Below are 56,411 nucleotides of genomic sequence, written 5' to 3'. Positions count from 1 at the left end.
GATGGCCAAGGACCACAACCTCAACTTCACCGTCGATGCGGAAGAAGCCGATCGACTGGAGATCTCTCTGGATATCATCGCGGCCATGCTGACCGATCCGGTCACCGAGGGCTGGGATGGCTTTGGACTGGCGGTTCAGGCTTATCAGAAGCGCGGCATTCACGTGATCGACTGGCTGGTCAACGCAGCCCGCAAGACCAATCGCAAACTGATGGTGCGCCTCGTAAAGGGCGCCTATTGGGATACGGAAATCAAGCACGCCCAGGAAGGCGGTGCGGAAGGCTATCCGGTGTTCTCGCGCAAGGCGGCGACGGATCTGTCCTATCTGTGCTGCGCCAAGCGGATGCTGGCGGCACGGGATGTGCTCTACCCGCAGTTCGCCACCCACAACGCACTGACAGTTGCACAGATCATCGAACTCTCCGGTGGCAAGGCGGAAGGGTACGAGTTCCAGCGCCTGCATGGCATGGGCGAAAGCCTTTACAAATCCGTTGTCGAACGCGACGGTTTCCCGTGCCGGATCTATGCCCCGGTCGGTGGTCACAAGGACCTGCTGGCCTATCTCGTCCGCCGCCTTCTGGAAAACGGCGCCAACTCCTCCTTCGTCACCATCGTGGGCGATGCCTCCGTGCCGGTTGAAAAGATGCTCAAGCGGCCGAAGGAACTGCTGGATAGCGGCCACCATTCCATCAACCGGTCGATCCCGCTGCCAAAGGACCTTTACGATGATAGCCGGCAAAATTCCAACGGCGTGGAATTTGGCTGTGCGGCAGAACGCAATTTGCTGACGTCCGGCATGGCGAAAACCACAGCACCGTTCACCGAGGCCGCCCCGCTTGGCGCGGGGCTGAAACCGTCGGGCGACGCCAATCCGGTGTTTGCCCCGATGGACGGCACGACCAAGGTCGGCACGGTGCGCTTCGCGGACAGCGAAACGGCCCGCCTTGCTGTCGAAAATGCCCAGAAGGGGTTCGAGAAATGGTCGCGCAGACCGGTTGAAGAGCGGGCGGCTGCCATCGACAGGGTTGGCGATCTGCTGGAGGCCAACCGGGACCGTCTGATGACGATCCTCTCATTGGAAGCCGGCAAGTGCCTGACCGATGGCATTGCCGAAATCCGCGAGGCAGTCGACTTCTGCCGATACTACGCGGCCGAAGCCAGAAACCTTTTCGGTGAAGGCAAGCTGATGCCCGGACCGACAGGCGAGGAAAACCGCTACCGCTATCGGGGCCGCGGCGTCTTCGTCTGCATTTCTCCCTGGAACTTCCCGCTGGCGATCTTCCTCGGTCAGGTCAGCGCAGCTTTGATGGCGGGCAACGCCGTCGTCGCCAAGCCCGCGGAACAGACACCGCTGATCGCTTATGAAACGGCCAAGCTGATGTATCAGGCCGGTATCCCCGAAGATGTCTTCTACCTGCTCCCGGGCGAAGGTGATGTAGGTGCCGCACTGACCTCCCATCCGGCTGTTGCCGGGGTGGCCTTTACCGGATCGACCGAAACCGCCTGGCTGATCAACGGCACGCTGGCCGCAAAACGCGGCCCGATCGTTCCGCTCGTTGCCGAAACGGGCGGGATCAACGCGATGATCGTAGATGCGACGGCCCTGCCGGAACAGGTCTGCGATGACGTCATGATGTCCGCCTTCCGCTCCGCCGGTCAGCGCTGCTCGGCACTGCGTTTGCTTTATGTGCAGGAGGATGTCGCCGATCATCTGCTGGACATGCTGGAAGGCGCAGCGAAAGAACTCAGTTTGGGCGACCCGCGCCTGCCGTCCACCGATATCGGGCCGGTTATCGATGAGGAAGCGCGCGACAACATTCTCTCCCATGTCGATGACATGAAGGAGAGCCAGAAACTGCGCTATGCCGGCAAGACGCCGCACGGCAAGCTGGCCAATGGTTCCTGGGTCGCCCCGCACATCATCGAACTGGACAAGGCCGAGGCCCTGACACGGGAAGTCTTCGGACCTGTCCTGCATTTGGTCCGCTACAAGGCGGGCGATCTCGACAAGGTCCTGGAACAGATCGCGGGCACCGGCTACGGCCTGACGCTCGGCGTTCACAGCCGTATCGATGCAACGGTGAAGAAGGTCGTCGACCGGCTGTCCGTCGGCAACGTCTATGTCAACCGCAACACCATCGGCGCGGTTGTCGGCACCCAGCCCTTCGGCGGCTCCGGCCTGTCCGGCACCGGCCCCAAGGCCGGCGGCCCGGCTTATCTGTACCGGTTCGCCCTGGAACAGGTGGTGTCCATCAACACCGCGGCCGCCGGTGGCAACGCAAGCCTGGTGGCGGCTTCGGACGATTGATTAGCCAACTCGTGGTCTGAGAGATGGCTCCCTTACCGCCTCGCGTTTGAAGGGAGCCATTTCCGGAGATTGATATACAAGAGTTCGTTTTACTTATCGGACAATGCCGCTTCGCATTCCGCGAACTTCGTGACCAAGCGGTTCAATGACCTGTCGTGTAGGAGGCCGGGGATATCGCGTGCCAAAAAAAAGGAATATTTATCGACAAGTTGCATAAATGATCCCTGCATTGTTTGGCACGCGCCAAACGCGCGCACCTCGTTCCGGTATTCTTCCGAACGCAAGCTTAACCCAGATGTGATGGCGTATAGCCTATAAAGCTCCCAACTATTTTCCGAGTAAAGACGCCAATAAATCTTTTCCTTGAACCTGAACCATTCGTACTGATCCCCTCTTGTTTCCGCTAGAAAGCCAGGGTCGTCCAGATCTTTCATCTCGCGGAGAGTACGCTCCATAACTCGCAGATAAGCCTGAAATACTTTCGCAGGTGTGTCGAGCTCTGCAGATGGTTCTTTGCCGAGCTGATAGCGACAGTCTTCACTTTTGCTCAAGAAATCGAAGTAGGTTTTCTGAACCTGGGTAGGGGAACGAAAACGAACTTCAGGTTGGACGACAATGTCCGAGAAAGTAACTAGGACCGCGACGGCTTTCTGACACTTCCAGAGGTCTTTCAGATGCGACCTTCTCGTAACAGATGAGCTTTCCTGTGGTTGAGTTTCGATACTCTGCAGTGCTGTCTGATACGGAACTTGAATTTCTTCGAGTTCTTCTCTGATCCTCTCCAACTCTGGTTGACGCTCTGTTGGATCTTGCAGTTCGAGAATCTCCATCAAGCGTTCATGAAGTTGCTCAAGTTGCAACATCATTTCGGAAGTGATTCTTTCGGCGTCTTTGTCGCTCAGTGGAGTAGAACTACTGGCGGCGCAGACATGGCTAAAAATAAAAACAAAAAAGAGAAAGATCAGTTTCATCGGATTTCTTTTAAATTTCGTGTTTAAGCCCTTCTTGGAAACGCATATGGCAGGCTCAAGTCAAGAGCTTATCTGAATTCGAATGTGATTTACGGGAGAATCAGCTCCCTCGCGGTTTTGCCCTTCTCGTCGCCTCGGCCTCGGTCGGGTCGTCCGGCCAGGGGTGCCTTGGATATCGGCCCTTCATGTCGGCTTTCACATCCGCCCAGGAGCCTTGCCAGAAGCCGGGAAGATCCTTCGTGATCTGGATCGGCCGTTGTGCCGGGGAGAGGAGTTCCAGGATCAGCGGCAATCTGCCTTCGCAGACGCTCGGATGCTCCTTGAGGCCGAAGAGTTCCTGCACGCGAATGGAAAGCGTCGGACCTGCGGCCGCACCATAGTCGATCGGCACCTTGCTGCCTGTCGGCGCGGTGAAGTGCGAGGGGGCAAGGTTGTCCAGCCGTGCAGATGCATCATAGGGCAGGAGCGCCGCAAGCGCGTTGCCCAGCACGGCGGTATCGATTGCGGCAAGGCTCGTGCAGCCGGCGAGATAGGGCTGCAGCCAGGTTTCCAGGGTTTCCGTCAAGGTGCCGTCGGAAAGGTCCGGCAGATCCTGCGCGCCGTTCTCCCGGGCATAGGCGACACGTTTCTTCAGCCGTTCCTGTTCCTTGCTCCAGGGCAGGCGGGAGACGCCGCGCCGGCGGATCTCGGCAATCAGGGCCCGTTCGACAGCTGCCGGATCTGCTGACTGGATCTGGACGGACTTCAGTTCAACCGCCTTGTAGCGGGTGACACGCCGCGCCTTCAGCGCACCATCGCCTGTCAACTGGACTTCATCCTGCTCGACGATGTTTGCAGCAAACAGATCCTCGATATCGGCCTTGGAGATCGGCGCGCACAGCTGAATGCGCCCGGTTGCGGCCTTGCCCTGAATATCGGCAACAGTCAGGAAGGCTTCCCGGGAAAGGGCATGTTCCGCCTCCAGCTCGGCGCCCCGGCCGTTCGCAAGGCGGAAGCGGCCGGTCTGCCCGCGTTGCTGGGCCACCCGGTCAGGATAGGCAAGGGCGAGCAGAAGTCCGGCGCTTTCCGGGTCTATCTCCCTGCCTGTTCCGCCCGCCTGCTTCAGCCAGCGCTCGGCAAGTTGGCGGCCGTCTTTTACACGTTGGCTCTTGTCATGGCGCAAAGCCTGCAAACGCGCACGCAGGTCGGGATCCCGGCCGCCAAGGCCCGGTTCGGACAGCACCAGCGCGATCATCGCGGCGGTAAAGCCGAGATCGCGGGCAACGCCCTCCATCACCATGTGGGCCAGGCGTGGATGCAGCGGGAGCGTCGCCAGTGCCTTGCCGTCATTGGTCAGACGTCCGTGGTCATCCAGAGCGTGCAGATCCTGAAGCAGAACCTTCGCTTCGCTCCAGGCCGCAATTGGGGGCTGGTCGGCAAAGGCGAGGGCTGCCGGATCGAGCGTCCCCCAGGCCGCCAGGTCCAGCACCAGGCCGGTGAGATCCGCTTCCAGGATTTCCGGAGCCTCTGCCTGTGGCAGGGCCACGGTCTGGGCTTCGTCCCAGAGCCTGTAGCAGACACCGGGCTCGGTACGTCCGGCGCGGCCTCTCCGCTGATCGGCGGAAGCGCGGGAGACGCGCACGGTTTCCAGCCGGGTCAGTCCGGTATGCGGTTCATATTTCGGCACCCGCGCCAGACCGCTGTCGATAACGACACGCACACCTTCGATCGTCAGCGAGGTTTGGGCGATGGCACTGGCCAGCACGATCTTGCGACTGCCGGCATCGGCCGGCCGAATGGCTGCGTCCTGGGCCTTGGCGTCCAGTCCGCCGTAAAGCGGCGCGACCTGGCAATTGGCGGGAAGCTTTCCGTCCAGCATCTCGGCGGTACGGCGGATCTCGCCCTGGCCGGGCAGAAACACCAGCATGGAACCTGTTTCTTCCGCAAGAGCCTGCCGGATCGCTCGCACCGTCTGCGGTTCGATGCGCTCGTTGGGTGTTCGCCCCAGGTAAAGTGTTTCGACCGGGTAGCTGCGGCCCGTGCTTTCGATGACAGGTGCGTCGCCAAGCAGGCGTGAAATGCCGGCAGCATCGAGCGTTGCGGACATCGGAAGCAGACGAAGGTCGTCGCGCAGTGCAGCCTGCACATCCAGCGCCAGCGCCAGTCCGAGATCGCCGTCAAGCGAGCGTTCGTGAAATTCGTCAAAGAGAATGGCAGCAACGCCCGTCAGTTCCGGATCGTCCAGGATCAGTCGGGTGAATACACCTTCCGTGATGACCTCTATTCGAGTGTGTGAACTGACTTTCGTTTCCATGCGCACACGGTAACCGACGGTCTCGCCTGGCTTTTCGCCAAGTTCGGCTGCCATCCGGCGTGCAGCGGCACGGGCAGCAAGACGCCTCGGTTCCAGTACCAGGATCTTGCCGTCGCCGCGCCAGGTTGCGTTCAAAAGAGCCAGCGGCACGCGGGTCGTCTTGCCCGCGCCCGGTTCGGCAACAAGAACTGCGTTCAGCCTTGCATCAAGCGTTGCCAGAAGCTCCGGCAGGACACCGTCGATCGGCAGGGGTGCCGCGAAGGCTGGGGCAGTGGACATGACGGGCCCGCGTCAGCTCGCGCCCGATGCGGCGCCTGCGGTCCATTGCCGTCCTTGCATGTCGACGGCAAAGGCTTCCGGTGCGCGTGCGAAGGAGGCAAGGCCTTCCAGGGCCGGATCGGGATGCCGGACGATGAAGGTCGGTATCTTGGCCATCAAGGCCTCATGGGGTGCCTTGGCCTCAAAGGCGGCGCGGAAGCCCCCGTCCGTGAGGAAGCGTGTGATCCGCGACGTGACACCGCCAGTCAGATAGACACCGCCCCGTGCCAGAACCGCGAGGGCAAAATCACCGGCCACACGGCCAAGGGCCCTGGCAAAGACTTCCAGCGTCTTCACCGCTACCGGATCGTTTGCCTCTGCGGCCGTTGTGATGCTTGCCGCCGTTTTGAAGTCGCGGTCCGCGCCCATATAGGCGGCAACGCCCCGGGCAAGGCGGGGCAGGCCTGTGCCGCTAAGGATCTGTTCGGCGCCAAGCCGTCCGCCGACGAGTTCGATATGCGGCCAGATGGCAACGTCTTCCGGGCTTACCGGCCCGAGTTCCACATGGCCACCTTCGCCCGGAACGGGAACCCAGGTCTGGGCGGCATAGATCATCGCAGCGGCGCCGAGGCCCGTGCCCGGACCGAGGACAAACTTGGCGCTCTCTTCGCGGATCGTGCCGGAGCCGACCTGTTCGATATCGCTGCCGCTATATCCTGGCAAGGCCAGTGCCTGCGCTTCGAAATCGTTGAGCACGATGACTTCGTCCAGACCGAGGTCGGCGATCATCTTCAGCGGCTCGATCACCCAGGCCGCGTTGGTGAGGGGGATCCTGTCACCGGTGACGGGACCGGCAACCGCGATGATTGCCGTGCGTGGTTTCGGATCGGTTTCCGGCAGCACCACTTCGCGGATCGCGGAAGAAATGTCGGGATGATCCGCGGTCGCCGTCTTGCCGCACATGCGGGTGGGCGCCTCAGCGTCGTCAACCAGAGCGAAACGGGCGTTGGTGCCGCCGATATCGGCAACCAGAACCGGATAGGCAAAGGATTTGGTGTTCTTGGAAAAACTCATGAGGACAAGGAGCCAACTTCAGGTGTCGCGGATGTGGTCTTGAGGCCCTGCAGGCGGGCGGAGCGCAGCAGGATATCCGCAGTCGACGGATTGAGCGCCATCGGCATGTCATAGACCACTGCAAGGCGCATCAGGGCTTTCACATCAACATCATGCGGCATGGGCGATAGCGGATCGACGAAGAAGAACAGGCCCTGGAGCTTGCCTTCGGCAATCATCGCGCCGATTTGCTGGTCGCCGCCCAGCGGGCCGCTTTTCAGCCTTGTGACCTTGAGATCCGGACAGGCTTCCAGAATGCGGCCGCCCGTGGTGCCTGTGCTGACAAGTTCGAAAACCGCGAGTTTGTCCTGGTGCCGTCTGGCGAACTCGACCATGGCGTCTTTTTTGGCGTCATGCGCGACAAGCGCAAGAGTAGGCGTGGCAGGCATCAGCGGTCCTCTGGGGTCTATGCAATCCGGATCGATTGAATAGCCGAAAGCTGATCGAAACCAAAGTCCCGGGAGACCAGTTCGTCCCCGGAGGAAACCGGACGAAAAGGCACCCTGGCAGGAAGCGACAGCGGCGGGGAAGTGTTTAGCCGTTCAAAGCGCTTTAGGCAAAGGAAGATGAACGGGCGGGCGCAGAACCTGTTCCCCTTGGGCAGATCATTGGCAGGGAGCAAAAGAAAATGCCGCGTCCCGGCCCGGAACGCGGCAGACAATAAGGAGAATGGAGACGTGGCGATCAGTCGAACAGATTACAGCGGATCGGTTCGCGGCCGGCAACGCGCTGGAAGTAGGGATCGGGTTCCGGCAGATGCAGCCCGGCGATCTCCATCACCAGCTTCATGCGGATCGCGTCTGCAAAGCCTTCCTGACTGCGAACGGGGATGGCGAAGGAGCCCGGGCCGCCGATCACACAATCCTCGTAATAGTGGTCGAGGTTGAGCATCGCCTGCCAGGTGTTCTTGTTCGACTTCATCATCAGAGGCAAACCGTTGATGGTCACGCCTGAGGCAACCATGCGATCACGCATGGCAGTCACGGAGCCGCCCTGGTTGTTCGGGCCGTCACCGGAAATGTCGATTACGCGGCGCAGGCCTTCATACTGGTTGTTCTGAACCAGAAAGACCGACTTTTCGAGCGCCGAGGCGATGGAGGTGCGCTGGACCTGCCGAAGCGGGGCCTCGGCAATCTTGGAAGCGAAGTGTGCTGCCGAGCTTGCATCCTGGATCACCGTCCAGTCGGCGACGATGAAATGCTCATCGACCCCGCCCCATTCCATGTAGGTCACGGCAACGCGGCCGATCGGACCGACCTGAATGGCGTCAAGAAATTCCCTGGAGGTGAGAGCGGCAACATACCCGGCGCGCTGCACTTCCTGTTCTTCTGTATCCATGGATTGGGAGATGTCGACGGCCAGGACAAGTTCGACGTCCACTTCGTTGGCCGGATCATAGCTGTATTGTGAAGAAGCCATCAGAGCCGGACGGTAGTCTCGGGCTGCGGCTGGGGCGGCGAAAAGAAGTGCCGCACAAATAAGTGACAGTAAACTTGTAACCGTCAGTGCACAGTCTGTTTTGGTTATGTCGAGACGCATGGTTTTTCTCCTTACTTCAGCCTTGCGGCTGGGTGGCCACGTCTCCCCTGTTTATTTTGTCGTTGAATTCCTTATCTTTCCGTTTCTCGTGATTCCTAACAAGGCATTGGCTGAATGCCTTGGATGAGCTTGGAAATTTACTTAGCAAGCTACATGCCAAACGTAGCGTAATATTCCTTGGCTGGCAAAAGTAATGTGCACGGAGTGCATGTTCTATCCACAGGCACGGGATATCTTCCGGATTTGCTAGGCAAATTTTTCATCCGTGGATCCGCGTCGAGCCTTACGTTTAGGTAAGGTGGTGATTTCTTGAGTTTTTTCAATCCGCCTTGTCGGTCACATTTTTGCGCGAAACTTTGAGAAACTCGGGCGAGAGAACCTGTTTGAGACCCAAAACAGCCGACGTTTCAGCAACTTCTCAAGCGCCTAACATGCGCGTTCTAATTAGCTGTTTTTCGGCCGGAAAGACGAAGGTTTTCAAAGTGGGGGACAAATCCATCGGCAATTATTGCCGTGCAGCTAGGCAAATTTTGCCGGGTTGTTTCTGGAAATCGGCAGCTTTGGGCAGAATTTGCCGCCGTTCAGAAGTGGTACTCGGCGCTGATTGCTGCCCAGAAATGCAGCAATCAGCCAGAAAATTGGCAGTTTTTTTTGTTGACGGCAAAGGCAAGGCTGGTCATGATCTGAAGAAATTCTCACTTGGTGAAGAATTTTTCGGCCGGCCTTCGCGGCCCCGGAAAACAAAAGCTCCGAAGAGAGCAGGGCATAGCCGGACCGTTGCGGTCAACCGCTTCGCATGGCTGGACAGGCGGGTGTTTCATCTTGCGGGATGCAATTCCATCAAGCCGGGCGTTTTGAGAGTGGTTGAGTATCCTGTCCGCCGGAAGGCGTGCGCAAGGGCTCTGGAGGGGAAGGTTTCGACGCGGAATGCAGACACGCGACGACGACTGGACATCATATATGGCCATCCGGGCGGCCTGGCTGTCTTTTGTTGGCGGCCGTACGCAGGGTGAAATCGCCTCGCAGCTCGGCGTTTCGCCTGCCAAGGTGCATCGCCTGATCGCTCATGCGCAGAAAGCCGGTTTCGTCAAATTCCAGGTCGATGGTCGCCCGATGGAATGCCTCCAGCTTGAAAAGGAGCTGACGGAGCATTTCGGCCTGACGAACTGCATCATTGCTCCCGATCTTGGTGGCGGCGACGACGACAGCGCCCTCAGGGCCGTCGCCGTGTCCGCGGCACAGTTCCTGTCTGGAATGCTCGGTGGGTCAAACGTCACGCGTCTGGGCGTTGGCATGGGCCGCACGCTGACCGCGGCTGTCGAAGCGTTGCCGAAAGTGGCGAGAACCGATCTCGAAATCATGTCGATCTGCGGATCCCTGACGCGCACGCTTGCTGCCAACCCCTATGACATCGTCCAGAAGATGCAGGAGCGCACAGGCGGCATCGGCTATTATCTGCCGGTTCCCTATTTTGCCGAAAACCAGGACGAAAAGGCGATGTTCCTGACCCAGCGCAGCGTGCAGGACCTGATGGATCGCGCGCGCCAGTCGGATGCCTTTCTCATCGGCATCGGTTCGGTCGAGAACGAGGGCCATCTTGTCCAGCGCGGCATGATTTCCAAAAAAGAACAGGAAGATTTGCTGTCGGGCGGCGCCGTCTGTGATTTGATGGGGCGCTTTCTGACGATCGAGGGAAAATTGGCCCCGGATCCGCTCGGCGATTGTGCCGTGGGTCTGCATTTCGACGAAGTGCGCGGGCGCCGCGTGATTGCGCTGGTAGGTGGGGAGAGCAAGGTGGATGCCACGCTCGCGGCCCTGCGTACCGGTGTCATTACCGACCTTGTGGCAGACGAGACCCTTGCGAGGGCTCTGACGGCACGGGCCGGATTGCAGCTGGCACAGTCCGCATGATGCGGCTGGGTCACGAGGGGAAACGGGCCGGCCAAAAGGCAGGCCCCCGCATGTCGGAGGACATATAAGTGAAAAAGCTTCTTACCATCGGCACCGCGCTTGCCGGCCTGGCCTTTACTGCCGTGGGCGCATTGGCAGCCGATATCAAGCCGGCAGTGCTTTACGATCTGGGCGGCCGTTTCGACAAGTCGTTCAACGAAGGCGCATACAACGGTGCTGAAAAGTTCAAGGAAGACACCGGCGTCGAATACCGCGATTTCGAAATCCAGAACGACAGCCAGCGCGAGCAGGCCCTGCGCAACTTTGCCAAGCGCGGCATGAACCCGATCGTTGCCATCGGCTTCTCCCAGGCCAACGCCGTGGAAAAGGTTGCCAAGGAATTCCCGGACACGCAGTTCGCGATCGTTGACATGGTCGTCGACCTGCCGAACGTGCGCTCCATCCTGTTCAAGGAGCAGGAAGGCTCCTACATCGTCGGCATGCTGGCTGCGATGGCGTCCGAAACCGGCAAGGTCGGCTTTGTCGGCGGCATGGACATTCCGCTTATCCGCAAGTTCTCCTGTGGTTACAAGCAGGGCGTAATGGCTGCAAACCCGAAGGCGGAAGTCTTCGAGAACATGACCGGCACCACCGGTGCGGCCTGGAACGATCCGGTCAAGGGTGGCGAACTCGCCAAGTCCCAGTTCGACCGTGGCGCTGACGTTGTCTATCACGCTGCCGGCGGCACCGGCATCGGTGTTCTGCAGGCCGCTGCTGACGCCGGCAAGCTCGGCATCGGCGTCGACAGCAACCAGAACAACCTGCATCCGGGTTCCGTCCTGACCTCCATGCTGAAGCGCGTCGACATTGCCGTCTACCAGGCGTTCGAAGATGCGGCCAACGACAGCTGGTCTTCCGGCTTCGAAGTCCTCGGCCTCAAGGAAGGTGGCGTCGACTGGGCGCTGGACGACAACAACGCCGAACTCGTCAACGACGAGATGAAAGCAAAGGTCGAAGAAGCGACCCAGAAGATCATCTCCGGCGAGATCGAAGTTCACGACTACATGGCTGATCAGTCCTGCCCGATGTAAGGCAGTCGTTTTGGACCTCCGCGCGATAGCGTGCGGAGGTCCACCTGTATTTCTAGCGTGCCCAACCCGTTTTTTCGGAGGACAGGATGCTCCGTCTCACATCAGGCGTCATTGCTGCGGCCTGCGCTGTCTTCATGACAACAACCGCAACTCTGGCCGAACCGGCCATCGTTTATTCCGTCGGCGGGAAGTTCGACGGGTCTTTCAACGAAAGCGCCTTTGCCGGCGTGAAACGGTTTCAGGACCAGGGCGGCGACGTCAGGGAATTCGAGTTGGAGCGTGATGCGCAAAGCCTGCAGGCACTGCGGAACTTTGCCAGCCGGGGCGCGTCCCCCGTTGTCGCAATCGGTTTCAACCAGGCCAACGCGCTTGGCCAGGTGGCTCCCAATTTTCCAAAGACGGATTTTGCCATCGTCGACATGGTGGTCGATCAGCCGAACGTGCGCTCCTATGTGTTCAAGGAACATGAGGGTGCCTATATCGGCGGTCTGCTGGCCGGCATGGCCTCCAAGAGCGGCACCATCGGTTTTGTCGGCGGCATGGATATCCCGATCATCCAGCGGTTTCTGTGCGGCTACAAGCAGGGCGGCCAGGCCGCAAGGGCGGATATCAGGGTTCTGTCCAACATGACGGGCGATACGCCGGCGGCTTTCGCGGATCCTGTTCGCGGCGGAGAACTTGCCATCGGCCAGATCAATCAGGGCGCCGATGTGATCATTCAGGCAGCGGGCGGAACCGGCATTGGTGTGCTGCAAGCAGCTGCCGACAAGGGCGTTCTCGGTATGGGCACCGATAGCAACCAGAACGGCCTGCACCCGGGCAAGGTTCTGACCTCTATCCGCAAGCGCGTGGACAACGCCGTCTACGACAGCTTTCAGGCGGCGAAGGACGGGACCTTCGAACCCGGCATAAAGGTGCTGGGCGTCGCGGACGGCGGCATGGACTGGGTGCTGGACGAAAACAACAAGGACCTGATCACGCCGGACATGAAAGCGGCGGCGGATGCCGCCGTTGCGGCCATCTCCGACGGCACAGTCAAGGTTCATGACGTCGTCACCGACGGAGCATGTCCTTTCTGATCGGGACACCGCGAGGCAGCGGCGAGGGGCAATAACAATGACAAAGAAAAACAGTCAGGCCTGGGGGAACGCATGAGCGATACGCCGGCAATCGAACTGCGCAAGATCAACAAGCGCTTTGGCCCGGTTCACGCCAACAAGGACATTGACCTTGTGGTGAAGAAGGGCTCCATCCACGGTATCATCGGAGAGAACGGGGCGGGCAAGTCGACGCTCATGTCCATTCTCTACGGTTTCTATCAGGCCGATGACGGCGACATCCTGGTGGACGGCAAGAAGGTCACGATCTCGGACTCGAAAGCCGCCATCGGCATGGGCATCGGCATGGTGCATCAGCATTTCATGCTGGTCGACAATTTCTCGGTCCTGGAAAACGTGGTTCTGGGCGCCGAGGACAGCGCGCTCCTGTCCGGCGGCATCAATCGCGCCAAGACAGAACTCAAGCGGCTGGAAGAAGAATACGAACTGCGGGTCGATCCGGACGCCCTGATCCAGGATCTGCCGGTTGGTCTGCAGCAGCGGGTGGAGATCCTGAAGGCGCTCTACCGCAGCGCGGAGGTTCTGATCCTTGACGAGCCGACCGGTGTTCTGACCCCGGCCGAAGCCGATCACCTGTTCAAGATCCTCGAAGTTCTGAAGAACGAAGGCAAGACGGTTCTCCTGATCACGCACAAGCTGCGCGAGATCATGGCGGCGACCGATACTGTTTCCGTGATGCGCCGCGGCGAGATGGTGGCGACGCGCGAAACCGCGAAGACCTCGATGGAAGAACTCGCCGAGCTTATGGTCGGCCGCAGCGTGCTGCTGCGTGTCGACAAGAAACCGGCGCAACCCAAGGCTCCGGTGATGGAGGTCGAGAACCTCACGGTGACAGACAGCCGCGGCGTGCAGGTGGTCAAGGACGTTTCCTTCAATGTGCGTGCGGGAGAGATTGTCGGCATCGCCGGTGTCTCCGGCAACGGCCAGTCGGAACTGCTGGAAACGCTCGCGGGCATTCGCCGCGCCACCAGAGGTACGCTGAAGATCAACGGCGAGACAATCGATCTGGGAACGAGCACGCTCGACGCTGCCGACATGCGCGCCAAGAACATGGGCCACGTGCCGGAAGACCGGCACCGGATGGGCCTGATCAATTCCTTCTCCGAATACGAGAATTCGATCCTTGGCTACCATCGCGACCCGGCCTACTCCCGGGGCCTTCTGATGGATCTTGCTGCCATCAAGAAGAACGCCGTGGCCGAGATCGAGAAATACGACATCCGCCCGCCCAACCCGATGCTGAAGACCGCCAATTTCTCGGGCGGCAACCAGCAGAAGATCGTGCTGGCGCGCGAGATCGAGCGCGATCCGGAAGTGCTTCTGGTCGGTCAGCCGACGCGCGGCGTCGATATCGGCGCCATCGAGTTCATCCACCGCCGGATTGTGGAAATGCGCGATGCCGGCAAGGGCATTTTGCTGGTGTCGGTGGAACTCGACGAAATCCGGGCGCTGTCCGACCGGGTGCTGGTAATGTTCGACGGCAAGATCGTCGGTGAACGCGGCGGCGATGCGGAAGAAGGCGAACTTGGCCTGCTGATGGCCGGTGTGGAAGATAACAACAAGATGGCTGTTGAAGGAGGCGCCCGATGAGTGCCGGTCAGCTCCCGCGCTGGGTCGATTACGGCCTGATCCCGTTCCTGAACCTGGCCGCCGCCTTCCTGGTGTCCGGCCTCGTCGTTGTCCTGATCGGGGAAAACCCGCTGGACGCGGTGCAGCTTCTGGTCTGGGGCTCCATTGGCTATGGCGAAGGCATCGGCTTCACGCTGTTCTATGCCACCAACTTCATCTTCACAGGCCTGGCCGTGGCCGTTGCCTTTCATGCCGGGTTGTTCAACATCGGCGGTGAGGGCCAGGCCTATATCGGTGGTCTAGGGGTCGCCATTGCCTGTCTGGCGCTGGACCACATCGTTCCTTGGTACATCACCTTGCCGTTTGCCATCATCGGCTCGGCGCTGATGGGGGCCGCCTGGGCGTTCATCCCGGCCTGGCTGCAGGCCACCCGCGGCAGCCACGTGGTGATCACCACGATCATGTTCAACTTCATCGCCTCGTCGCTGATGGTCTATCTGCTCAACAACGCGTTGAAGAAGCCAGGCTCGATGCAGCCGGAAACGCGAACCTTCGAGGATGGCGGCCGTCTGCCGTTCCTGAACGACATCTTCCCGTCCTTCGGCTTCGGCTATGCGCCGGTCAACCTGTCGCTCTTCGTGGCGCTGGCGGCTTGTGTCCTGGTCTGGTTCCTGATCTGGCGCACAAAGCTCGGTTTCGAGATCCGGTCCTTCGGTGCCAACGCCACAGCCGCGGTCTATGCCGGCATCTCGCCGGTGCGCACCATCGTCATCACCATGCTCATATCCGGTGGTCTTGCAGGCATGATGGCGATCAACGAGATCATGGGGTCACAGCACCGTCTGCTGATCGATTTCGTGACCGGCTACGGCTTCGTCGGTATCGCGGTTGCCCTCATGGGGCGGGCGCATCCGGTCGGCATCGTTCTGGCGTCGATCCTGTTCGGCATGCTCTATCAGGGCGGCGCGGAACTTTCGTTCGAAATGCCCAATATCACGCGAGACATGATCATCGTCATCCAGGGCCTTGTGATCCTGTTTGCCGGTGCGCTTGAGCACATGTTCCGCCCGGCCATCATCAAGCTGTTCACGCCCTCCCGGGCTCTTGCCGAGAAGGAGGCGTGATCATGTTCGAGATCGTGATCCTGACACTTGATTCCACAGTCCGCCTGTCGACACCACTTCTGCTGGCCTGTCTGGCAGGGCTTTACTCTGAACGCTCCGGCGTGGTCGATATCGGCCTGGAAGGAAAGATGCTCGGCGCAGCCTTTGGGGCGGGTGCGGTCGCCTACATGACCGGAAACGCCTGGATCGGCCTTCTGGCGGGCATGGCGGTTTCGATCGGCCTGGCGCTGATCCACGGCTTTGCCTCCATTACCAACCGCGGCAACCAGATCGTTTCCGGCGTCGCCATCAACTTCCTGGCAGCGGGCCTGACCGCGTTGCTCGGGCAGACATGGTTCCGCCAGGGCGGTCGTACACCCTCACTGCCGGAAGGCGGACGGTTTAGGGACATCGTCTGGCCCTACGCGGAAGAACTGCGCGATGTTCCGATCATTGGTGGCATCTACAGCGAACTGCTGTCAGGCCACAACATCCTGGTCTACGCGGCTTTCGTGGCCGTGCCGCTGACCTGGTGGGTGCTGTTCCGCACCCGTTTCGGGCTGCGCCTGCGTGCGGTCGGGGAAAACCCGGCGGCCGTTGACACGGCCGGCATCTCTGTCACCTGGCTGCGCTACCGGGCGGTTATCGCCTGCGGTGCCCTGTGCGGTGTTGCCGGAGCATATCTTTCCATCGCCCAGTCCTCCGGCTTCATCAAGGACATGACGGCGGGCAAGGGCTTCATCGCGCTGGCGGCCCTGATTTTCGCCAAGTGGAAACCGGCCAACGCCATGTTGGCCTGCCTGTTGTTCGGCTTCCTCGATGCTGTCGCCATCCGGATGCAGGGTCAGAAATTACCCGGTATCGGCGAAATTCCGGTGCAGTTCTTCCAGGCACTGCCCTATATTCTGACCGTGATCCTGCTTGCAGGTTTCATCGGCAAGGCAATCCCGCCGAAGGCGGCTGGCATTCCGTATCTCAAGGAGCGTTCATGAGCGATCTGGACGCGTTGTTCGAGGCCGCAAAAGCGGTTCGTGAAAACGCATATGCACCCTATTCAAACTTCCTGGTCGGCGCGGCCTTGCGTGCACCGGACGGCACTGTTTTCATCGGCTGCAATGTGGAGAACGCTTCCTACCCGGTGAGCGTTTGTGCAGAAGGTGGGGCGGTCAGCGCCATGATTGCCGCCGGTTACCGCGAAATTGCGGAAGCCGTCGTCATTGGCGATGCGGCCCTGTGCACGCCGTGCGGCATGTGCCGCCAGCGTCTGAAGGAATTCGGCACGGACGATCTGGTTGTCCATGTCGCGGATCTCGACGGTATCCGGCGCAGCTTCACGATGGATGAGCTGCTGCCTGCCGCCTTCGAACTGGAATACACGTCAAAATAAGAAGGACTGACCCACAATGAGTGGTTTCGGCCGTGAATGCGCGGAGATCGTCCGCGCAGCCCGGGAGGGCTCGTACAAGATTGGCATGATCCTCGGCTCCGGCCTCGGCGCGCTCGCCGAGGAAGTCGAGGACGCTGTTCGCATTCCCTATTCGCATCTGACCGAATTTCCGGTCTCCACCGTCACGTCCCATTCCAGCGAGCTGGTTGCCGGCACGCTGTCCGGTGTACCGGTGGTGATCCTGTCGGGCCGGGCCCATTATTACGAGGGCGGTGATCCGACGGTCATGCGCACGCCGGTGGAAACGCTGAAGGAGCTCGGCTGCGAGATCCTGCTGGCAACCAATGCGGCTGGTTCCCTGCGCCAGGAAGTTGCTCCCGGCTCGCCCATGCTGATTTCCGACCACATCAACTGGTCGGGCATGAACCCGCTGATCGGTGAAGAGGACGAAAAGCGCTTCCTCGACATGAGCACCGCCTACGATGCGGACTTGCGTGCGGCGATGAAGAAAGTCGCCGAGGAAACCGGCGATCCGGTCGCCGAGGGCGTTTACATGTGGTTCTCCGGCCCATCTTTCGAGACGCCTGCCGAAATCCGCATGGCCAAGACACTGGGTGCGGATGCGGTTGGCATGTCAACCGTGCCGGAAGTCATCATGGCCAGGTTTCTGGGTATGCGCGTCGCGGCCATGTCGATTATCACCAATTACGGCGCAGGCATGCAGACGCACGCGCTGTCTCACGACGAAACCAAGTCCGTCGCCTTGCAGGGTATGGAACGCATGAAACAGCTGGTGCGGGCATTCGTGAAGGAGATCGGCCAATGACTGACATGATCGAACACGCCAAACGGGCCCTCGGGCTCGTCGACCTGACCAACCTCAACGACGACTGCACGGCGGCGGACATTTCCAAGCTGACCGGACGGACCGTGACGGATCACGGATCGGTTGCGGCTGTCTGTGTCTGGCCGCGGTTCGTGGCACAGGCCGCGCAGGAACTGACCGGCACGGGCGTGAAGGTGGCGACCGTGGTCAACTTCCCTGAAGGTGGCGAAGATACGGAAGCTGTCCTGGCCGAGACAAAGCAGGCACTTGCCGATGGAGCCGACGAGATCGACCTGGTCATGCCCTACAAGGCTTTCTGCGCTGGCCGCAAGGGCTTTGCGGAAGAGCAGATCATCCGCGTGAAGGCTGCCATTCCGGAACCGGCACTGCTCAAGGTCATCCTGGAAACGGGTGAAATCAAGGATCCGTTGCTGATCCACGCAGCCTCCAACATTGCCATTGGGGCGGGTGCGGATTTCATCAAGACTTCGACCGGCAAGGTTGCCGTCAATGCAACGCTGGAAGCAGCCGAAATCATGCTGACCGCGATCGAGGAGGCCCGGCGCGACAACGCCGAGCGTGTGATCGGCTTCAAGCCGGCCGGTGGTATCCGCACCGCCGAGGACGCGGCTGCCTACCTGGCGCTTGCCGACAAGATCATGGGCCAGAACTGGGTATCGGCACACACGTTCCGCTTTGGTGCCAGTGGTCTTCTGGATGCCCTGATCTCGACGATCGAGGGCCAGGAAATCGTGGACCACTCCCACCACGGCTATTGAGACGGCTTCAAGAAGGACAACAAATGCTGCCGCAAGAACTCATCAGAAAGAAGCGCGACGGTGGAACGCTGGACGCGGCGGAGATCCAGTTCTTCGTCAAGGGCCTGGCAGACGGCTCGGTCACGGAAGGCCAGGTGGCTGCGCTCGCCATGGCTGTCTTCTTCAAGGGGCTGACCGTCGACGAACGTGTGGCTCTGACGCTCGCCATGCGCGACAGTGGCGATGTCATGGACTGGTCGGGCATCGACGCGCCGATCCTGGACAAGCATTCCACCGGCGGCGTTGGCGACAACGTCTCGCTGATGCTGGCGCCGGCGCTTGCCGCCTGTGGCGCTGCAGTACCGATGATCTCCGGTCGTGGCCTGGGTCATACGGGCGGCACGCTGGACAAGTTCGACAGCATCCCGGGCTATCAGACGCAACCGGACAATCTGCTTTTCAAGAAGGTGGTCAAGGAAATCGGGTGTGCCGTCATCGGCCAGACCGGCAACCTTGCTCCGGCCGACAAGCGTTTTTACGCCATCCGCGATGTGACCGGCACGGTGGAGAGCATCGACCTGATCACCGCGTCGATCCTGTCCAAGAAGCTGGCAGCCGGTCTGCAGGGACTGGTGCTGGACGTGAAGTGGGGCACGGGCGCTTTCATGGCAACACTTGAAGATGCTCGTGCGCTTGCCGAAAGCCTGGTGCTGGTCGCGAACGGGGCGGGTTTGAAAACGACGGCTCTCCTGACCGACATGAACGAGCCGCTGGCGTCTGCCGCCGGCAACGCGGTTGAAATGCAGAACGCCGTCGACTTCCTGAAAGGCACGGCCATCGACAACCGCCTTTGGGATGTCACCGTGGCGCAAGGCGGCGAACTGCTTGCCTCGGGTGGCATTGCCGCTGATGCAGAGGCCGGTGCCGGCATGATGCGTGAAGCGTTTCAGAGCGGCAAGGCGGCTGAGAAGTTTGCCCAGATGGTTCATGCGCTTGGCGGACCTGCCGACTTCATGGAAAAGGCGGAACTTTATCTCGCCAAGGCGCCGGTGGAAGCGCCGGTCTACGCCGAACAAGACGGCGTCGTTACGGGTGTGGATGCCCGGGCAGTAGGCGTTGCGGTCGTCGCGCTTGGCGGTGGACGCAGGGCGGCGGCAGACGTGATCGATCCGTCCGTCGGCCTGACCAGCCTTGCCGGTGTCGGCAACACGGTCGACGCGGATGCGCCCTTGGCGATTGTCCATGCCAGAACCGAGGCAGAGGCCGAAGAAGCAGCCGTCGCGGTGCGCAAAGCCTACACCATCGGCTCCGCAGCCGATGTCATCGACAGGCCAAGCGTCATCGAGCGCATCGCGCCCTGACCGGGAAAATGCGTGCCGGGCGAATGGTCGCCCGGAACCTCTCCGGCCGAACCGGCCGGCAATGATAAATTTGAGGAGATGTCCATGCCTCGTGCAATTCTGTGCGTTCTGGACAGTTTCGGTATCGGCGGTGCCGCGGATGCGGAAGCCTTTGGTGATGCCGGGGCCGACACTTTGGGCCACATCGCGGCGCGTTGTGCAGCCGGTGAGGGCGACAAGGACAGTCTGCGCTCCGGCCCCTTGAACGTTCCCAACATGGACCGGCTCGGCCTGGGCGCGGCAGGGCGCCTGTCCACCGGCAAGGACGTGCCGGGCCTGGATTTCGATGGCGAGCCGGAAGGCCTGTGGGGCTATGCTGCTGAAGTTTCCAACGGCAAGGACACGCCGTCCGGCCATTGGGAAATCGCCGGTGTGCCTGTGCGCTTCGACTGGGGCTATTTTCCGGAAACGATCCCGACCTTCCCGGAAGAGCTGATTGCAAAGATCCGCGAGAAGGCAGGTCTCAACGGCATCCTGGGTGACAAACACGCCTCCGGCACGGTGATCATTGCCGAACTTGGCGAAGAGCACATTCGCACGGGCAAGCCGATTTTCTATACGTCGGCGGATTCCGTCATCCAGATCGCCGCCCACGAAGAACACTATGGTTTGGAGAAGCTGTACGAACTTTGCGAGATCGCGCGTGAATTTGCCGATCCCTACAACATCGGCCGGGTGATCGCGCGGCCCTTCGTCGGCGAAACTTCGGACACTTTCCAGCGCACCGCCAACCGGCGTGACTATTCGGTGCTGCCGCCGGAGCCGACCTTGCTCGACCGTCTGACCGAGGCAGGGCGCACGGTCTATGGCGTCGGCAAGATATCCGACATCTTCGCCCATCAGGGCGTTGCCAGGGTGCTGAAGGGCGCAGGCAATGACCAGCTGTTCGACAAGACGCTGGAAGCCATGGATGAGGCTGCCGACGGCGACCTGATCTTCGCCAATTTCATCGATTTCGACTCCCTCTACGGTCACCGCCGGGATGTTCCGGGATATGCAGCCGCGCTTGAGCATTTCGACCGCCGCTTGCCGGAAATGATTGGCAGGATGACGGACGGTGATCTCCTGATCCTGACGGCCGATCACGGCTGCGATCCGACCTGGCGTGGCACGGACCACACCCGCGAACATGTCCCGGTGATCGCAACCGGTCCGGGTCTCGAAGGCAGAAGTGTCGGTGGTCGCAAGACCTATGCCGATATCGGTGAAAGTATCGCCGATCATCTGGGCATTGCGGTGGGGCCGAACGGCACGAGTTTTCTGTAACCGCATCCGCATTCCGGCAAATCGGGCACAATAACCGCGGGCCACTCGTCCGTCCTTTCTGCGGAAAGACGGAAAACCGGCCCGCCACACACTCGAATGAGGACCCGCGGGACATGAGCGACGCCATCACGGTACCGAAGGCGGAATTGCATTGTCATATCGAAGGCGCCGCGCCACCGACCCTGGTCAAGCGCCTTGCCGACAAGCGCGGCGAGGATGTTTCGGCCGTCCTCGACGGTAACGGCAAATACATCTGGTCCGACTTCACCACCTTCCTGAAAGCCTATGACGTTGCAAGTTCGGTGTTCCGGACACCGGCGGACTACGCCCTGCTTGCAGAAACCTATTTCCGCATGCTGGCGGCGGAAGGGGCAATTTATGGCGAGATCTTCATCTCGCCAGACCACGCTCAGGCCGCCGGCCTGTCCTACCGCTCCTATGTCGAGGGACTGGCTGCCGGGATCGAGCGCGCCAAGACAGACACTGCCATCGAAGGCCGGATGATCGCGATCGGCGTCCGCCATTTCGGTTCGGCCTCCGTCGAACGGGTAATCAAGGAAGTGATCGGCAATCCGCATCCTCTGGTCACGGGCTTCGGTCTGGCCGGGGATGAACGCTCCGGCCACCCGGCCAATTTCGCGAAGGCCTTCCGCATGGCGGCGGATGCCGGACTGGGCACGACGGCCCATGCGGGCGAGTTCGGCGGTCCGGACAGTGTGACCGCGGCACTCGAATTCCTGCGTGTGAAACGTCTTGGCCACGGCGTGCGGGCGATCGAGGACAAGGATCTGGTCAAGCGCCTTGTCGACGAGGAGATCGTGCTGGAGGTCTGCCCCGGGTCGAACATCGCTCTGGGCGTCTACACTCACCTGCGCTTCCACCCGGTCAACATGCTGCGCAAGGAGGGCGTGAAGATCACGCTCAACTCCGACGATCCGCCCTTTTTCGGCACCACGCTCGGCAAGGAATATTCATCGGTCACCGAAACCTTCGGATGGAGTTTCGATGATCAGATGGAAGTCACCCGCACGGCCATCGAAGCCGCCTTCTGTGATGAGCCCACACGCAAAAGGCTCCTTGTACGACTGGAAAGCGCAAAGCAGGCGCCGACGGGTTGAGGCAGGTCTTCTGCAACATGCCGGATGCGCCGCACGCTGAATGCACGCCAGATTTTTTTCAGGCGAGGTCGCTTCGCATTGGCTTGGTTCAGCGAGAACTCTAGTGAGCTTTCTCGCCTCTCGCCCTCTCATCCCCAAAACCTCATCCTGAGACGCCGCTGAAGCGGTTCCTCATAATGAGGGGAGAAGGGCGATGAATGCCGAAGGTAATGGCGTCAAGCCCCCTCAGATTTCCCCGCCGGTTTCGTCCACTTCCGTGCGCGGATCGAGGCTTACCGTTTCCGGGGTCGTAATCTGCGCGGTCGAGACCGCCATCACGAAATCGGACTTGTCTTCCTGCGGAAGCGAAGCACGCTGACGCATGCGCCAGAGGGCAAAGAGCATCATGGAAAGATGCGCTGCCGCCGTCACCTGGAAGAGTGCGCCCGGATAAGTGAAGGTCATCAAGCCCGAAGCGAGCAACGGTCCAAGCATTGTACCCGCCCCGAAGATAAGCAGAAGACCGCCGCTGATCCTGAGAAAGTCACCTGGCTTTGCGTGGTCGCTCGCGTGGGCGACGATCACCGGATACATGGAATAGACCACGCCGCCGAAACCTGCGATCAGAAGAACCGTGAGGGTCGGATCGGTGCCGCCGAAGAATGACAGGCTGGACCCGAAACTCATGGCGGTTACGGCGAGACCGACCAGCACAAGGCGCCGGTCAAGCCTGTCGGACAGCATGCCGACCGGGATCTGCACCACTGCGCCGGCCAAAAGCGCCAAACTCATCATGATGGCAATCTCCGGTACGTCCAACCCGATGCGAAGTCCATAAACCGCACCCAAGGTGCCGAAGGACCCGTTTGAAATGCCGACCATGAAAACCGCGACCACTGCGATCGGTGAATTGCGCCAGAGTTTTTTCGGGTCCAGCCGCGCCTGTGTCAGGGGCTGGGGCGATGCGGCGGTGGACAGCGCTGTCGGCAGCAGTGAGAGCGAGTAGATGATCGAACCGAGAACGAAGAAGAAGAAGCCGGTCGGATCGCCAAGCGTCAGCAACATCTGTCCGGCGGTCGTTGCCCCCAGGTTGATCATCGTATAGATGCCGAAGATCCGCCCGCGCGTTTCGCTGGTCGAGCGTTCGTTCAGCCAGCTTTCCACGATCATGGCAGCGCCGGAAAAGCAGAAGCCGGTGATCGCCCGCAGCACGATCCAGACAGCGGCATCCATGAACAGGAGGTTCAGGAGAACCGAGATGCCCGCCAGCGAGGCAAGCGCACCGAAGGCCCGCACATGGCCCACACGCTTCACGATGACCGGCACGGCCAGACAGCCGCTGACGTAGCCGACTGCCCAGCCGGTGCCGAGCAGACCGAGCGAGGCATCGGAAAAGCCGTTGGCGAGACCGGCGAGCGGCAACAGGAGGCCGTGAAGGCCGCCGGCGAGCAAAAGCAGTCCGGATCCGACGAGAAGGGCAGCGATTGAGACAACGGCAGACATGAAACTTCCGGTGTGGGATGGTTGAAAGGCTTGGGTTCAAATCACACAGATGATGACCAATGACGAACCGGTTTGACAAGGTTATGGTGGGCAGATAGGCGAGGGCAGCGTCTTTTCACACAATCCTTTCCAGATCCGGCGATTTCCATGACCGATACCCAACCAGCCTTGTCCCTGTTCCGGCCGCAGCATGTTCGGGAAAAAGCCTATGAGCTTTTAAAGCTCGCCACAGATGGCAAACTCGCCCATGTCGAAGCGGTTCCGGACCTGCTCGAAACAGCCCTGGCCAAGGTGCTTGAAACAACTCGGGAAAATTATCCGGATTTTCACATTCCACCCTATGGCATCTGGCGGAATTACGAGGCCGGCGGCATCGACCGCTGGGGTGCGCTGGCAAATGCGCGCGGGTTTGAAACCGCCGAAGAAATGCTTGCCGCTGCAGCCGACCTTGCCATCCTGGGTACCTACATGAAAACCCGCCACCCCGAGGGCTGGGTTTTCGAGGACAGGATGACTGAGACCGAGGCGACCGGCCAGGAGGCTTCGGCACTGGCCGCCTTTCACATGTTCGCGGCAGGTTCCTTTTCCGGTGAAATGACCGATCCCTATCGCGTCGATGCGCAGACGCTCGTGCAGATGGACCGGATGGAACTCTCCGAAGGCCTGCAGTGGGACGCAAGGGAGGATGACGACCTGCTCGAGGCGATGCAGCGCCATCTGAAACGCTTCGGTGAAGCGCTTGCCCTGCGGCCGGATCTTTTCGGAGAAGGGGACGAGACCCGTCCAGGCCGTCTTGCAGTTCGGATGGCAAAGGAAAGCGATGGCGTGGTTTCGGCAAGGGATCTGCTCGACCGCGTGCTGGAATCGCTTTGTCCGCTGTGGGACGGCGGCGCTGGCGACGGCAACATGGTCTATGGCGACAGCTTCGAGCATTACCAGCGGGGTGCGGTTTCCGAGAGAACTGTTGTGCCGTTCCATCTGGCTGCCCAGGAGATGGTTTATTCACTGATCGAACCTCTTGCCTGGGCCGGGTTTGAAGTCTCCGGACTGGAGGCACTGACGCCGCCGGCCAATCCTGCCCACGCGGCCCTGTTCCTCGACGCCGGTGTCCTGAAAATTCTCGAGCCGGACACGGTGCTGTCAGCAGAGGCCGAACGCGACCGGATGGTCGAAATCCGCGCTGTGGCGCTTGCGCTCACCGACAGGCTGGCCGAACTGCTGCGGCACGAGCTCAAGGTTCATCAGGATCAATTGCCGCTCACCTGCATCCTGGAAGGCGGAACCAGCCGGGCTGGCGGCATTTATTTGCAAGGACACCCGCAGGAAGCGAAAAAACTCGGGCACTTCATGAACCCGGGGTCTGTTTTTTGGTTGCCGTTCGGGGCATAGGTCCCGAACATAAAAAATCATGAGACCGGGCCGGTGTTATGGCCCCATTGAGAAGAGAGGCAGATATGTCCGGAGCCACTGTCATCAGCCACCCGCTGGTTCAGCACAAACTGAGCATCATGCGCGACAAGGGAACGTCCACCCAGGGGTTCCGGCGCCTGCTGCGGGAAATCTCCACGCTGCTCTGCTATGAGGTCACCCGCGACCTGCCGCTCGTCTACCAGACCATCGAGACGCCGCTTGCCGAAATGCAGGCGCCGACCCTGGCCGGCAAGAAGCTGGTATTCGCTTCCGTTCTGCGTGCGGGCAACGGACTTCTGGAAGGCATGCTGGATCTGGTTCCGTCGGCGCGCGTGGCGCACATCGGCCTTTACCGCGATCCGCAGACGCTGCAGCCGGTGGAGTATTACTTCAAGGCTCCGGAAGACCTGAACGAGCGTCTGGTGATCGTGGTCGATCCGATGCTGGCCACCGCCAACTCGGCGATTGCAGCAGTTCAGAAGCTCAAGGAGCGGGGAGCCAACAACATCCGCTTCCTCTGCCTGCTCGCAGCACCTGAGGGCGTCAAGAATTTCACCGAGAACCACCCGGACGTGCCGGTCTACACCGCCTCCATCGACGAGAAGCTGAACGAGAAGGGCTATATCGTCCCGGGCCTTGGCGACGCCGGCGACCGAATGTACGGCACGAAGTAACCGGCCGACAAAACAGACGGCTGAAGGCGCGGAGGGAAACTTCCGCGCTTTTTTGTTGCGCTTGGGCGTGCGGTGTCTAACCTTTTGTAAAAAAAGGGGAGGCGACATGATTACGGTCTTTGGTTCCATCAATCTGGATCTGGTCGTTGCCGTGCCCCGCTTGCCGACTGCCGGCGAAACGGTGAGCGGTCGCGATCACCAGACATTTCCAGGTGGGAAAGGCGCCAACCAGGCATTGGCTGCCAGGCGGGCAGGGGCCGACGTTCGTTTCATCGGCGCGGTTGGACAGGACAGTTTTGCCGAACTCGCGCTGCTTAATCTGCGCGAAGCCGGCGTCGATCTTTCAGGCGTTCGCACCATGGCCGGGTCGACCGGCCTTGCCCTGATCGGTATCGATCCCGCAGGGGAAAACCAGATCATCGTCGCCAGCGGCACCAATGCGCGTGTCGAAGCCTCCTGGCTGGAAGGCGGTTTTGAGCCTGGTCAGACACTGCTCGTTCAGGGAGAGGTGCCTCTGGTTGAGGTGACCGAAGGTGCCAGGCTCGCCCGGGATGCGGCAGGCACGGTCATCTGGAACCCGGCTCCTGTGCCTGAGGGCGACCTGAGTGCCTGTCTGGATGTTGCCGGTACGGTTGTGGTCAATGTGAGCGAGGCGGCAGAGATCGGGGGACGTCTCGGCATTGCCGGTGACACGGAAACATTCGCGCTGAAGCTGGCGGAAGGTGGCCGGAACGTCATCGTCACCCTTGGCGCGGACGGTGTTCTCGCCCGAACGCCAACCGCGCGCTATCGCTTCGCTTCTCCTGCCGTCAACGCGGTGGATACGACCGGTGCGGGCGATGCCTTTTGCGGCGCTCTGGCTGCCGCTCTCGATCGCAAGACGTCCTTCGAACGTGCCTTGAAGGAAGGTGCCGCCGCCGGTGCGCTTGCCTGCACCGTGACAGGGGCCCAGTCCAGTGCACCGCATCTGGAGGATATTGCCCGGCTGGCCGACACGATTGCCTGATGCTGTTTTACAGGCCGCTAAGGAAACCGTGATAATCAGGGGGCTCACGCAACGTCGAGACCCTGCATGTCGCGCTTTGTCATCATCTTTCTGGCCTGCATGGCAATCGTCCCGCTTGCGGCGTATCTGCTGGAAAACAGGCTTGAGGTGCTGGTGAGCAGCGACCCGGTGGCCGAAGATCAGGACGTGGACGAGGCCGGCGAGCGAAGCCACCGAATATCGGCCAACAGGCAGGGGCATTTCGTGGCGGATGCCTATCTGAACGGCCGTGCGGTGGACATGCTGGTCGACACCGGTGCAACCGTCACCGTTTTGCCGGAATCGCTTGCCGAGAGCATCGGAATCTTCCTGAATTCGACCGACTACAAATACGCGATCCAGACGGCAAACGGCACAGTTCGTGGCGCCAGGGCGACCATTGACAATTTGCGCATTGGAAAGATCCGGCTACGCAATGTCGACACACTTGTGTTGAAAGATCAAAGCCTCGGGGAACCCCTGCTCGGCATGTCCGTTCTCAACCAAATGAAGCGGTTTGACATCTCCGATGGCACGCTTGTACTGGTGCAGTGAATTGTCATACCGTGTTTAGGTAATTACCCAGTTCCGTTCTTCTTCCTTGCTTTGAGAGGCATTGATGTTTCCGAAACCGCGTCCGAAATTGGTTCCGAACACTTTTGAATATGAATCCTTTCCAATGGTGAAGCCCACGGGTTTCCGTGAATACGATGCGCGTTGGCTTTTCGAAAAGGAAATCAATCTGATGGGCATGCAGGCGCTCGGTATGGGCATCGGCACGCTCATTCACGAACGTGGCGTGCGCCCGGACATCGTGGTGGGTCATGATTTCCGGGGTTATTCCTCCTCCATCAAGATGGCGGTGATCAACGGCCTTCTGGCGGCCGGCATCAACGTGCACGACATTGGCCTGGCCTTGTCACCGATGGCCTATTTCGCGCAGTTCGCGCTCGATGTTCCGGCGGTCGCCATGATTACGGCGTCGCACAACGACAACGGCTGGACCGGCGTCAAGATGGGCATCGACCGTCCGCTCACCTTTGGTCCCGATGAAATGGGCCGGCTGAAGGACATCGTTCTGGAAGCGGCCTTCGACCTGAAGGGCGGCGGCAGCTACCGCTTTGTCGACGGTTTCCCGGATGTCTATTTCAAGGATCTCACCGACCGGGCCAAGCTGAAGCGCCCGATCAAGGTGGTCGCGGCATGCGGCAACGGCACTGCCGGTGCCTTCGCACCGAAGATCCTGGAGGCGATCGGCGCCGAAGTCATCCCGCTTGATGCCGAGCTGGATCACACCTTCCCGCGCTATAACCCGAACCCGGAAGACATGAAGATGCTCCACGCGCTTCGTGACAAGGTTCTGGAAGTCGGTGCGGAAGTCGGACTTGGTTTCGACGGCGACGGCGATCGCTGCGGTGTCGTTGACAATGAAGGCGAGGAAATATTCGCCGACAAGGTCGGCGTGATGCTTGCGCGCGATATCTCCGCGCTTCATCCCGGTGCCCAGTTCGTGGTCGATGTGAAATCCACCGGCCTGTTCCACACGGATCCTGTGCTGAAGGCCAACGGCGCCAAGACCGACTATTTCAAGACCGGTCACTCCTATATCAAGCGCCGCGTCACAGAACTGAATGCCATGGTCGGGTTCGAGAAATCCGGCCACTATTTCTTCAACAAACCGATTGGCCGCGGTTATGATGACGGGCTCGTTTCGGCCATTGCCATCCTCGACATGCTTGACCGTAACCCGGACAAGACGATGGCAGACCTGCGCCGGGATCTTCCCAAGACCTGGGGGTCGCCAACTATGGCTCCCAAGTGCGACGACGAAATCAAGTACGACGTCGTCGACCGGGTTGTCGCCCGTTTCCAGGATATGAAAGCCAAGGGCGAAACGGTTGCCGGACAGTCGATCACCGACCTGATCACCGTCAACGGCGTTCGCGTCGTCAGTGAAGACGGAACCTGGGGCCTTGTGCGTGCCTCCTCCAACAAGCCGGAGCTGGTGGTCGTGGTCGAGAGCCCGGTTTCGGAAGACCGGCTCCACGCCATGTTCAAGGCTGTCGACGGCGTTCTGCGCGAAAACTCGGAAGTGGGCGACTACAACCAGACGCTCTGACCACTTGACCGATTGACGAAAGGCGGCGGATAGTTCTGCCGCCTTTTGCGCATCCTGCCGCCTTCTCGCCGGAGACTTTCATGATCAAGGAATTTGGGGTTCTGCCAGACGGGACCGTTGTCCAGGAAATTACGCTGGCAAAAGGGTCTCTGGCTGCATCCATCCTCACCCTGGGAGGCATCATCCGCGACCTCAAGGTCGATGGTGAGACGGTGGTGCTGGGCTTTGACGATCTCCAGAGCTATCTGGATCATTCGCCCTATTTCGGCGTGATTGCCGGGCGCTGCGCCAACCGGATCGGCGGTGGCCGGATGACGATAGACGGGGTTACCTATCAACTCGACCAGAACGAACGGGGTATCAACCACCTTCACGGTGGTTCGCTCGGCTTCTCCAGCAGGGTCTGGCAGGTAGAGCAGCACGACAAGGCCAGTGTCCTGCTGAAGCTTGTCTCCGAAGACGGCGATATGGGGTATCCGGGCCGGGTGGAAGTGCTTGCCCGCTATACGTTGACCGGCACCGGTGCGCTGCGTCTGAAAATCACCGCAACCACCGACAAGACGACGCCGGTCAATCTGACCCAGCACGCCTATTTCAATCTGGATGGCAGCAGCAATATTTTGGACCATACGCTGGAAATCGCAGCGGAGACCTATCTGCCCGTGGACGAGGCGCTGATCCCGACCGGCGAGATCCGCAACGTGGCCTGGACGCCATACGACTTCCGCGATGGGCGCAAACTGCGGCGCAAGGCGGGTGAGGAGAACGTGGTCTTCGATCACAACTTCTGCCTTGCGGATGCACCACGCGAGGGCGTGGAATTCGCTGCTGCCCTCGAAGACGGTTCCGGCAATCGCCGCATGGAAGTCTGGACGAGCGAACCCGGCCTGCAGCTTTATGATGCGCAGCGGATCTCGGTGACGGTTCCCGGGCTGGACGACAGACACTATGGGGCCCATGCCGGGCTGTGTCTTGAAGCGCAGCGATGGCCGGACAGCGTCAATCACGACGGGTTCACACCGGTTTTGTTACAGCCCTCAGAGACTTATACTCATGTTACGGAATTCCGTTTTTCCTGAAATGGGTTACATTAGCGCTGCTGTGTGAGACAACAGGGGACTTGGGGGCAACTCGTGAAGACGGTTTTTTCAAACACCCAGCTCGCGCATGCACCGGCGCAGGAAATATCAGACGGCGAACTGAAGCCTGCTGTCGAGATCCCGAGCCGCGCCGAAATCGTGCTCAAGACCGTGCGGGAGCGCAATGTCGGTGAAATCGTTACGCCGGAGGAATTCCCCGTCCGTCCGCTGCACCGGGTCCACGCTCCCGAATACGTTTCGTTTCTGGAAAGCTTCTGGGAAAGATGGACGGCCGCAGGGCGGTCGCGCGAAGCCTTTCCCTTTGTCTGGCCCATCCGCAGCCTGCGTCAGGATGTTCAGGTCGAACATATCGACGGCCTGCTCGGACGGTACTCGATGGATGCCGGTACGCCGCTCGGCGAAAACACCTACAAGGCGGCGCGGGCGTCCGCCGACACGGCCCTGACTGCGGCCCGCCTGCTTCTCGATGGCGAGAAAGCGGCTTTCGCGCTTTGCCGGCCACCGGGACACCACGCGGGCTATGACTTCTTCGGTGGATACTGCTTTTTCAACAACGCTGCTGTCGCGGCGCAGTATCTTCGGGACTACGGACTGCATCGTATCGCAATCCTGGATGTCGACTACCACCATGGCAATGGTACCCAGGCGCTGTTCTATGACCGGCCGGACATCCTGTTCCTGTCGATCCATGCCGACCCTAAACACGAATATCCCTATTTTCTCGGGTTTGCCGACGAGACCGGTGAACATGCCGGTACCGGGTTCACCCGTAACTGGCCTTTGCCGCTCGGCACCGATTGGGACAGCTACACACCGGCACTCGAGGAAGCCTGCCGTTGGCTGCTGGTGTACAAGCCAGAAGCGTTGATCGTCTCGCTTGGCATGGATTGCTACGAGAACGATCCGATCTCCGGCTTCAAGTTCAAGAGTGAAGACTACATCCGGCTTGGCCAGAGGCTCGCCAAGGTCGGCGTTCCGACCATCTTCCTGATGGAAGGCGGCTATGCGGTCGACGCACTGGGGACCAATTGCGTCAATGTGCTTGAAGGCTTCGAGGGATAAGACCTCTTCGCCGGGACTTGAGTGCGACGGATCCTGAGAGGCGGCCTTGCCGCCTCCCAAATATTGGTCGCCTCCTCGTGGCAATTACCCGTTCAGCAGACCAAGCTGTTTCAGTTCCGCGCGCAGACCCTCAGCCCCCTTGAAGTGATGGGCTGACATGCCGGCTTCTCTGGCAGCCTCGACATTGCGCTCGCTGTCATCGATGAAAAGGCATTGCGCGGCGGTCAGTCCGTTTCGCTCCAGCAGGATTTCGTAGATGCGCAGGCCGGGCTTGATTTCCTTTTCAGCGCCGGAGACGACGATGTCGCGGAAGCTGGTCTTCAGAAACGGAAACCGTTCCTGGGCCTGGACAAACTTGTCTTCTGAAAAATTGGTAATTGCATAAAGGGGCGTCCCCTGGGCCTTGAGCTCTGCAAGCATGTCAGGCGTACCGGGAATTTCGCCGGGCACCATGTCGTGCCAACGATCGCTGTAGGCGGCGATAAGCTCGGCCTTGTCCGGATGCTGGCGGGACAGAACATCGACGGCTTCCGCCCAGGGTCGGCCAAGATCCTGCTGCAGGTTCCACTCCATTGTGCAGACTGTCGTCAGGAAGTCTTCGCGTACATCGTCATCGGGAATGAGCTCGCGATAGAGATATTCGGGATTCCATTCGATCAGGACATTCCCTATATCGAAGACGACGGTCGTGATAGCATCGTTCATGTGGTCGATCCGGTTTTCTGGCGGAAGTTGTTCAAAAGGCGAGATAAAATTTTGCAAGTTTCATCAGAAGGTTATGTCGGCAATATGGCACTTGTAAATCTCCTGTTCCGCTGGCTGGCCCCCATTCTCGCGGCAGTCTTTCTCACCGCTGCCACCGCCAGTGCACAGGATCCGGAGACCATGCCCGATCGGCTGCGCCTCGGTGTTGTCGTGGCGGCAGATGAAGGGGCCCGGGACCGGGTGGAGCCTTTCCGCCTCGCGCTTGAGGAAATTGCCGACCTGCCGGTTGACCTCTTTCTGATGGATACCATGGCCGATGCTGTTGAGGCGCTTGCTTCCGGAAAGATCGACTATGCTCGCCTTTCACCATCTGCTTATGCTGCCGTGCATCAGCTCTGCAGTTGCGTAGAGCCGTTGGTCACCGCCGCTCCGGATGATTTTCCAGCGCGCTTTTACGCCATTCTGATCGCGAAGCGCGGCGCAGAGCAGGGAACCCTGGCAGACCTCAAGGGGAAGCGCCTTGCTGTCGGTGGTACCGACTCCGTGACCGGTTATCGTGTTCCGCTCGCCAATCTGGCGGCTGACGGTGTTGACGCGCGCGCGCATTTCAGCACTCTTGTTGAGGTGAAGGACCCTGTTGAGGGCCTCCGCGCCGTTCTGGACGGCCGGGTCGATGCGACCCTTGGCTGGTCGTCATTGGCGGGGGAGGCAAAGAATGGCTATACGGCCGGAACACTCAATGATTTTTATGTTTCGGGAGAACGCGGTTTCAAGGATCTGGAAATCGTCTGGCGCTCGCCGCCGATCCCCTATTCCGCTCACAGCGTGCGCAAGGATTTGCCTGACGCGTTGAAACGGCGTCTCAGGGCCGGATTGATGGACATGCGCCGGGAAGCACCCGACGCCTATCTGGCCATAGAACCGGACCTGCCGGGCGGTTTCGAGCCTGTGGTGCATGCCGACTACCGGCCGGTGCTGCGCACTTACGAGGACGATTACGCCACGCTGCTGGATCCAGCAGGCCGCTGAAGGAACCCTGCAGCGTTTGAACGATCGTCAGGCACCAGCGGCGGCGCTGCCCAGAAGCCGTTCGGTGTGGCGCCGGATCATTGCTTCTTCGTCGGTCGGAATGACCAGTACATTGATGCTGGAGGTGTCGGTGGAGATCATCTCCGCTCCAGCCTCGTTCCGGACCGGGTCGATTTCAAGACCGAGCCATTCCTGACCGGCACAGACCTTCTCACGGACCAGGGCAGCGTTCTCGCCGATTCCACCGGTAAAGACCACTGTGTCGAGACCGCTCAGAACGGCGGCCATGCCTCCGAGTTCCCGCCGGATGCGGAAGACGAAATAATCGATGGCTTCGGCGGCTTTCGGATCGTCGCTCTGCGTCAAGGTGCGCATGTCCTGGCTGATGCCGGAAAGCCCCTTGAGCCCGGACTGCTTGTACAGCAGGTCGGAGACCGCATCTGGGCTCATGCCCTTTGTCGTCAGCAGATACAGCACCACGCCCGGATCGAGCTGGCCGCAGCGCGTGCCCATCGGCAAGCCGTCAAGCGCGGTGAAGCCCATCGTCGACCCGATGCTCTGGCCTTCTCGAATAGCGCACATGGAGGCGCCGTTGCCGAGGTGGGCGACGACTAACCGGCCTTTATAGATTTCAGGATGAACCTGCTTCAGATAGGAGCATATGTACTCGTAGGACAGGCCGTGAAAGCCGTAGCGGCGTACACCTTCGTCATAGAGAGGCCGGGGCAGGGCGAAGGTATCGTTGACCCATGGGTGGCTGCGATGAAAGGCGGTATCGAAACAGGCGACCTGCATGGCCTCTGGAAAGGCTTCTCTGGCTGCAGTGATCCCTGCCAGGTTATGCGGCTGATGCAGGGGCGCAAGCGGTTCGAGCGCCTTTAGGTCCTCAAGGATCTCAGCCGTCAGGCGAACCGGTTCGGTGTGGGTGACACCGCCGTGGACGACCCGATGACCTACTGCATCGACACTGCGTCCTCCAAGTTCCTGTTCCAGAACCGGTAACAGCGCCGCGAGCGACGCCCCGTGGCTTCTGCCTTCGTCCGCGGACAGTTGCCGGTCCACCCTTGTGTCGGAAACCCGTGAGGCAAGGGAGATATGCGGCTGGGCACCCAGTCCGGAAATCTGCCCCTTGAGTTGAACGGTGTCACCCGAATAGAGGGTGAACTTGATCGAGGATGAGCCCGAATTAAGGACAAGAATGACCGGGTCCATGGTTACTCGCCGTCCCGGTCGAGGATACCTGCCGGATTGCCGGTTGCCTGCCAGTGCATGTAGAGCAGGGCGAGGGCACAGGAGGCGAGGCGGGCCCGGCTGTCGTCGGCTCTGCTCGTCAGCATGATGGGGACCTTCGCTCCGATCACCAGCCCGGCCGCTTCCGCGTGGGCGATAAAGGTCAATTCCTTCGCGAGCATGTTGCCCGATTCCAGGTTCGGCACGATCAGGACCTCTGCATGTCCGGCAACCAGCGAGGTGATGCCCTTGGTCCGGGCTGCCTGCACATCGACCGCATTGTCCATTGCCAGGGGACCGTCGACGATCGCACCGGTGATTTGTCCACGTTCGGCCATCTTGGAAAGAACCGCCGCATCGAGACTGGACGGGATCGCCGGGTTTACGGTTTCGATGGCGGACAGGACCCCGACACGCGGCATTTCCAGGCCGAGAGACAGGGCGGCGTCAATGGCGTTCTGGGTGATGTCGACCTTGGTGTTGAGGTCGGGCGTGATGTTGATTGCAGCATCCGAAATCAGGACCGGGGTCTTGCGGCCCGGGATGTCCATCACGAAGACATGGCTGATACGCCGCTTGGTTCGGAGCCCGCCATCGCGTTTGACCACGTGGTGCAGAAGATGGTCGGTGTGAAGGTGGCCCTTCATCACGGCCTTGACCCGGCCTTCATGGACCAGCGCAACGGCACGGCCGGCCGCTTCCATTTCATCTTCGATATCGATCAGCTCATACGGACCGAGATCTTCGTCGAGTTCTTTGGCTGCAGCTTCAATCCGGCTCTTCGCGCCAATCAGAATCGGCATGATCAACCCCTCGCGGGCGGCCATCAAGGCACCTTCCAGCGAGTTGGGATCGTCCGGTGCAGCCACCGCGGTCGGCAAGGCAGGCAGGGTCTTTGCCAGTTCGATCATCCGGTTGAAGTGCCGGTGGCGCTGCACCAGGATCGCCGGAATGTCGCTGGAATCGAATTCGATAAGCTCTGTCGGCGCGGCGACTTCGGCAACGCCTTCAACAAGGCGGGTACCGTCTCCCCGTGTTACCGACATGTCGAACAGGACAATGTTGTCCGGACGTTTTTCGGTTGCCGTGACCCTGACATGCAGTTTGTCGCCGACCGCAGCTCCGCTCAGAAAGCGGAACGACTGCGCCTTGTAGATCGTGCCGGGTCCGGGAAGGATGTTGCCGAGCACCGCGGAGGCAAGCCCCCCGACCCACATGGCCGGTGCTACCGGTTTGTCGACCAGGCCATCGCCGGTCCAGTCCGTGTCGGGAAGATGTATCGGATTGTGATTGCCGGAAGCGTGCGCGAAAACCAGAAGGTCGTTGGAGGAGCATTCGCGGACGATTTCTGCGGTATCGCCGACCTTGATCTGATCGTAAGTCTTGTTTGTCGCCATCGGTTCAAAAATCCCATACTTAAAAGTGCATATTGCGACGCAGCATTCCGGAGCAGATTAGCCGGAATGTGCGACGTTACAAATACGGGAGTTAGCGTAGGCGCGTGTCCGACCGATTGAAACGGGATCACGTAACGCGAAACAGACACGTTCTGGCGCTGCAATGCCCGTTTCCAAGGCGTTCGGCGTTTATCTTCAGCAGGCCGGACACTTGACGGTATCGGTCAATCGCGGGCGCAGATAATAGGTATCGCTCAGGTCGATCGAGGACGCCCTGGAAAAATACTCGGTAAAAAGACCGGAGAACGTCGGCACATAGTTCAGGTTGGCCTGCGTCACGACGATGGAAGTGTTCGCTGCGGCCACCGTGGCAGGCAGTTCGATCGGCGGTGTCGACCCTTCCGCCCACGGGCTGCCGCCCTTGGACGAATAGCTCCAGTCGACAGCGGGATCACCGTCCTCGTCGAAGGTTACACTGGCGACAATCGTTTCCAGATTGGTATCCGGATAAGGATCCAGGATCTTTCCACCCAGAGCCATCATGGCGCTCAGGTCGGCAGGGGTAATGGTTTGCGCCTGGGCCACAAGGTCGGCGACCGAGTTGGCTATGCGGCTGACCTTGCGGTCATAGTTCAAGGTGCCGGTGACCTCTTCCATGCCGATCAGCAGGATCAGCAGAAAAGGCAGGATCATCGAAAACTCGATTGCGGACACGGCGCGCTTATCGGCGTGGAAGCTCCTCAGTCCGGCAAGCCGGCGCCGGAAGTGGCCGAAATGACGAGGCATCTTAGTTCCAGGGTTCATTTCGAAACACCAATGTAGAGGTGAGATAGCGTTCGCTGCCATGATCGGCGAGGTTGAGCGACAGAAGCGACGTGATCATCGGCCACCTGTAGATGACGTTGACCACGACGATCTCGCCCGCACCGGCGTCTTCGTAGTTGGACTCTTCCTTCAGGTTGCCGTCTTCATCGTAAAGACTTTCGCCGGCGGATTTGGCCAAGGCAAAAGCATCGACCTTGTCGACGTCGACCACCAGGCGATCCAGTGAACAGAGAAAGTCCGGCAGGTTACCGCAAATCCGGGTCTTGAAGGTGGCAGCATCGTAACCGCCATCATGTGCCTGGCCGGTGCGGATTTCGCGGGACGCATTGATCACGGCATTGTCGACCATCCGGTTTACGAAATGGGACAGGCCCACCTCGATGATCCCGAAAACGACTGTAAAGAAGGGCAGGGCGATCAGTGCGAATTCGACGGCTGTAGCGCCACTGTCGTTCTTGCCGAAGGACGCACGCCCTCTTTTCCGTCTCGAGACGAGGAGCCGTTTCAACAAGCGCATTCGGTGACTACTCCGTTAGGGGACCCGTTACTGCTGCCCGCCGGCTGCCTTGGTCGCCAAATCATTGCGTGCGCTTGCCTGATCTGCGGTTTCCTTGAAGGCTTCAATCGAGTCCCCAAGGCGCAGGACCGGTTCGCATGCCGGATTGCAGGACAGCGATTCCCGCGAGGCCTTCCTGTATACGGAGACGACGTCATCATCCGACGCCTTCACCGTAATGACTTCGTCGACGATCGGCTTGTTGTCACCATCAAGGATCACGAGGTTTGTTGTGCCGTAGCTCTTGCCGGTAATGACGACGGTGTTCTGATCGAACATCGCGACATCCGCGATAAAGGGGTTGCCGACAATAACCGCTGCGGCGCCGTCCTCGATCCGAAAGACCTTGGCGCGATCGACCGTAACAAGCACAGGGCCGTCCTGTGCGACCGCAACGGTTGCGCCAAAGGCAACGGCGAAAAGGCTTGTCCATCTGATTAGCTGCGCAAACATGCCTATGGATACTCCAATTGTGCATTTCCATAGAAGATCATGCGTCAAACGTGGTGAACGATCTGCTAACGACCCGGCGAAGGAAGTGTAAATGGATGTTCTTTTGCTTTTTCAGGGACAATTCTACGTTTGTTTTGCCTTTATTCGTGGGTACGTGGATATTCTTCTCCCTCGGTAAAATTTCAGAGGCGGGAAGAAAAATAGAAGTTCGGGGAATTAGCGTATAACGCCGATCAAGCCCAAAATAAAATCTAAGAAACAAACTGGACAAATCGCGCGATCATGTAGATAATTCTGTATGAGATTAAATTATACGTGTTTATATTAAAGTTTTTTGATCGTATTAACGAATTTTTATCTATACGTCTTGTTAACTATAGTAATAATTGCCAGCATTCTTTTTGGCTGGGATGGTAAATTTAACTGCTTGGAAAGCTCTCTGTCCTAGGGTGAGCCTATGTCCAATCGGACACAAAAGATCCGACGGACTTGAAGCTGTCAATTCAGTGGTACTTGGAGCAAAACACATGAAATCTCTTATCAACCGTTTCGTAAAAGACGAATCTGGCGCAACTGCAATCGAATACGGCCTCATCGCTGGCCTGCTGTCCATCGTCATCATCGGCGCACTGGCAGCAACCGGTACGTCCCTGAGCGCGATCTTCACTCGCATTCAGACGCAGCTCGGCGTTGCAGCTACCGACATCGCTTCCTAAGCGTCGTCTGGCGGCTCAAGCTGCCAAACAGGTTGAACAAGAACGGGCGGTTTTTCCGCCCGTTTTTTGTTCTGCCGGGCCGTATTTCCGCGAAATGTTAACCTCTGCCCCCTAGCCTTGAGGCATCAGGTTTTCAACGAGACGAATGTTCCATGGTTCAGGCCGCAATTCTCGTCATTTTTCCGATGCTGGTCGCCTTTGGCGGCGCATCCGATCTGCTGACAATGACTATCCAGAACCGGGTTTCCCTGCTGCTGATCGCTGGGTTTGCCATTCTGGCGGTCGCGACAGGCTTGCCGTTGCAAGCCTGGGGGATGCATGCACTCGCCTTTGCGGTCGTCTTTGCCCCGTGTTTCCTGTTTTTCGCCTTCGGATGGATGGGCGGAGGCGACGTCAAGTTCATCAGTGCCATTGCGCTCTGGATTGGCTTTTCGCACGAACTGCTGATGTTCGTTCTCTTTGTTGCTGTCTACGGCATGTTCCTGACGCTGGGGCTTTTGGCCTTACGGCAGAATGCGGTGGTGCCGTCCGTGCTTTATCGGCAGGAATGGTTCGCTCGTCTGCATGACAGCAAAAGCGGCATTCCCTATGGCATCGCAATCGCGATTGCCGGTCTTCAGGTCTATTCCTCTACTTATTGGTTCGACCTCATTCGTTGAGGTCTTGTCCTGATGGGCTTTGGCTGCCGGTTCGAATCGCGCCTGGCCGAAGACCTGTTGGGGTTCGACTACCGTTATGGGTCATCACTTTGAAGTGAGCCATTTGCTCCTGGTTGGCAAATGCTAGCCGGCGAACGGATTTTTCTGCTTCAGGCCGCCGTTCTCCAATTTGTCTGCAGGTGTTTCAGATAAGCAAAAACACGGTCTTTGAAGCTGTGAGACGGTGTTGTGGCCCAGTATTCGTTGCAGAATGCATCAATTTAAGAAAGTGTTCAGTAAAGTTAACGAATATTAACCGAAAACATCCATATCTGATTAACCATGTTTTGACCAATTACCCCTCATCCTAGTCGGGAACAGCGCATGTGCGCATTGGAATATTGGGTTTTGGTCATGAAAATCGCGCGAATTTTCGTCCTGGCAATTGCTGTAGCGGCAGGCATCATCGCTTTCCGCATGGTCATGATGTCGGGCAACAAGCCAGCAGAGCCTCAGATCGTACAGGCACCTGCCGCCGAGCAGACCAAAACGCAGGTTTTGGTTGCCCAAAGGGATATTCCGCTCGGTGCCAAACTCACGGCGGACGACATGAGCTGGGCGAAATGGCCTGAAGATGCCGTTCCCTTCGGAGCCGTGACGAAAGAGGCCTCGCCTCTGGCCAACGAGGAACATGAAGGCCGAATCGCCCGGGCACCGATTTTTGCCGGTGAGCCCGTTCGCCCCGAGCGTCTTATTAATACCGACAAGGGCTTCATGGCGGCGATCCTGCCCAAAGGCAAACGCGCAATCGCCGTCAGCGTGGAAGCGGAAACAACGGCAGGCGGTTTCATTCTGCCGGGCGACAAGGTCGACCTGATCCTGACCCGCAAGTCGGATACGGGCGCTCTCAGCGAAACGATCCTGGAAAACATCCGCGTCCTGGCAATCGACAGCACGACCGCAGGCGAGCAGGACCAGAAAAACCTGTCACCAAAGCGCACAGCAACGCTGGAACTGACCCTGCCTCAGTCCGAGGTGGTCGCTCAGTCGCAGCAGATCGGCACGATCGCGCTTGCCTTGCGCAGTGCCCAGGATTCCGCCGATGACGCGGACGATGAGGGCGGTCGCCGCCGAGGTGTCAGCTACGTGAAATACGGCGTGACAAGCCAGGCAGGTGCGCAATGAGCCCGGTTGAAAACAGAACGTCCAGCAAGAGGGGCGCGATGAAAAACTATCTTCACAAGCTGGCTGCCACGGCTGTTTTGCTCGGAGGACTGATGGGAGTGTCGGCTCCGGCAGCACAGGCGGAAGGCAACTTCCCGAGCCAGGTCCATATCGCCGCCGGTGAACGGGCAACGGGCCGCATCCTGAACGTCGGCGTCGGCCGGTCGGTGGTGGTCAATCTCGCGGAAGACGCAGCCGATGTGCTGGTGTCCAACCCGGAAATCGCTGATGCCGTCCTCAGAACACCGCGCCGCATCTTCGTGATCGGCAACACCGCGGGTCAGTCTCGACTGGTTCTTTTCAGTCGAAGCGGCCGGGAGCTGGCCAGCTTCGACGTCCGTGTCGAAAAGGATACATCCGATATTACCCGGATCATCCGGAAGCTTATTCCCGGTTCCAACATTTCCGCAGAATCGATCAACGGCAGTGTTGTGCTCAGCGGGACGACCAAAAGCACGCTGGAAGCCCAGCAGGCAGCGGATATCGCGGCGAAGTTTCAAGGTGCCAAGGGCGCAAGCGAAGTCATCAACCTGATTTCCGTCGCCGGCAAGGATCAGGTTCACCTGAAGGTCACGGTTGCGGAAGTCGAGCGCTCGATCATCAAGCAGCTCGGCGTCCAGTTCCAGGGCACCATCGGCGTTGGCAATTTCACGCCCTTCATGTCCAGCCTGCCGAACTTCACCGTGAACCCTTCCATCGTGAACCAGGCAGTTGGCGGTACGCAGCTGTCTGCGGGGGCGACGAGCATCACCGCACAGGTGGAAGCCCTGCAGCGTGAGGGCGTCATCCGCACACTGGCTGAGCCGACCCTGACGGCGATTTCCGGTGAAAACGCAAGTTTCCTCGCAGGTGGGGAATTCCCGATCCCGATTTCCCAGCAGGACGGCGAGATCAGCGTCGAGTTCAAGAAGTTCGGTGTCGGTCTCGACTTTACGCCCGTGGTTCTGTCCGAAGGTCGGATCAGTCTGCGTGTGAAGACCGAGGTCAGCGAACTGAGCAACGATGGCGCAGTCTCCGCAGGCGGGATCACCATTTCCGCCCTGAAGGTACGCCGTGCGGAATCAACCATGGAACTGCCGTCCGGCGGCACGCTGGTGATGGCCGGCCTTCTGCAGGAATCCTATCAGCAGGCGATCGAAGGTGTCCCCGGTCTGATGCAGATCCCGATCCTGGGTGCGCTGTTCAAGAGCCGCGACTTCCTGCGTGAGCAGACGGAACTGGCAGTCTTCGTGACGCCTTACGTGGTTCAGCCGGTTGCAGTCAGCAAGCTGCAGCGCCCGGACAAGAACCTGATGGCGCCGTCGGATGCCGAGACGATTTTCCTGAACCGGCTGAACAAGATCTACAACCCGACCGGAGCCGCCGCCGAAGGCATCTATCACGGTCAGGTTGGCTTTATCTACAAGTGAGAACGGACGGATGAACATGTCAAACACGGTCCGCAGCAAGACGCTCTCGCAAACCGCACTTGTGGTCTTTGGGTGCCTGATCGCAGCCGGTTGCCAGAACCAGTCGCAGAGCCAGCTTCTGGCATCTCACGACTACAGGCTGATGCACCCGATCGTTATCACCGAAGAGCCGGAAACGCTGGATCTCCCTGTTGGACGCAACACGCGTAACATCAACGGGCCGATCGAAAGCACCATTGCCGCCTTTGGCCAGCAGTCCCGGCAAAAGGGCGACGGATCCGTCGAGATCCTGGTGCCGTCTGGAGGGGCCAACGAGGCAGCGGTTCATTCCATCACGCCGAAGATCCGTCAGGCATTGCAGCGCGGGGGCGTTTCAAGGAACAGGATCAGCACCCGAACCTACTCGGTGGGTGATCCCGGCGCAGATGCACCGATCCGCCTGTCCTATGCGCGCATGCAGGCAACTGCGGGCGAGTGTGGGGCCTGGCCGAAAAACATCGGCGGCGGCTTCGGCGAAAACTTCAACTACGAGAACTTCGGATGTGCCAGCCAGGCGAACCTGGCGGCAATGGTCGACAATCCGTCCGACCTGATCACGCCGAGAGCATCCGATCCTTCCGATCAGGGCCGGCGAGCTGTGGTCATAGAAAAATACCGGAAGGGCGAAGTCACCGCGGGTGACTTCACCGAAGGTGTCGGCGCCGAAGTTGCCGAGGACTAGGGGATAGCTATGAGTGCCAACCCAGACTTGAAAGATATGTCCGGCTACATGGATCCCATTTCCGAGCCTGCGGATCACAACTACGCGGGCAGCGACGATGGTCTCCATATCGGCTCCATCCCGCGCATCACGGTGCACGGTTTCTGCCTGACCGACGCCACCATGCGGGTGGCCGAGGCCTCCATGGAAGATCGCCGCATGGCAAAGGCGCACCTGAAGCTGGATATGGGCGGTATCCCGGCGGCGATCGAAACCTTCGAACAGGCTCCTACACCGAACCTGATCATCGTTGAAACGTCCGGCAGGCGGGAAGACCTTCTTTCGAGCCTCGATCATCTGGCGGAATACTGCGACGCCGGTACAAAGGTGATCGTTATCGGCGATGTCAACGATGTCATGCTGTATCGCGATCTGATTTCCCGCGGCGTCAGCGAGTATTTGATCACGCCTGTCAGCGTGTTCCAGCTGATCGGCTCAATTGCCAACCTTTATGCCGATCCGGCGGCTGAGCCGCTTGGCCGCACCATCGCGTTCTTCGGCGTAAAGGGGGGCTGTGGTGCTTCGACAATCGCTCACAACGGAGCCTGGGCACTTGGCCGCGTGTTCCAAAGTGAGGTCGTGGTGGCAGATCTGGATCTGCCATTCGGCACTGCTGGGCTGGATTACAATCAGGATCCTCTCCAGGGCGTTTTCGAGGCCGTGTCTTCTCCGGAGCGCCTGGACGAAACGTATCTCGATCGCATTCTGTCCAAGTGCAATGAGCACTTGAGTCTGCTGGCCGCACCGGCAACGCTTGAACGCACCTACGACTACAGCGAGAAGTCCTTCGACCTGCTGGTCGAGACAATGCGCGCCGGGGTGCCGAGCGTCGTGCTGGACGTGCCGCATTCCTGGAATGCCTGGGTCAAGAACACATTGCTTGGCGTCGACGAGATCGTGCTTGTCGCAGAGCCGGACCTTGCCAACCTTCGCAATGCCAAGAACGTTGTCGACATGTTGAAGCAGCTGCGGCCGAACGACCGCCCGCCGCATCTCATCATGAACAAGGTCAACGTTCCCAAACGCCCCGAAATCAAGCCGGAAGAATTTGCCGGAGCACTCGGCCTGTCGGTTCACGCGATAATCCCGTTCGAACCGCAGCTGTTTGGAACGGCAGCCAACAACGGACAGATGATTGGTGAGATTGACGGCAAGCACGCGATTGCGCGCGTGTTCGACGACCTGGCACACACCATCTCCGGCAAGGCCCAGCCCGTCAGGGCGTCCAGGTCGAGCCTCGGTGGTTTGCTTTCGAAACTGAAGCGGAAGGCCGGCTAGGCCGGCCTGAGAGCGGAGCAGATAGTTCGTTATGTTTGGTAGACGTGGCAGCTCATCGTCTGGACCCCAGACCCTTCGGCCAGGTGGCATACCCGGGTTGCAGGACACGCCTGCGCCGGCGGAACAGGCTAAACAGCCGGAACAACCGGCGCCGCAGAAGATCCAGACCGAGCCTTCCCAGCCGGCGGCCGCGCCGACACCTCCGCCACCGCCTCCGCCGCCCGAGCCTCAGCCGGCTGCCCCGGCAGCGCGGAAGAAGAACAGCGAATATTACGAGACCAAGGCCCAGATCTTCAATGCGCTGGTCGAGGCGATCGACCTGTCACAGCTGGCTCGTCTCGATGCCGAAGATGCTCGCGACGAGATCCGCGATGTCGTGAATGACATCATCGCGCTTAAGAACGTGGTGATGTCCATTTCAGAGCAGGAAGATCTGCTGGAAGACATCTGCAACGACGTACTTGGTTATGGTCCGCTGGAGCCTCTGCTGGCTCGCGACGACATCGCCGACATCATGGTCAATGGCGCACACACGGTCTATATCGAAACCTCCGGCAAGGTTGAGCAGACCGGTGTGACGTTCCGCGACAACGCGCAGTTGATGAACATCTGCCAGCGCATCGTGAGCCAGGTCGGCCGCCGCGTTGATGACAGCAGCCCGATCTGTGACGCCCGTCTTCCCGACGGCTCCCGTGTCAACGTTATCGCGCCACCGCTCGCCATCGACGGCCCGGCCCTCACCATTCGTAAGTTCAAACGCGACAAGCTGACACTTGACCAGTTGACCAAGTTCGGCTCGATCACGCCGGAAGGGGCGACGATCCTGCAGATCATCGGTCGCTCACGCTGTAACGTGCTGATTTCCGGCGGTACCGGTTCGGGCAAGACGACGCTGCTCAACTGTCTGACTGCCTATATCGAGAGCACCGAACGCATCATTACCTGCGAAGATTCTGCCGAACTGCAGCTGCAGCAGCCGCATGTGGTGCGCCTGGAGACGCGTCCGCCCAACCTGGAAGGGGAAGGCGAGATCACCATGCGCGATCTCGTCAAGAACTGCCTGCGTATGCGTCCTGAGCGGATCATCGTGGGCGAAGTGCGTGGCCCGGAGGCATTCGACCTCCTGCAGGCCATGAACACCGGTCACGACGGCTCCATGGGAACCCTGCACGCCAACTCCCCGCGTGAAGCCCTGTCCCGTCTGGAATCCATGATCACAATGGGCGGTTTCTCGCTTCCGTCCAGAACCCTGCGCGAGATGATCGTTTCGTCCATCGACGTGGTGGTCCAGGCGGCGCGTCTTCGCGACGGTTCCCGCCGCATCACCCATGTGACGGAAGTAATGGGCATGGAAGGCGACATCATCACCACCCAGGATGTCTTCCTCTACGATATTGTCGGCGAAGACCCGAACGGCAAGATCATCGGTCGCCACCGCTCCACCGGAATCGGTCGTCCGAAATTCTGGGAGCGGGCAAGATACTTCGGCGAAGAAGCCCGTCTGGCACAGGCACTGGATGCTGCCGAGATGCCTGAATATGTAGCTGATTGAGGACCCCATGTCCGGACTTGAAGAGTTTCTCACGCCTGAAATCACCGGCCTGGCCGTCGCCGCCCTGGTGATGCTTGCCGTTGGCGGCATCATCTACAGCCTGTTTCAGCCTGCTCTGTCCGGCTCCAAGCGGCGCGATCAGCGCGTGAACGCGGTCGCAGCGCGGCCCCAGAGCGAAAATCAGCGCAAGGCCCTTCGTGATGTCGACCGGCGCAAACGGTCGATCCAGGATCAGCTGAAGGAATTCGAGGTACGGCAAAAGGCCAAGCAGGACAAACAGCAGAAGGTCTCGCTGAAGGTCAAGATCGAGCAGGCCGGCCTGGCCTGGGAGACCCATCATTTCGTGATCTTCAGTATCGTTGCCGGTCTGGTCTTCCTGATCCTTGGATTGATTTTCAGCGGAAATCTGCTCATTGCGGCAGCCTTCGGCTTTGCCGGCACGCTGGGTTTCCCCCGCTGGTACGTTTCCAGCAAGCGCAAGCGCCGCTTCAACGCGTTTCTTGACGAGTTGCCGAACGGCGTCGACATCATCGTGCGCGGCGTCAAGGCCGGTCTACCTCTCAGCGACTGCATCAAGGTGGTTGCCCGCGAAGCCCGCGAACCTGTCGCGACCGAGTTCCGCAAGATCACCGAAACCCAGATCATGGGGATTTCGCTTGCCGAAGCGGTCGGCAAGTTGCCCGAACGAGTTCCGCTGGCAGAAGCCAACTTCTTTGCCATCGTGGTTGCCATTCAGCAGAAGGCTGGTGGTGGCCTGGCCGAGGCATTGAACAACCTGTCCAAGGTGCTGCGCGGCCGCAAGGCCATGAAGCGCAAGATCAAGGCACTCAGCGCCGAAGCGAAATCCTCCGCCGGGATCATCGGTTCATTGCCGTTTTTCGTCGGTGGGATCATGTACCTCATTTCGCCGAACTACATTCTGGTTCTGTTCGAGACCACGGCCGGAAACATCATCATCGCTGGCTGCCTGTTCTGGATGTTCTGCGGCATCATGGTGATGCGCGCGATGATCAACTTCGATTTCTAGGAGACGACATGGATATCGATACCATCGCATCCAGTCAGTTTCTGGCAGCTGTTCTGGCCATGGTGGCGGTCACGGGAACCATCTTTTCCCTGGTGATGCCACTCCTGTCCCGCGACACGTTGAAATCGCGGATGAAATCGGTCGCGATCGAGCGCAACAAGCTGCGCGCCAAGGAGAGGGCCCGTCTTCAGGCAGCCCAGGCAGACGCAAAGGCTTCCCTGCGAAACCAGCCCAAGGCGCAGATGAAAAGCCTTGTCGACCGGCTGAATCTCAAGGAAGCGCTTTCCGATGAAAGCACGGTCGAAAATCTCAGAATGGCCGGCTACCGTGGCTCCGCACCGCTTTACTACTTCCTGGTTGCGCGCATAGCGTTACCTGTCGGTATCTTCGCCTTCACGGTGGCCTACGCATTTCTCGTGCTGCCCGACGACTTCCCGGCATTGTCGAAGCTCTGCTTCTGTCTGGGTCTTGCCGGCCTCGGCGCTTTCATGCCGAACATCTACCTGAAGAACAAGATCGACAAGCGCAAGCTGACCATCCAGCGGGCCTGGCCGGATGCACTGGATCTCATGCTGATCTGCGTGGAATCGGGCATGTCCATCGAAGAAGGTTTCAAGCGCGTTGCGGAAGAAGTCGGTGTGCAGTCGGTTGAGCTGGCAGAAGAATTATCGCTCACGACGGCCGAACTGTCTTACCTGAGCGACCGCCGTATCGCGTATGAAAACCTGGCGAAACGCACTGGTGTCGAAGGTGTGAAGAACGTGATGATGGCGCTTATCCAGGCCGAGCGTTACGGTACGCCTGTCGGCACGGCCTTGCGCACGATGGCGGACGACACCCGCGAGCAGCGCATGCAAATGGCCGAACAGAAGGCTGCTTCCCTGCCGCCGAAGCTGACGGTGCCGATGATCATGTTCTTCCTGCCTGTGCTGTTCTTCATCATCATGGGGCCGGCAGTGATTCAGGTGATCAACACCTTCCAATAGGCAGCAGGTTCGCTCTCCGGCGCGTTTATCGCAGGAGGCCCTGGGTTTACTTAGCGACAACCGGAAACCGGATGCGTCAAACGCGCAAAAGGAGTGCCGATGTTGAGCAGCACTCCTTTGGTCGGTTTTCCAAATTTTCTGGATTTAGTTCTGGCCCGACGCGGGCAGTTCAAGGCCGTACAGTCATTTAGAAAAGCGGAACTTGTTGAAACCGCGCTGTTGCCTCAGCCCTGCTGGCGCTTCTGCATCATGGTGCGTAGATAAGCGATGTTGGCTTGGGCCTGCTGCGGATCGATCTCGGACTGGGCCACCTGGATGGCTTCGTCAAACTTGCCCTGGATGCCAAGCACCAGGGCCAGGTTCTGGCGAACGCGGCTGTCTGCGCCGGGCAGGGTGGCTGCCTTGCGCAGGGTATATTCCGCGTCGGGCAGATCATTGGACAGCAGATACGACAAACCCAGGTTGTTCAGGAGACTGGGATCGTTTGGCGCTATGATCAGTGCCTGCTTGTAGAGGCTGCGGGCCTTGTCGTGGTTGCCGGTCTGATCATAGATTGCCGCTTCAGCGGACATCAGCCTCCAGTCCGGCGTGTCCGGCCTCTGGGCACCACGAATGACGTTCAGCGCTTCGTCGAAACGGCCGTTCATCGCCAGAACCTTGCCATAGGCGGAAGAGATTTCCCGGTCCTTGGGATGTGCGATCACGCCGGACCGAAGAACGGCCATGGCCTGCGGAATTTGTCCGTTCTGGCTGAGAGCGCTTGAATAGCCAAGAATGGCACTGCGGTCCTTGCGATCGCGTTCGTAGGCCTTGGACCATTTGGACACCTGTGCCAGTGCCTGCGAGGAGCCCGGCGAAGTGTAGCCGGAGGCAGGGGAGTGCGTGCCGGTGTTGGCGCGGTTGGAAGCACAGCCAGTGACAACGACAAGCGCCGACATGGCCAGCAGCGTCGTAGCGAGACGAGTGCGACGGCGAACGGAACCGGTTCTGGGCGATTGCATTTCCAACATCCTTGTTGTCGGCGGCTTTCAGGTTTCCTTATGAGAAATAGATAATTAACCCTAATGCTTGGTTAAGCACCGTTGCGAAATGCGAGAAGCGGTGCGCATCGACGCGCACCATATTGCGTCCGAACGCCGGGCATCCTAGGTCTTGAAGATCGAATCCAATCTCCAACGGAGGTCCTCCCGTGCGCGAAAGCCTAGTCCGCAAGAGCGATGTTTCCAGCTCCACGCCCATCCACGCCGTCACCGAGGCAAGCCTGCCTCAAGTTCTGGACGGGCTCGGATCAGCAGCATTGAACTGGTGCAAGGTCAACGATTTTGCAGGCAAGCCCGCAACATCCCTGCTTGTCCCGGGAGCAGATGGTGCTGCGGTGCTGTTCGGCGTAGAGGATGGCGGTCTGTCGCATCCGCTGGCACTAGGTGGCCTGGTCGCCGGACTGCCGGAAGGTGATTACCATCTTGCCGAGGGGTTTCCGGATCCCGAACAGGCGGCGCTCGGCTTTGCCCTCTCCACCTATTCCTTTACCCGCTATTTGAAAAACGAAGGCAAGTCCCGCCGTCTTGCCGTTGACGAGACTGTCGACCTGGATCGACTCGGAACGATTCTCGACGGGGTCCAGCTGGCGCGTGATCTCATCAATACGCCCGCGAACGATCTCGGACCGGGGGAACTGTCCCAGGCCGTTGTCGCCCTGTTCAAGCAGCATGGCGGCACCGGGCGTATCGTCATCGGGGAAGATCTTCTGGAAGAAAACTTCCCGATGGTGCACGCAGTCGGCAAGGCCAGCAGCCGCGCGCCGCGCCTGGCAGACTTCACCTGGGGTGACGAAGCCGCGCCCAAGGTCACTTTGGTGGGCAAGGGCGTCATCTTCGATACCGGCGGTCTCAACCTGAAACCGGGCTCCTCCATGGCGCTGATGAAAAAGGACATGGGTGGGGCGGCCAATGTGCTGGGCCTTGCGTCCATGATCATGGCGTCAAAGCTTCCGGTGCGTTTGCGCGTCATCGTTCCCTGTGTCGAAAACGCTGTTGCCGGAAACGCCTTCCGGCCGGGAGACATCCTGCCGAGCCGCAAGGGGCTGACCGTCGAAATCGGCAACACCGATGCCGAGGGCCGGTTGATCCTCGCCGATGCCCTGGCGCTTGCAGACGAGGAGAGCCCGGAAATCCTGATCGATATGGCAACGCTCACCGGTGCTGCCCGCGTTGCTCTGGGGCCGGATCTGCCGCCTTACTATACGGACGACGAGGAACTTGCCGAGGACATCGCGGTCATGGCCGAGGCTGCCGCCGACCCGCTGTGGCGCATGCCGCTGTGGCAGCCCTATCTGAAATATCTCGACAGCAAGGTTGCCGATATCAATCACATCAATACATCCGGCGCTGGATTCGCTGGGTCGATCACGGCGGCGCTGTTCCTGTCCCGCTTTGTCGAGAACACCGGCAGCTGGGTTCACTTCGATATTTTCGGCTGGACCCCGATGGAAAAGCCCGGAAAACCGATGGGTGGGGAAGCCCAGGGCATTCGTGGTCTGTTCGATGTCCTTTCGGAGCGTTTTGCGGGCGTACAATAACGGCTCCGAAACGTTTTCGTGCTTCGATGGTCATGGAGATGGATGGGGGAAAAGGATGGGACCCTGTAACTCATGGCCGTCGAATTGCGTGCCTCGCAGGCGCTGAAACTGATGCACGAGGTCAATCTGGCGCTTGTTCGCGATAGCGAACAGGATCTTTCCGCGCGCCAGTTGACGATCCTGATGACAGTCTATCTGGAGCCGCCGCCGCATACGGTGCGCGGGTTGGCTGCCAAGTTGAATGTCACCAAACCTGCCATCACCCGGGCGCTTGACACTCTGGGCGGTATGCGGCTTTTGTCGCGCAAGCGCGACGAAGCCGACAAACGCAATGTGATCATCACTCGCACGGTGGAAGGCGCACTTTATCTGGAGCAGCTTGGCGATCTCGTGGTGGAAAAGGCCCGGGAACTGCCGCGCTGACAGTCCAATCCATTTCGGGATCGACCATGACCGAGACCTTCGACCGCCGCCGCCATCCGGTCCGTGCCGACCTTGCCGCCATCGACTATGAAGGCCGGGCAGCCGCTAGCCGTTTCGCCGAGGGCGAAGTGTTTCAGGTCATTGCCGACCAGCTGCCGATCCGGCCTGAACCGCGCCCGGACAGGCCGATCGACACCGAAGCCCTCAGCGGCGAATGGGTGACGGTTTACGAGCAGACGCCGGAAGGCTGGGCCTGGGGACAGCTCGACACGGACGGCTACGTCGGCTGGTTCTCCTCCGACGACCTTGGGCCGGTGAAGCCGGCAACCCACCGGGTGCGCGCCCTTCGGACCTACCGTTACCCGGTTGCCGACCTCAAGTTTCCGCCACTCGGGCTCCTGTCCATTGGCTCGCTGGTCACGGTTATCGGTGAAACCGAAACGCGTGGGCTGGCCTATGCGCTCCTCAGCGATGGTTCGGCGGTTGTTGCCAAACATCTTGTGCCGCTGGACGCCGTTGAAGATGACTGGGTGGCTGTCGCCGAAGAGCTGATCGGCACGCCCTACCGCTGGGGTGGACGCTCGAGCCTGGGTCTCGATTGCTCGGCGTTGGTGCAACTTGCGGCGCAGACAGGCGGACACGACCTGCCGCGCGACAGCGACATGCAGGAAGCGGAAGCCGGCGAAGCCGTTCCGCACGACGATCCGGCCGCATTGAAACGTGGTGATCTGCTGTTCTGGAAAGGCCATGTCGGCATCATCGCGGGCGAGAACCGCCTTTTGCACGCCAACGGCTTCACGATGACCGTCGCCTATGAGCCACTGGACAAGGCAATTGATCGCATCGCGGCAACGGAATGGGGCGCGATCACGAAGGCGCGGCGCCTGCCGGAGTTGTAAGTGGACAAGAGGTAGCAGGGCCCCGGGCATTCAAGTGTTCGCCCGGGGACCTGTCGGCTGTGGTCTTGTGTTTGTCTAATCTACGCGAATTTCTCAGCCGGGGAACGTCTGGACGCCAATGGATTCGAGTGCGCCGGACTTCGGGTTCTTGACCAGGCAAAGCTGGCTTTCAGTTCCCTGAATGAAGCAGACCATGGGGCGCTCTTCCTGGCGGGCCCGCTCATAGATCTCCCGCGTCACGCCTTCTTCTGCATAAAACGGAAATTCGCCGGCCTGCGGGCCTTCAGCGCCTTCAGGCCAGACCGGCAGCTTGGCGGATGTCGCGACATCGACATAGCCGCTGATCCAGTCCAGCAGGGCTGCCTGCATGTCGGTGAGGGTTTCGATGCCGTAAAAACCGAACAGGTCGTTCTGATCAAAGGTAGCCTGATATTCAATGCCACCGGACTGATTGAAGACCGCGAGCGAGACTTCCGCAGACCCGCATTCGCCCTGTGCATCGGCTTCAACCGAATAGGTGTCCAGCCAGACCGCTTCGACGGACTGCGAGCATTCTTCCGCCGCTGCATTCTGGCTCAGCGAGAGCGCGAGCCCCCCAAGCACCACGCCGGTGATCGCGATGTTAAGTGTCTTGGAAAAAAGGAAATTCCGGAACGACATACCTGCCTCCAAATCGACTCGGATCGAGCCGGCCGGACTGTAGACCCGGGGTAGAACAGCAGCAACAGATTTGCTGCGTCACCCCTCCGGTGTCATTGCCAGCTGGGGTTCGGCACTGGAAGTGTCCTTTGCCACGCTTTCGAGTTCTCCCAGCTCGAGATCCTCGATCCGGCGGCTGCGCTTGGAGATCTTGTCGGAGGAAATCAGGATCTGGTCGATATCCTTGTTCGCCTGGGCGAAATGGGCCTGAAGCTTGCCGACGCGGTCGTTCAACCGGCTGACATCAGCAACCAGGTGGCCGACTTCCGCCTGGATCAGATGGGCCTGCTCGCGCATCTTGGCATCGCGCAGTACCGACTGGATCACCTGGATCGACAACATCAGCAGCGACGGCGAGACGATCACCACCCGGGTGCGGTGCGCCTTCTGGATCAGATCCTCGAAGCTCTCGTTGAGTTCTGCAAATACGCTTTCCGATGGCACGAACAGGAACGCGGTATCCTGCGTCTCGCCGGGCAGAAGGTATTTCTCGCCGATGTCCTGAATGTGTTTGGTGAAGTCGCGGCGAAACTGGGCCTGGGCATATTTCAGCTGGTCGTCGGTTTCCGCATTGCGCAGCAGGTTGAAGGCTTCCAGCGGAAACTTGGCGTCGATGGCCAGGGGCGGCGCTCCGTTCGGCATGTGGATCAGGCAGTCCGGGCGGCTGTTGTTCGACAGCGTTGCCTGGAAGGAATAGGTGCTGGGCGCCATCTGGTCCTGGACAATCGCTTCCATCCGGCCCTGACCGAAGGCGCCGCGGGTCTGCTTGTTGGACAGGATAGCCTGCAACTGGCCAACCTGGCCGGAGAGATCGGTAATCGTGCGCTGCGCCCGGTCGATCACCGCCAGCCGCTCGTGCAGGTGTCGGAGGCCATCCTGCGTGCGCTTGCTGGTGTCGGCCATCGAAAGGTTCAGCTTGTGGCCCATGCCGTCCAGGCGCTCGTTGACGGCGCGCATCATGTCGGACTGCCGCGAGCCGAACACTTCCGCCATCGTCTGCATGCGGCCGGTCATTTCCCCCTGAGATTTCAGAAGTTGCGAGAGATGGCTTTCCAGCTCGTGAATACGCTCGCCGGCCACTGCGTCCGATTCGGCACGCAAACGGATCTCCCGCATGGTCTTCAGGACCAGCCAGACAATCAGCGCCAGAAGAAACAGGCCGCCGGCGATGGCAGCTTCCAGAACCGTCACCGGACGGCCACTCAAATCGAACAGGATCTCATTCATGAAACAAACATAGAACGATTCGGGGCGAAGGCCCATCCGCGCGGCAGGAGAGAGCTGTGGTCTTCTACCAGGTAGCCGGTCCGGTCGAAGGCGTTGAAAACGGGAGGCTGCCGCGCTATTTCCGCGTTGACCGGAGCGCTCCGATTTCTTATGTCAGGCGCATGACAATACGCCCGATCATCACCATTCCCGATCCGGTCCTGCGCGAGGTGTGTGCACCTATCGTGACCGTCGACGACGACGTCCGCAAACTGGCCGACGATATGCTGGAAACCATGTACGATGCCCCCGGTATCGGACTTGCCGCCAGCCAGATCGGGCTGCTGCAACGCATCTTCGTGCTGGACGTCGCCAAGGAAGACGCGCCGAAAGAGCCGATGGTGTTCATCAATCCGAAGATCGTCTGGTCGAGCGAGGACCTGTCCGTCTATCAGGAAGGTTGCCTGTCGATCCCCGATTACTACGAGGAGGTCGAGCGGCCTGCCGAAGTAACGGTCCAGTTTCTCAACCGGGAAGGCGCCGAACAGGAGATCAAGGCCGACGGGCTTCTGGCAACCTGTATTCAGCACGAGCTTGACCATCTCAACGGGAAGCTGTTCATTGACTACCTGTCGAAGCTGAAGCGCGAACGCGTTGTCAAGAAATTCACCAAGCAGGCAAAGCTGGCCGGAAAACTCTGATCCGCTGCTGCCTGGCTGAAACCGGGGGGCGGCATAAATGGATCAGGTCCTGTTCCTGAAACTCTTCGCTGCGCTCTTTGCAATCATGAACCCGATTGCAAACCTGCCGGTGTTCTTGTCGCTCACCGCCGACAAAGGGCCGGGGTTTGAGCGCAAGGTTGCCCTGACGGTGCTGATTGGCCTTGCCCTTGGCTCCGCATTCATCGGCCTCACGGGCGACGCCATTCTCAAGGTCTTCGGCATCAGCCTGGATGCGTTTCGGCTTGCCGGTGGTTTCCTCATTCTCCTGATCGCGCTCAACCTCATCTCCGGTGAGAAGAGCAAGGCGCATCATGGGACGGACGAGGAACAGGAACATCATTCCGAACAGGACAATCCTGCAATCTATCCGCTGACCGTACCGATCCTGCTCGGACCGGGAACGATCTCGACCATGATTATCTACCGTGGCCAGGTCACGGATCTTTCCCACGAAATTGCGTATATCGCTGCCATTGCCGCCTCCATCGCCGTTCTCGTAGGCACGTTCTTCGCCGCCCCGTTCCTGTCGAAGTTCCTCGGCCAGACCGCAACCAGCGTCATGAGCCGCCTGATGGGGATGATCCTGGCGGCTATTGCGATGGAAATGATGGTCGGAAGCCTAAAGGTCCTGCTACCAGGCCTGGCTTGAAGCGAGCTGACGCCACGCGGCAGGCCTGATCGATTTCGCACTTCCAGGAAGGAGTCGCGCTGGGTGCAGGGGCGCCAACAACGCACGCTGCCCCCTTGCAACACCCGCCGCGAGACGCAATAAGGGCGCAGATCTTCAAAACCCCTCAGGAGCCTCATGTCCTTACGCGTCATCTTCATGGGCACCCCGGATTTCTCGGTGCCGACCCTCATGGAAATCGTCGGCCAGGGCCACGACGTGGTCGCCTGCTATTCGCAGCCGCCGCGTCCTGCGGGCCGGGGCATGGACCTGAAGAAATCGCCGGTTCATGAGGCCGCTGAATCTTTCGGTATTCCGGTGTTCACGCCGCAGAGCCTCAAAGGGGCAGAAGAGCAGGAGGCCTTTGCGGCCTTGAATGCAGATGTCGCGGTGGTGGTTGCCTACGGCCTTCTCCTGCCGAAACCGATCCTGGAAGCGCCGGAATACGGTTGTCTCAACCTTCATGCTTCCATGTTGCCGCGCTGGCGCGGCGCGGCGCCCATCAACAGGGCGATCATGGCAGGTGACAAAGAAACAGCCGTTCAGGTGATGCGCATGGAAGAGGGGCTCGATACCGGCCCCGTCTGCATGTCGGAAACCGTTGCCATCGGCGAGAACATGACGGCCGGTGATCTTCACGACAAGCTGTCTTCGCTCGGCGGGGATCTGATGGTTCGGGCGCTGGCGGCCTTGTCGCGCGGGGCGCTTGGAGACCAGACCCAGGCCGAGGACGGTGTCACCTACGCGGCCAAGCTCTCCAAGCAGGAAACCCGGATCGACTGGTCGAAACCGGCTGCGGAGGTTCACAACCACATTCGCGGCCTGTCACCCTTTCCCGGTGCCTGGTGCGAAATGCCGCTCGGCGGCAAGATGGAACGGGTCAAGGTCCTGCGCAGCACGCTTGGCGAAGGCTCCGGCACGCCGGGATCCGTCCAGACCGGTGGGGATGTGCCGGTGATTTCCTGCGGTGCGGGTGCCGTACGTCTGGAACAGGTTCAGCGGGCCGGCAAGAAGCCGATGAGCGGCGCGGAATTCCTGCGCGGAGCATCGCTTTCTGACGGCACGGTTCTGGACTAATCTGAGGTTCGAGGAGACCGACATGACCCAAGCTGCCGAAGCTGCCGGCCTTGCCATCAGAAACGTGACTTCTGACGATGAAGCTTCCGTCAGAGAGCTGGTCACCGCTGCCTTTCCATCCGACATGGAAGCCCGCCTCGTGCACACGCTGCGTCATTGCGGCGCTCTGGTGCTGGAACAGGTCGCGGTCGATTCCGGCGGCCGGATCGTCGGACATATCGCCTATAGCCGTGTCACCCCGGCTGCCATCGGTCCGGGGCAGGGCATGCAGGTTGTCTGCCTTGCGCCTGTTTCCGTCTGGCCGGACCTGCAGAAGACCGGCATCGGTTCGGCGCTGATCAAGGCCTCTCTGGAAAGCCTGAAGGATCTGGGAGAGGACCTTGTTCTGGTGCTCGGCCCGCCGTCCTATTATCCGCGCTTCGGTTTCGATCCCGTGCTGGCACGCAAGGTGCAGGGACCTTATGCGGGCGATGCCTTCATGGCGCTTGCGCTGACGGAAGCCGGATCGCGGGACCTGCCAATCGAGGTGGCCTTCGCCACACCCTTTGAAGAATTCGAGTAATGCCCCGCTACAAACTGACGGTGGAATATGACGGCAGGCCGTTCAGCGGCTGGCAGCGCCAGGCGAACGCGCCGTCCGTCCAGGCGGTGATCGAACGTGCCGTGAAGGCATTCTCCGGTGAGGAGGTGACCATCGGCGGCGCCGGTCGCACAGACACCGGCGTCCACGCCACCGGGCAGGTCTGCCATGTGGATCTTTCGAAGGCCTGGGACGCAAGAACGGTCATGGGGGCGCTGAATTTCCATTGCCAGCCCCATCCGGTGGTGATCCTGGATGCTGCGGAAATGCACGAGGGCTTCGACGCGCGCTTTTCCGCGATCCGCCGCTCCTACCGCTATCGCATTCAAAATAGGTTGCCACCGCTCACCCACCAGCTTGGTCTTGCCTGGCATGTGAAGGTGCATCTCGATGAGGACGCCATGCACGCGGCCGCGCAGGAATTCGTCGGTCATCACGACTTCACCACCTTCCGTCACACGCGCTGCCAGGCAAAAAGCCCGGAAAAGACGCTGGAGGAATTCCGGGTCTACCGCGAGGGCGAGTTCGTCATTGCCGAATGCGCCTCACGGTCCTTCCTCCACAATCAGGTGCGCTCGATGGTTGGCTCCCTGCGTCTGGTCGGTGAGGGCAAATGGGGGCCGGGTGATGTCACCAAGGCCCTGCAAGCCCGCGACCGGAACGCCTGCGGCCCGGTGGCGCCGGCAGACGGGCTTTACCTGACCCGTGTCGACTACCGCTCGGCGGAAATGGACATCGAACTCAAGAAGGACTGGCAAGCTCGCAAAGCCGTGTTGGGCGCCGGAGAAGGTGAAGAAGACGGCGACGCGTGAGAGGACCCCCTTTAGCCCGTCATAACGTCTCCTCGGGTATCTCCACGCATTTCTTGTAAAGGTGCCAGGTCGTATGACCGAGGA

At 60.0% G+C, this 56,411-nt stretch carries 54 protein-coding genes (2 of these 54 running past the window's edge); 38 read left to right on the top strand and 16 right to left on the bottom strand.

The features are described from left to right. Positions 1-2,308: the 3' portion of a bifunctional proline dehydrogenase/L-glutamate gamma-semialdehyde dehydrogenase PutA gene (gene putA / locus ACP90_RS24520; protein ID WP_062490554.1), read on the top strand. The gene continues 833 nt to the left of window position 1, outside the view; the window shows 2,308 of its 3,141 coding nt (coding positions 834-3,141); its start codon lies off the left edge, out of view; it ends in the stop codon at positions 2,306-2,308. A gap of 89 nt (positions 2,309-2,397) precedes the next feature. Here the strand turns inward: putA and ACP90_RS24515 are convergent, their stop codons facing one another. The 5 genes from ACP90_RS24515 to ACP90_RS24490 all read right to left on the bottom strand — a co-directional run bounded on the left by ACP90_RS24515 (position 2,398) and on the right by ACP90_RS24490 (position 8,362). Next, positions 2,398-3,279: a hypothetical protein gene (locus tag ACP90_RS24515; protein WP_062490551.1), complete on the bottom strand. Its 882-nt coding sequence runs from the start codon at positions 3,277-3,279 to the stop codon at positions 2,398-2,400. 100 nt (positions 3,280-3,379) lie between these two features. After that, positions 3,380-5,851, bottom strand: a complete 2,472-nt coding sequence (hrpB, locus tag ACP90_RS24510) for an ATP-dependent helicase HrpB (RefSeq protein ID WP_062490549.1) — start codon at positions 5,849-5,851, stop codon at positions 3,380-3,382. A gap of 12 nt (positions 5,852-5,863) precedes the next feature. After that, positions 5,864-6,904, bottom strand: a complete 1,041-nt coding sequence (locus ACP90_RS24505) for an ROK family protein (RefSeq protein WP_062490546.1) — start codon at positions 6,902-6,904, stop codon at positions 5,864-5,866. Then, positions 6,901-7,332 carry a methylglyoxal synthase gene (locus tag ACP90_RS24500; RefSeq protein WP_022999719.1) on the bottom strand — a complete coding sequence of 144 codons (432 nt, stop codon included), beginning with the start codon at positions 7,330-7,332 and terminating at the stop codon, positions 6,901-6,903. The genes ACP90_RS24505 and ACP90_RS24500 overlap by 4 nt, the downstream gene beginning before the upstream one ends. 295 nt (positions 7,333-7,627) lie before the next feature. Further along, positions 7,628-8,362 carry a DUF1194 domain-containing protein gene (locus tag ACP90_RS24490; protein ID WP_022999721.1) on the bottom strand — a complete coding sequence of 245 codons (735 nt, stop codon included), beginning with the start codon at positions 8,360-8,362 and terminating at the stop codon, positions 7,628-7,630. A gap of 1,047 nt (positions 8,363-9,409) precedes the next feature. On the opposite strand from ACP90_RS24490, the gene ACP90_RS24485 reads away from it, so the two are divergent. The 12 genes from ACP90_RS24485 to ACP90_RS24430 all read left to right on the top strand — a co-directional run bounded on the left by ACP90_RS24485 (position 9,410) and on the right by ACP90_RS24430 (position 22,008). Beyond that, the gene (locus ACP90_RS24485; protein ID WP_022999723.1) at positions 9,410-10,393 is read left to right on the top strand and encodes a sugar-binding transcriptional regulator; all 984 of its coding nucleotides are present in this window, start codon (positions 9,410-9,412) and stop codon (positions 10,391-10,393) included. A gap of 68 nt (positions 10,394-10,461) precedes the next feature. Beyond that, entirely contained in the window at positions 10,462-11,463 is a 1,002-nt protein-coding gene (locus tag ACP90_RS24480) for a BMP family ABC transporter substrate-binding protein (protein WP_022999724.1), read from the top strand. Positions 11,464-11,549: 86 nt separating this feature from the next. Next, positions 11,550-12,542: a BMP family ABC transporter substrate-binding protein gene (locus ACP90_RS24475; protein WP_022999725.1), complete on the top strand. Its 993-nt coding sequence runs from the start codon at positions 11,550-11,552 to the stop codon at positions 12,540-12,542. A 72-nt stretch (positions 12,543-12,614) separates the two neighbouring features. Further along, positions 12,615-14,171, top strand: a complete 1,557-nt coding sequence (locus tag ACP90_RS24470) for an ABC transporter ATP-binding protein (protein WP_062490543.1) — start codon at positions 12,615-12,617, stop codon at positions 14,169-14,171. Continuing rightward, positions 14,168-15,274 carry an ABC transporter permease gene (locus ACP90_RS24465; RefSeq protein ID WP_062490541.1) on the top strand — a complete coding sequence of 369 codons (1,107 nt, stop codon included), beginning with the start codon at positions 14,168-14,170 and terminating at the stop codon, positions 15,272-15,274. Before ACP90_RS24470 ends, ACP90_RS24465 begins: the two co-directional genes overlap by 4 nt. Before the next feature lie 2 nt (positions 15,275-15,276). Then, positions 15,277-16,245, top strand: coding sequence for an ABC transporter permease (locus ACP90_RS24460; protein ID WP_031268896.1), 969 nt, complete (start codon positions 15,277-15,279; stop codon positions 16,243-16,245). Next, a complete protein-coding gene (gene cdd / locus ACP90_RS24455) occupies positions 16,242-16,640 on the top strand; it encodes a cytidine deaminase (protein WP_022999729.1) in 399 nt (132 codons plus the stop codon). The genes ACP90_RS24460 and cdd overlap by 4 nt, the downstream gene beginning before the upstream one ends. A gap of 16 nt (positions 16,641-16,656) precedes the next feature. Then, a complete protein-coding gene (locus ACP90_RS24450) occupies positions 16,657-17,466 on the top strand; it encodes a purine-nucleoside phosphorylase (protein WP_022999730.1) in 810 nt (269 codons plus the stop codon). Further along, the gene (deoC, locus tag ACP90_RS24445; protein ID WP_088665174.1) at positions 17,463-18,245 is read left to right on the top strand and encodes a deoxyribose-phosphate aldolase; all 783 of its coding nucleotides are present in this window, start codon (positions 17,463-17,465) and stop codon (positions 18,243-18,245) included. The genes ACP90_RS24450 and deoC overlap by 4 nt, the downstream gene beginning before the upstream one ends. Positions 18,246-18,268: 23 nt before the next feature. Next, on the top strand, positions 18,269-19,585 hold the full coding sequence (gene deoA, locus ACP90_RS24440; protein WP_062490540.1) for a thymidine phosphorylase: 1,317 nt from the start codon (positions 18,269-18,271) through the stop codon (positions 19,583-19,585). A gap of 84 nt (positions 19,586-19,669) precedes the next feature. Continuing rightward, on the top strand, positions 19,670-20,890 hold the full coding sequence (locus ACP90_RS24435; RefSeq protein ID WP_062491952.1) for a phosphopentomutase: 1,221 nt from the start codon (positions 19,670-19,672) through the stop codon (positions 20,888-20,890). A gap of 113 nt (positions 20,891-21,003) precedes the next feature. Further along, complete coding sequence (locus ACP90_RS24430; RefSeq protein ID WP_022999734.1) at positions 21,004-22,008, top strand: adenosine deaminase; 1,005 nt, start codon at positions 21,004-21,006, stop codon at positions 22,006-22,008. Between the two features lie 225 nt (positions 22,009-22,233). Here ACP90_RS24430 and ACP90_RS24425 read toward each other — a convergent pair whose 3' ends face one another. Continuing rightward, positions 22,234-23,490 carry an MFS transporter gene (locus tag ACP90_RS24425; RefSeq protein ID WP_062490537.1) on the bottom strand — a complete coding sequence of 419 codons (1,257 nt, stop codon included), beginning with the start codon at positions 23,488-23,490 and terminating at the stop codon, positions 22,234-22,236. Positions 23,491-23,637: 147 nt separating this feature from the next. Here ACP90_RS24425 and ACP90_RS24420 point away from each other — a divergent pair, with 147 nt between their 5' ends. The 7 genes from ACP90_RS24420 (at position 23,638) to ACP90_RS24390 (ending at position 30,879) form a co-directional block, all read left to right on the top strand. Further along, positions 23,638-24,879: a DUF1688 family protein gene (locus ACP90_RS24420; protein ID WP_062490535.1), complete on the top strand. Its 1,242-nt coding sequence runs from the start codon at positions 23,638-23,640 to the stop codon at positions 24,877-24,879. Positions 24,880-24,944: 65 nt separating this feature from the next. Then, positions 24,945-25,574, top strand: a complete 630-nt coding sequence (gene upp, locus ACP90_RS24415) for a uracil phosphoribosyltransferase (RefSeq protein ID WP_022999737.1) — start codon at positions 24,945-24,947, stop codon at positions 25,572-25,574. Between the two features lie 106 nt (positions 25,575-25,680). Continuing rightward, complete coding sequence (locus ACP90_RS24410) at positions 25,681-26,580, top strand: ribokinase (RefSeq protein WP_062490533.1); 900 nt, start codon at positions 25,681-25,683, stop codon at positions 26,578-26,580. Between the two features lie 66 nt (positions 26,581-26,646). Further along, positions 26,647-27,153: a TIGR02281 family clan AA aspartic protease gene (locus tag ACP90_RS24405; protein ID WP_062490531.1), complete on the top strand. Its 507-nt coding sequence runs from the start codon at positions 26,647-26,649 to the stop codon at positions 27,151-27,153. Positions 27,154-27,217: 64 nt separating this feature from the next. After that, on the top strand, positions 27,218-28,717 hold the full coding sequence (locus ACP90_RS24400; protein WP_062490529.1) for a phosphomannomutase/phosphoglucomutase: 1,500 nt from the start codon (positions 27,218-27,220) through the stop codon (positions 28,715-28,717). A gap of 80 nt (positions 28,718-28,797) precedes the next feature. Then, a complete protein-coding gene (locus ACP90_RS24395) occupies positions 28,798-29,796 on the top strand; it encodes an aldose epimerase family protein (RefSeq protein WP_062490526.1) in 999 nt (332 codons plus the stop codon). 54 nt (positions 29,797-29,850) lie between these two features. After that, positions 29,851-30,879: a histone deacetylase family protein gene (locus tag ACP90_RS24390; protein ID WP_062490524.1), complete on the top strand. Its 1,029-nt coding sequence runs from the start codon at positions 29,851-29,853 to the stop codon at positions 30,877-30,879. A gap of 84 nt (positions 30,880-30,963) precedes the next feature. Here ACP90_RS24390 and ACP90_RS24385 read toward each other — a convergent pair whose 3' ends face one another. Continuing rightward, positions 30,964-31,584 carry an HAD family phosphatase gene (locus ACP90_RS24385; RefSeq protein WP_062490522.1) on the bottom strand — a complete coding sequence of 207 codons (621 nt, stop codon included), beginning with the start codon at positions 31,582-31,584 and terminating at the stop codon, positions 30,964-30,966. 84 nt (positions 31,585-31,668) lie between these two features. On the opposite strand from ACP90_RS24385, the gene phnD reads away from it, so the two are divergent. Further along, positions 31,669-32,613, top strand: coding sequence for a phosphate/phosphite/phosphonate ABC transporter substrate-binding protein (phnD, locus tag ACP90_RS24380; RefSeq protein WP_062490519.1), 945 nt, complete (start codon positions 31,669-31,671; stop codon positions 32,611-32,613). A gap of 27 nt (positions 32,614-32,640) precedes the next feature. Here the strand turns inward: phnD and ACP90_RS24375 are convergent, their stop codons facing one another. The 5 genes from ACP90_RS24375 to ACP90_RS24355 all read right to left on the bottom strand — a co-directional run bounded on the left by ACP90_RS24375 (position 32,641) and on the right by ACP90_RS24355 (position 37,074). Beyond that, the gene (locus ACP90_RS24375) at positions 32,641-33,825 is read right to left on the bottom strand and encodes an acetate/propionate family kinase (protein ID WP_062490516.1); all 1,185 of its coding nucleotides are present in this window, start codon (positions 33,823-33,825) and stop codon (positions 32,641-32,643) included. Between the two features lie 2 nt (positions 33,826-33,827). After that, positions 33,828-35,240 carry a bifunctional enoyl-CoA hydratase/phosphate acetyltransferase gene (locus ACP90_RS24370; RefSeq protein WP_022999747.1) on the bottom strand — a complete coding sequence of 471 codons (1,413 nt, stop codon included), beginning with the start codon at positions 35,238-35,240 and terminating at the stop codon, positions 33,828-33,830. Positions 35,241-35,435: 195 nt separating this feature from the next. Next, positions 35,436-36,026, bottom strand: a complete 591-nt coding sequence (locus tag ACP90_RS24365; RefSeq protein WP_208993400.1) for a hypothetical protein — start codon at positions 36,024-36,026, stop codon at positions 35,436-35,438. Position 36,027: 1 nt separating this feature from the next. Next, a complete protein-coding gene (locus tag ACP90_RS24360; RefSeq protein WP_031268901.1) occupies positions 36,028-36,582 on the bottom strand; it encodes a TadE/TadG family type IV pilus assembly protein in 555 nt (184 codons plus the stop codon). Between the two features lie 27 nt (positions 36,583-36,609). Then, the gene (locus tag ACP90_RS24355; RefSeq protein ID WP_055657461.1) at positions 36,610-37,074 is read right to left on the bottom strand and encodes a pilus assembly protein N-terminal domain-containing protein; all 465 of its coding nucleotides are present in this window, start codon (positions 37,072-37,074) and stop codon (positions 36,610-36,612) included. Positions 37,075-37,601: 527 nt separating this feature from the next. On the opposite strand from ACP90_RS24355, the gene ACP90_RS24350 reads away from it, so the two are divergent. From ACP90_RS24350 to ACP90_RS24310, 9 genes are all read left to right on the top strand, one after another. Next, positions 37,602-37,790 (top strand): Flp family type IVb pilin, encoded by a 189-nt coding sequence (locus ACP90_RS24350; protein WP_022999751.1) that lies wholly within the window; start codon positions 37,602-37,604, stop codon positions 37,788-37,790. A 152-nt stretch (positions 37,791-37,942) separates the two neighbouring features. Then, positions 37,943-38,449 (top strand): prepilin peptidase, encoded by a 507-nt coding sequence (locus ACP90_RS24345; RefSeq protein WP_022999752.1) that lies wholly within the window; start codon positions 37,943-37,945, stop codon positions 38,447-38,449. A gap of 393 nt (positions 38,450-38,842) precedes the next feature. Beyond that, positions 38,843-39,613 carry a Flp pilus assembly protein CpaB gene (gene cpaB / locus ACP90_RS24340; protein ID WP_062491950.1) on the top strand — a complete coding sequence of 257 codons (771 nt, stop codon included), beginning with the start codon at positions 38,843-38,845 and terminating at the stop codon, positions 39,611-39,613. A 38-nt stretch (positions 39,614-39,651) separates the two neighbouring features. Beyond that, positions 39,652-41,061: a type II and III secretion system protein family protein gene (locus ACP90_RS24335; RefSeq protein WP_077290872.1), complete on the top strand. Its 1,410-nt coding sequence runs from the start codon at positions 39,652-39,654 to the stop codon at positions 41,059-41,061. Between the two features lie 16 nt (positions 41,062-41,077). Next, positions 41,078-41,782, top strand: coding sequence for a CpaD family pilus assembly protein (locus ACP90_RS24330; protein WP_208993399.1), 705 nt, complete (start codon positions 41,078-41,080; stop codon positions 41,780-41,782). 9 nt (positions 41,783-41,791) lie between these two features. Next, positions 41,792-43,099 (top strand): CpaE family protein, encoded by a 1,308-nt coding sequence (locus ACP90_RS24325; RefSeq protein WP_062490512.1) that lies wholly within the window; start codon positions 41,792-41,794, stop codon positions 43,097-43,099. 31 nt (positions 43,100-43,130) lie between these two features. After that, positions 43,131-44,651 carry a CpaF family protein gene (locus ACP90_RS24320; RefSeq protein WP_055657464.1) on the top strand — a complete coding sequence of 507 codons (1,521 nt, stop codon included), beginning with the start codon at positions 43,131-43,133 and terminating at the stop codon, positions 44,649-44,651. Between the two features lie 7 nt (positions 44,652-44,658). Then, entirely contained in the window at positions 44,659-45,678 is a 1,020-nt protein-coding gene (locus ACP90_RS24315) for a type II secretion system F family protein (protein WP_022999758.1), read from the top strand. Positions 45,679-45,686: 8 nt separating this feature from the next. Then, complete coding sequence (locus ACP90_RS24310) at positions 45,687-46,664, top strand: type II secretion system F family protein (RefSeq protein WP_022999759.1); 978 nt, start codon at positions 45,687-45,689, stop codon at positions 46,662-46,664. 224 nt (positions 46,665-46,888) lie between these two features. On the opposite strand, the gene ACP90_RS24305 is transcribed toward ACP90_RS24310, so the two are convergent. After that, positions 46,889-47,665, bottom strand: coding sequence for a tetratricopeptide repeat protein (locus ACP90_RS24305; protein WP_051990112.1), 777 nt, complete (start codon positions 47,663-47,665; stop codon positions 46,889-46,891). Positions 47,666-47,853: 188 nt separating this feature from the next. Between ACP90_RS24305 and ACP90_RS24300 the strand changes: the two genes are divergently transcribed. The 3 genes from ACP90_RS24300 (at position 47,854) to ACP90_RS24290 (ending at position 50,564) form a co-directional block, all read left to right on the top strand. Next, positions 47,854-49,242: a leucyl aminopeptidase family protein gene (locus ACP90_RS24300; RefSeq protein WP_062490510.1), complete on the top strand. Its 1,389-nt coding sequence runs from the start codon at positions 47,854-47,856 to the stop codon at positions 49,240-49,242. Between the two features lie 72 nt (positions 49,243-49,314). Further along, the gene (locus ACP90_RS24295) at positions 49,315-49,665 is read left to right on the top strand and encodes a MarR family transcriptional regulator (RefSeq protein WP_006934185.1); all 351 of its coding nucleotides are present in this window, start codon (positions 49,315-49,317) and stop codon (positions 49,663-49,665) included. A 26-nt stretch (positions 49,666-49,691) separates the two neighbouring features. After that, positions 49,692-50,564: an NlpC/P60 family protein gene (locus tag ACP90_RS24290; RefSeq protein WP_062490508.1), complete on the top strand. Its 873-nt coding sequence runs from the start codon at positions 49,692-49,694 to the stop codon at positions 50,562-50,564. A gap of 93 nt (positions 50,565-50,657) precedes the next feature. On the opposite strand, the gene ACP90_RS24285 is transcribed toward ACP90_RS24290, so the two are convergent. Both ACP90_RS24285 and rmuC read right to left on the bottom strand, forming a co-directional pair. Next, on the bottom strand, positions 50,658-51,224 hold the full coding sequence (locus ACP90_RS24285; protein WP_062490506.1) for a hypothetical protein: 567 nt from the start codon (positions 51,222-51,224) through the stop codon (positions 50,658-50,660). 78 nt (positions 51,225-51,302) lie between these two features. Beyond that, positions 51,303-52,490 carry a DNA recombination protein RmuC gene (gene rmuC, locus ACP90_RS24280; RefSeq protein WP_062491946.1) on the bottom strand — a complete coding sequence of 396 codons (1,188 nt, stop codon included), beginning with the start codon at positions 52,488-52,490 and terminating at the stop codon, positions 51,303-51,305. A gap of 161 nt (positions 52,491-52,651) precedes the next feature. Here rmuC and def point away from each other — a divergent pair, with 161 nt between their 5' ends. From def to truA, 5 genes are all read left to right on the top strand, one after another. Beyond that, the gene (gene def / locus ACP90_RS24275) at positions 52,652-53,170 is read left to right on the top strand and encodes a peptide deformylase (protein ID WP_031268905.1); all 519 of its coding nucleotides are present in this window, start codon (positions 52,652-52,654) and stop codon (positions 53,168-53,170) included. A 37-nt stretch (positions 53,171-53,207) separates the two neighbouring features. Next, entirely contained in the window at positions 53,208-53,840 is a 633-nt protein-coding gene (locus ACP90_RS24270) for an NAAT family transporter (protein WP_055657472.1), read from the top strand. Positions 53,841-53,996: 156 nt separating this feature from the next. Beyond that, positions 53,997-54,935, top strand: a complete 939-nt coding sequence (gene fmt, locus ACP90_RS24265) for a methionyl-tRNA formyltransferase (RefSeq protein WP_022999767.1) — start codon at positions 53,997-53,999, stop codon at positions 54,933-54,935. 22 nt (positions 54,936-54,957) lie between these two features. After that, positions 54,958-55,497: an N-acetyltransferase gene (locus ACP90_RS24260; RefSeq protein ID WP_062490504.1), complete on the top strand. Its 540-nt coding sequence runs from the start codon at positions 54,958-54,960 to the stop codon at positions 55,495-55,497. Further along, positions 55,497-56,327 carry a tRNA pseudouridine(38-40) synthase TruA gene (gene truA, locus ACP90_RS24255; protein WP_062490502.1) on the top strand — a complete coding sequence of 277 codons (831 nt, stop codon included), beginning with the start codon at positions 55,497-55,499 and terminating at the stop codon, positions 56,325-56,327. Before ACP90_RS24260 ends, truA begins: the two co-directional genes overlap by 1 nt. A gap of 19 nt (positions 56,328-56,346) precedes the next feature. Here truA and ACP90_RS24250 read toward each other — a convergent pair whose 3' ends face one another. After that, on the bottom strand, positions 56,347-56,411 hold the 3' portion of the coding sequence (locus ACP90_RS24250) for a DUF2189 domain-containing protein (protein WP_062490499.1). 763 nt of this gene lie beyond the right edge of the window; the window shows 65 of its 828 coding nt (coding positions 764-828); the start codon falls outside the window, past its right edge — the gene reads right to left on this strand; its stop codon occupies positions 56,347-56,349.

Source organism: Labrenzia sp. CP4, assembly GCF_001579905.1.
GTDB lineage: Bacteria > Pseudomonadota > Alphaproteobacteria > Rhizobiales > Stappiaceae > Roseibium > Roseibium algicola.
This window is presented reverse-complemented; position numbering and strand designations above follow the sequence as displayed.

Excerpts from the sequence above, each read along its gene's own strand:
- def (WP_031268905.1), top strand. The coding sequence starts at position 52,652 with ATGACAATACGCCCGATCATCACCATTCCCGATCCGGTCCTGCGCGAG.
- ACP90_RS24515 (WP_062490551.1), bottom strand. The coding sequence starts at position 3,279 with ATGAAACTGATCTTTCTCTTTTTTGTTTTTATTTTTAGCCATGTCTGC.
- ACP90_RS24410 (WP_062490533.1), top strand. The coding sequence starts at position 25,681 with ATGATTACGGTCTTTGGTTCCATCAATCTGGATCTGGTCGTTGCCGTG.
- ACP90_RS24430 (WP_022999734.1), top strand. The coding sequence starts at position 21,004 with ATGAGCGACGCCATCACGGTACCGAAGGCGGAATTGCATTGTCATATC.
- ACP90_RS24450 (WP_022999730.1), top strand. The coding sequence starts at position 16,657 with ATGAGTGGTTTCGGCCGTGAATGCGCGGAGATCGTCCGCGCAGCCCGG.
- ACP90_RS24435 (WP_062491952.1), top strand. The coding sequence starts at position 19,670 with ATGCCTCGTGCAATTCTGTGCGTTCTGGACAGTTTCGGTATCGGCGGT.
- hrpB (WP_062490549.1), bottom strand. The coding sequence starts at position 5,851 with ATGTCCACTGCCCCAGCCTTCGCGGCACCCCTGCCGATCGACGGTGTC.
- ACP90_RS24345 (WP_022999752.1), top strand. The coding sequence starts at position 37,943 with ATGGTTCAGGCCGCAATTCTCGTCATTTTTCCGATGCTGGTCGCCTTT.
- ACP90_RS24355 (WP_055657461.1), bottom strand. The coding sequence starts at position 37,074 with ATGTTTGCGCAGCTAATCAGATGGACAAGCCTTTTCGCCGTTGCCTTT.
- ACP90_RS24350 (WP_022999751.1), top strand. The coding sequence starts at position 37,602 with ATGAAATCTCTTATCAACCGTTTCGTAAAAGACGAATCTGGCGCAACT.
- ACP90_RS24385 (WP_062490522.1), bottom strand. The coding sequence starts at position 31,584 with ATGAACGATGCTATCACGACCGTCGTCTTCGATATAGGGAATGTCCTG.
- cpaB (WP_062491950.1), top strand. The coding sequence starts at position 38,843 with ATGAAAATCGCGCGAATTTTCGTCCTGGCAATTGCTGTAGCGGCAGGC.
- ACP90_RS24360 (WP_031268901.1), bottom strand. The coding sequence starts at position 36,582 with ATGCGCTTGTTGAAACGGCTCCTCGTCTCGAGACGGAAAAGAGGGCGT.
- ACP90_RS24470 (WP_062490543.1), top strand. The coding sequence starts at position 12,615 with ATGAGCGATACGCCGGCAATCGAACTGCGCAAGATCAACAAGCGCTTT.
- deoC (WP_088665174.1), top strand. The coding sequence starts at position 17,463 with ATGACTGACATGATCGAACACGCCAAACGGGCCCTCGGGCTCGTCGAC.
- ACP90_RS24425 (WP_062490537.1), bottom strand. The coding sequence starts at position 23,490 with ATGTCTGCCGTTGTCTCAATCGCTGCCCTTCTCGTCGGATCCGGACTG.
- ACP90_RS24365 (WP_208993400.1), bottom strand. The coding sequence starts at position 36,026 with ATGCCTCGTCATTTCGGCCACTTCCGGCGCCGGCTTGCCGGACTGAGG.
- phnD (WP_062490519.1), top strand. The coding sequence starts at position 31,669 with ATGGCACTTGTAAATCTCCTGTTCCGCTGGCTGGCCCCCATTCTCGCG.
- ACP90_RS24460 (WP_031268896.1), top strand. The coding sequence starts at position 15,277 with ATGTTCGAGATCGTGATCCTGACACTTGATTCCACAGTCCGCCTGTCG.
- rmuC (WP_062491946.1), bottom strand. The coding sequence starts at position 52,490 with ATGAATGAGATCCTGTTCGATTTGAGTGGCCGTCCGGTGACGGTTCTG.
- ACP90_RS24490 (WP_022999721.1), bottom strand. The coding sequence starts at position 8,362 with ATGGCTTCTTCACAATACAGCTATGATCCGGCCAACGAAGTGGACGTC.
- ACP90_RS24505 (WP_062490546.1), bottom strand. The coding sequence starts at position 6,904 with ATGAGTTTTTCCAAGAACACCAAATCCTTTGCCTATCCGGTTCTGGTT.
- ACP90_RS24370 (WP_022999747.1), bottom strand. The coding sequence starts at position 35,240 with ATGGCGACAAACAAGACTTACGATCAGATCAAGGTCGGCGATACCGCA.
- fmt (WP_022999767.1), top strand. The coding sequence starts at position 53,997 with ATGTCCTTACGCGTCATCTTCATGGGCACCCCGGATTTCTCGGTGCCG.
- ACP90_RS24320 (WP_055657464.1), top strand. The coding sequence starts at position 43,131 with ATGTTTGGTAGACGTGGCAGCTCATCGTCTGGACCCCAGACCCTTCGG.
- ACP90_RS24290 (WP_062490508.1), top strand. The coding sequence starts at position 49,692 with ATGACCGAGACCTTCGACCGCCGCCGCCATCCGGTCCGTGCCGACCTT.
- ACP90_RS24305 (WP_051990112.1), bottom strand. The coding sequence starts at position 47,665 with ATGCAATCGCCCAGAACCGGTTCCGTTCGCCGTCGCACTCGTCTCGCT.
- ACP90_RS24465 (WP_062490541.1), top strand. The coding sequence starts at position 14,168 with ATGAGTGCCGGTCAGCTCCCGCGCTGGGTCGATTACGGCCTGATCCCG.
- ACP90_RS24295 (WP_006934185.1), top strand. The coding sequence starts at position 49,315 with ATGGCCGTCGAATTGCGTGCCTCGCAGGCGCTGAAACTGATGCACGAG.
- truA (WP_062490502.1), top strand. The coding sequence starts at position 55,497 with ATGCCCCGCTACAAACTGACGGTGGAATATGACGGCAGGCCGTTCAGC.
- deoA (WP_062490540.1), top strand. The coding sequence starts at position 18,269 with ATGCTGCCGCAAGAACTCATCAGAAAGAAGCGCGACGGTGGAACGCTG.
- ACP90_RS24310 (WP_022999759.1), top strand. The coding sequence starts at position 45,687 with ATGGATATCGATACCATCGCATCCAGTCAGTTTCTGGCAGCTGTTCTG.
- ACP90_RS24330 (WP_208993399.1), top strand. The coding sequence starts at position 41,078 with ATGTCAAACACGGTCCGCAGCAAGACGCTCTCGCAAACCGCACTTGTG.
- ACP90_RS24285 (WP_062490506.1), bottom strand. The coding sequence starts at position 51,224 with ATGTCGTTCCGGAATTTCCTTTTTTCCAAGACACTTAACATCGCGATC.
- ACP90_RS24375 (WP_062490516.1), bottom strand. The coding sequence starts at position 33,825 with ATGGACCCGGTCATTCTTGTCCTTAATTCGGGCTCATCCTCGATCAAG.
- upp (WP_022999737.1), top strand. The coding sequence starts at position 24,945 with ATGTCCGGAGCCACTGTCATCAGCCACCCGCTGGTTCAGCACAAACTG.
- ACP90_RS24400 (WP_062490529.1), top strand. The coding sequence starts at position 27,218 with ATGTTTCCGAAACCGCGTCCGAAATTGGTTCCGAACACTTTTGAATAT.
- ACP90_RS24315 (WP_022999758.1), top strand. The coding sequence starts at position 44,659 with ATGTCCGGACTTGAAGAGTTTCTCACGCCTGAAATCACCGGCCTGGCC.
- cdd (WP_022999729.1), top strand. The coding sequence starts at position 16,242 with ATGAGCGATCTGGACGCGTTGTTCGAGGCCGCAAAAGCGGTTCGTGAA.
- ACP90_RS24405 (WP_062490531.1), top strand. The coding sequence starts at position 26,647 with ATGTCGCGCTTTGTCATCATCTTTCTGGCCTGCATGGCAATCGTCCCG.
- ACP90_RS24260 (WP_062490504.1), top strand. The coding sequence starts at position 54,958 with ATGACCCAAGCTGCCGAAGCTGCCGGCCTTGCCATCAGAAACGTGACT.
- ACP90_RS24420 (WP_062490535.1), top strand. The coding sequence starts at position 23,638 with ATGACCGATACCCAACCAGCCTTGTCCCTGTTCCGGCCGCAGCATGTT.
- ACP90_RS24475 (WP_022999725.1), top strand. The coding sequence starts at position 11,550 with ATGCTCCGTCTCACATCAGGCGTCATTGCTGCGGCCTGCGCTGTCTTC.
- ACP90_RS24270 (WP_055657472.1), top strand. The coding sequence starts at position 53,208 with ATGGATCAGGTCCTGTTCCTGAAACTCTTCGCTGCGCTCTTTGCAATC.
- ACP90_RS24500 (WP_022999719.1), bottom strand. The coding sequence starts at position 7,332 with ATGCCTGCCACGCCTACTCTTGCGCTTGTCGCGCATGACGCCAAAAAA.
- ACP90_RS24395 (WP_062490526.1), top strand. The coding sequence starts at position 28,798 with ATGATCAAGGAATTTGGGGTTCTGCCAGACGGGACCGTTGTCCAGGAA.
- ACP90_RS24485 (WP_022999723.1), top strand. The coding sequence starts at position 9,410 with ATGCAGACACGCGACGACGACTGGACATCATATATGGCCATCCGGGCG.
- ACP90_RS24325 (WP_062490512.1), top strand. The coding sequence starts at position 41,792 with ATGAGTGCCAACCCAGACTTGAAAGATATGTCCGGCTACATGGATCCC.
- ACP90_RS24335 (WP_077290872.1), top strand. The coding sequence starts at position 39,652 with ATGAAAAACTATCTTCACAAGCTGGCTGCCACGGCTGTTTTGCTCGGA.